Source organism: Allofournierella massiliensis (assembly GCF_964241245.1).
GTDB lineage: Bacteria > Bacillota > Clostridia > Oscillospirales > Ruminococcaceae > Allofournierella > Allofournierella massiliensis.
On record NZ_CAXSWZ010000027.1, the window covers coordinates 1 to 44,754 of the forward strand.

48 protein-coding genes, 1 tRNA gene and 3 pseudogenes are annotated in these 44,754 nt (G+C 58.3%); 16 read left to right on the plus strand and 36 right to left on the minus strand.

Translation table 11 applies throughout. The features are described from left to right. Positions 1–126 precede the first annotated feature (126 nt). A complete protein-coding gene (locus tag ACESYO_RS12815) occupies positions 127–1,011 on the minus strand; it encodes a helix-turn-helix transcriptional regulator (protein ID WP_058962636.1) in 885 nt (294 codons plus the stop codon). Positions 1,012–1,238: 227 nt separating this feature from the next. On the opposite strand from ACESYO_RS12815, the gene ACESYO_RS12820 reads away from it, so the two are divergent. Next, a complete protein-coding gene (locus tag ACESYO_RS12820; RefSeq protein ID WP_058962635.1) occupies positions 1,239–3,242 on the plus strand; it encodes an FAD-binding protein in 2,004 nt (667 codons plus the stop codon). A 72-nt stretch (positions 3,243–3,314) separates the two neighbouring features. Here ACESYO_RS12820 and ACESYO_RS12825 read toward each other — a convergent pair whose 3' ends face one another. Then, positions 3,315–3,881 carry a hypothetical protein gene (locus tag ACESYO_RS12825; protein WP_058962634.1) on the minus strand — a complete coding sequence of 189 codons (567 nt, stop codon included), beginning with the start codon at positions 3,879–3,881 and terminating at the stop codon, positions 3,315–3,317. A 25-nt stretch (positions 3,882–3,906) separates the two neighbouring features. After that, entirely contained in the window at positions 3,907–4,128 is a 222-nt protein-coding gene (locus ACESYO_RS12830; protein ID WP_058962633.1) for a hypothetical protein, read from the minus strand. A gap of 157 nt (positions 4,129–4,285) precedes the next feature. Here ACESYO_RS12830 and ACESYO_RS12835 point away from each other — a divergent pair, with 157 nt between their 5' ends. From ACESYO_RS12835 to ACESYO_RS12855, 5 genes are all read left to right on the plus strand, one after another. After that, the gene (locus tag ACESYO_RS12835) at positions 4,286–5,584 is read left to right on the plus strand and encodes a M18 family aminopeptidase (RefSeq protein WP_058962632.1); all 1,299 of its coding nucleotides are present in this window, start codon (positions 4,286–4,288) and stop codon (positions 5,582–5,584) included. After that, positions 5,581–6,285, plus strand: a complete 705-nt coding sequence (locus tag ACESYO_RS12840) for a DNA alkylation repair protein (RefSeq protein ID WP_058962631.1) — start codon at positions 5,581–5,583, stop codon at positions 6,283–6,285. Before ACESYO_RS12835 ends, ACESYO_RS12840 begins: the two co-directional genes overlap by 4 nt. Next, complete coding sequence (gluQRS, locus tag ACESYO_RS12845) at positions 6,278–7,219, plus strand: tRNA glutamyl-Q(34) synthetase GluQRS (protein WP_058962630.1); 942 nt, start codon at positions 6,278–6,280, stop codon at positions 7,217–7,219. The genes ACESYO_RS12840 and gluQRS overlap by 8 nt, the downstream gene beginning before the upstream one ends. 105 nt (positions 7,220–7,324) lie before the next feature. Then, positions 7,325–8,938, plus strand: coding sequence for a tetratricopeptide repeat protein (locus ACESYO_RS12850; protein WP_058962629.1), 1,614 nt, complete (start codon positions 7,325–7,327; stop codon positions 8,936–8,938). Positions 8,939–8,966: 28 nt separating this feature from the next. After that, positions 8,967–9,386, plus strand: a complete 420-nt coding sequence (locus ACESYO_RS12855) for a PaaI family thioesterase (protein ID WP_058962628.1) — start codon at positions 8,967–8,969, stop codon at positions 9,384–9,386. An 82-nt stretch (positions 9,387–9,468) separates the two neighbouring features. On the opposite strand, the gene fliB is transcribed toward ACESYO_RS12855, so the two are convergent. From fliB to ACESYO_RS12905, 10 genes are all read right to left on the minus strand, one after another. Then, positions 9,469–10,629: a flagellin lysine-N-methylase gene (gene fliB / locus ACESYO_RS12860; RefSeq protein ID WP_058962627.1), complete on the minus strand. Its 1,161-nt coding sequence runs from the start codon at positions 10,627–10,629 to the stop codon at positions 9,469–9,471. Positions 10,630–10,636: 7 nt separating this feature from the next. Further along, complete coding sequence (locus ACESYO_RS12865) at positions 10,637–12,178, minus strand: RecQ family ATP-dependent DNA helicase (protein WP_058962626.1); 1,542 nt, start codon at positions 12,176–12,178, stop codon at positions 10,637–10,639. A 141-nt stretch (positions 12,179–12,319) separates the two neighbouring features. Next, a complete protein-coding gene (locus ACESYO_RS12870) occupies positions 12,320–12,646 on the minus strand; it encodes a hypothetical protein (RefSeq protein ID WP_058962625.1) in 327 nt (108 codons plus the stop codon). Positions 12,647–12,881: 235 nt separating this feature from the next. Next, positions 12,882–13,952 (minus strand): type IV pilus twitching motility protein PilT, encoded by a 1,071-nt coding sequence (locus ACESYO_RS12875; protein WP_058962624.1) that lies wholly within the window; start codon positions 13,950–13,952, stop codon positions 12,882–12,884. A 58-nt stretch (positions 13,953–14,010) separates the two neighbouring features. Further along, on the minus strand, positions 14,011–14,430 hold the full coding sequence (locus tag ACESYO_RS12880; RefSeq protein ID WP_058962623.1) for a hypothetical protein: 420 nt from the start codon (positions 14,428–14,430) through the stop codon (positions 14,011–14,013). A 38-nt stretch (positions 14,431–14,468) separates the two neighbouring features. After that, complete coding sequence (locus tag ACESYO_RS12885) at positions 14,469–14,897, minus strand: hypothetical protein (protein WP_058962622.1); 429 nt, start codon at positions 14,895–14,897, stop codon at positions 14,469–14,471. A 3-nt stretch (positions 14,898–14,900) separates the two neighbouring features. Then, a complete protein-coding gene (locus ACESYO_RS12890; protein WP_058962621.1) occupies positions 14,901–15,362 on the minus strand; it encodes a DUF4860 domain-containing protein in 462 nt (153 codons plus the stop codon). Positions 15,363–15,388: 26 nt separating this feature from the next. Next, entirely contained in the window at positions 15,389–15,718 is a 330-nt protein-coding gene (locus ACESYO_RS12895) for a hypothetical protein (protein ID WP_058962620.1), read from the minus strand. 23 nt (positions 15,719–15,741) lie between these two features. After that, complete coding sequence (locus ACESYO_RS12900; RefSeq protein ID WP_058962619.1) at positions 15,742–16,785, minus strand: type II secretion system F family protein; 1,044 nt, start codon at positions 16,783–16,785, stop codon at positions 15,742–15,744. A 14-nt stretch (positions 16,786–16,799) separates the two neighbouring features. Continuing rightward, entirely contained in the window at positions 16,800–17,777 is a 978-nt protein-coding gene (locus ACESYO_RS12905; RefSeq protein WP_058962618.1) for a transglutaminase-like domain-containing protein, read from the minus strand. Between the two features lie 341 nt (positions 17,778–18,118). Here ACESYO_RS12905 and ACESYO_RS12910 point away from each other — a divergent pair, with 341 nt between their 5' ends. The 5 genes from ACESYO_RS12910 to ACESYO_RS12930 all read left to right on the plus strand — a co-directional run bounded on the left by ACESYO_RS12910 (position 18,119) and on the right by ACESYO_RS12930 (position 24,516). Beyond that, the gene (locus ACESYO_RS12910) at positions 18,119–19,861 is read left to right on the plus strand and encodes an ABC transporter ATP-binding protein (RefSeq protein ID WP_373210339.1); all 1,743 of its coding nucleotides are present in this window, start codon (positions 18,119–18,121) and stop codon (positions 19,859–19,861) included. After that, positions 19,854–21,752 carry an ABC transporter ATP-binding protein gene (locus ACESYO_RS12915; RefSeq protein WP_058962616.1) on the plus strand — a complete coding sequence of 633 codons (1,899 nt, stop codon included), beginning with the start codon at positions 19,854–19,856 and terminating at the stop codon, positions 21,750–21,752. Before ACESYO_RS12910 ends, ACESYO_RS12915 begins: the two co-directional genes overlap by 8 nt. Before the next feature lie 172 nt (positions 21,753–21,924). After that, positions 21,925–23,316 carry a Sapep family Mn(2+)-dependent dipeptidase gene (locus ACESYO_RS12920; protein ID WP_058962615.1) on the plus strand — a complete coding sequence of 464 codons (1,392 nt, stop codon included), beginning with the start codon at positions 21,925–21,927 and terminating at the stop codon, positions 23,314–23,316. Between the two features lie 115 nt (positions 23,317–23,431). Then, a complete protein-coding gene (locus ACESYO_RS12925; protein ID WP_058962614.1) occupies positions 23,432–23,992 on the plus strand; it encodes a TetR/AcrR family transcriptional regulator in 561 nt (186 codons plus the stop codon). A gap of 104 nt (positions 23,993–24,096) precedes the next feature. Continuing rightward, positions 24,097–24,516: a DUF2871 domain-containing protein gene (locus ACESYO_RS12930; protein ID WP_373210337.1), complete on the plus strand. Its 420-nt coding sequence runs from the start codon at positions 24,097–24,099 to the stop codon at positions 24,514–24,516. 73 nt (positions 24,517–24,589) lie between these two features. Here ACESYO_RS12930 and ACESYO_RS12935 read toward each other — a convergent pair whose 3' ends face one another. Further along, positions 24,590–25,789: a coenzyme F420-0:L-glutamate ligase gene (locus ACESYO_RS12935; RefSeq protein ID WP_058962612.1), complete on the minus strand. Its 1,200-nt coding sequence runs from the start codon at positions 25,787–25,789 to the stop codon at positions 24,590–24,592. A 247-nt stretch (positions 25,790–26,036) separates the two neighbouring features. After that, positions 26,037–27,518 (minus strand): DUF1846 domain-containing protein, encoded by a 1,482-nt coding sequence (locus ACESYO_RS12940; protein ID WP_373210335.1) that lies wholly within the window; start codon positions 27,516–27,518, stop codon positions 26,037–26,039. A gap of 216 nt (positions 27,519–27,734) precedes the next feature. Here ACESYO_RS12940 and ACESYO_RS12945 point away from each other — a divergent pair. Both ACESYO_RS12945 and ACESYO_RS12950 read left to right on the plus strand, forming a co-directional pair. Then, a tRNA-Val gene (locus ACESYO_RS12945) sits at positions 27,735–27,811 on the plus strand. A 207-nt stretch (positions 27,812–28,018) separates the two neighbouring features. Beyond that, the gene (locus ACESYO_RS12950) at positions 28,019–28,288 is read left to right on the plus strand and encodes a hypothetical protein (RefSeq protein ID WP_373210333.1); all 270 of its coding nucleotides are present in this window, start codon (positions 28,019–28,021) and stop codon (positions 28,286–28,288) included. 301 nt (positions 28,289–28,589) lie between these two features. Here the strand turns inward: ACESYO_RS12950 and ACESYO_RS12955 are convergent, their stop codons facing one another. The 3 genes from ACESYO_RS12955 to ACESYO_RS12965 form a co-directional block, all read right to left on the minus strand. Further along, a complete protein-coding gene (locus tag ACESYO_RS12955; RefSeq protein WP_443983746.1) occupies positions 28,590–28,859 on the minus strand; it encodes a type II toxin-antitoxin system RelE family toxin in 270 nt (89 codons plus the stop codon). After that, positions 28,856–29,074: a type II toxin-antitoxin system RelB family antitoxin gene (gene relB, locus ACESYO_RS12960; protein ID WP_058962610.1), complete on the minus strand. Its 219-nt coding sequence runs from the start codon at positions 29,072–29,074 to the stop codon at positions 28,856–28,858. Before relB ends, ACESYO_RS12955 begins: the two co-directional genes overlap by 4 nt. Before the next feature lie 211 nt (positions 29,075–29,285). Continuing rightward, positions 29,286–29,486, minus strand: a complete 201-nt coding sequence (locus tag ACESYO_RS12965; RefSeq protein WP_373210331.1) for a hypothetical protein — start codon at positions 29,484–29,486, stop codon at positions 29,286–29,288. 256 nt (positions 29,487–29,742) lie between these two features. On the opposite strand from ACESYO_RS12965, the gene ACESYO_RS12970 reads away from it, so the two are divergent. Next, complete coding sequence (locus ACESYO_RS12970) at positions 29,743–29,961, plus strand: helix-turn-helix domain-containing protein (RefSeq protein WP_058962608.1); 219 nt, start codon at positions 29,743–29,745, stop codon at positions 29,959–29,961. Between the two features lie 401 nt (positions 29,962–30,362). On the opposite strand, the gene ACESYO_RS12975 is transcribed toward ACESYO_RS12970, so the two are convergent. The 16 genes and pseudogenes from ACESYO_RS12975 to ACESYO_RS13050 all read right to left on the minus strand — a co-directional run bounded on the left by ACESYO_RS12975 (position 30,363) and on the right by ACESYO_RS13050 (position 41,155). Beyond that, on the minus strand, positions 30,363–30,767 hold the full coding sequence (locus tag ACESYO_RS12975) for a type II toxin-antitoxin system HicB family antitoxin (RefSeq protein WP_373210329.1): 405 nt from the start codon (positions 30,765–30,767) through the stop codon (positions 30,363–30,365). Positions 30,768–30,814: 47 nt separating this feature from the next. After that, entirely contained in the window at positions 30,815–31,012 is a 198-nt protein-coding gene (locus ACESYO_RS12980) for a type II toxin-antitoxin system HicA family toxin (RefSeq protein WP_337575914.1), read from the minus strand. Between the two features lie 322 nt (positions 31,013–31,334). Continuing rightward, positions 31,335–31,679 (minus strand): type II toxin-antitoxin system PemK/MazF family toxin, encoded by a 345-nt coding sequence (locus ACESYO_RS12985; protein ID WP_373210327.1) that lies wholly within the window; start codon positions 31,677–31,679, stop codon positions 31,335–31,337. Further along, on the minus strand, positions 31,673–31,912 hold the full coding sequence (locus tag ACESYO_RS12990) for an AbrB/MazE/SpoVT family DNA-binding domain-containing protein (RefSeq protein ID WP_373210325.1): 240 nt from the start codon (positions 31,910–31,912) through the stop codon (positions 31,673–31,675). The genes ACESYO_RS12985 and ACESYO_RS12990 overlap by 7 nt, the downstream gene beginning before the upstream one ends. After that, entirely contained in the window at positions 31,909–32,319 is a 411-nt protein-coding gene (locus ACESYO_RS12995) for a hypothetical protein (protein WP_373211293.1), read from the minus strand. Before ACESYO_RS12995 ends, ACESYO_RS12990 begins: the two co-directional genes overlap by 4 nt. Before the next feature lie 262 nt (positions 32,320–32,581). Further along, complete coding sequence (locus ACESYO_RS13000; RefSeq protein ID WP_373210348.1) at positions 32,582–33,664, minus strand: hypothetical protein; 1,083 nt, start codon at positions 33,662–33,664, stop codon at positions 32,582–32,584. A gap of 439 nt (positions 33,665–34,103) precedes the next feature. Then, positions 34,104–34,559: pseudogene (locus tag ACESYO_RS13005) on the minus strand (hypothetical protein); the annotation flags it as partial. A 54-nt stretch (positions 34,560–34,613) separates the two neighbouring features. Then, positions 34,614–36,395 (minus strand): type IV secretory system conjugative DNA transfer family protein, encoded by a 1,782-nt coding sequence (locus ACESYO_RS13010; RefSeq protein WP_373210323.1) that lies wholly within the window; start codon positions 36,393–36,395, stop codon positions 34,614–34,616. A 67-nt stretch (positions 36,396–36,462) separates the two neighbouring features. Next, positions 36,463–36,639: a hypothetical protein gene (locus ACESYO_RS13015; RefSeq protein WP_373210321.1), complete on the minus strand. Its 177-nt coding sequence runs from the start codon at positions 36,637–36,639 to the stop codon at positions 36,463–36,465. A 23-nt stretch (positions 36,640–36,662) separates the two neighbouring features. Beyond that, complete coding sequence (locus tag ACESYO_RS13020; RefSeq protein WP_373210319.1) at positions 36,663–37,004, minus strand: ParB/RepB/Spo0J family partition protein; 342 nt, start codon at positions 37,002–37,004, stop codon at positions 36,663–36,665. Between the two features lies 1 nt (position 37,005). Beyond that, entirely contained in the window at positions 37,006–37,782 is a 777-nt protein-coding gene (locus ACESYO_RS13025; protein WP_373210317.1) for a ParA family protein, read from the minus strand. A gap of 68 nt (positions 37,783–37,850) precedes the next feature. Next, a complete protein-coding gene (locus ACESYO_RS13030; RefSeq protein ID WP_337575308.1) occupies positions 37,851–38,258 on the minus strand; it encodes a DUF3846 domain-containing protein in 408 nt (135 codons plus the stop codon). 6 nt (positions 38,259–38,264) lie between these two features. Further along, positions 38,265–38,564 (minus strand): hypothetical protein, encoded by a 300-nt coding sequence (locus ACESYO_RS13035; protein ID WP_373210314.1) that lies wholly within the window; start codon positions 38,562–38,564, stop codon positions 38,265–38,267. A 56-nt stretch (positions 38,565–38,620) separates the two neighbouring features. Then, a complete protein-coding gene (locus tag ACESYO_RS13040; RefSeq protein ID WP_373210313.1) occupies positions 38,621–39,076 on the minus strand; it encodes a hypothetical protein in 456 nt (151 codons plus the stop codon). 49 nt (positions 39,077–39,125) lie between these two features. Further along, on the minus strand, positions 39,126–40,271 hold the full coding sequence (locus ACESYO_RS13045) for a hypothetical protein (protein WP_373210311.1): 1,146 nt from the start codon (positions 40,269–40,271) through the stop codon (positions 39,126–39,128). Further along, positions 40,268–41,155, minus strand: coding sequence for a tyrosine-type recombinase/integrase (locus ACESYO_RS13050; RefSeq protein ID WP_337575315.1), 888 nt, complete (start codon positions 41,153–41,155; stop codon positions 40,268–40,270). Before ACESYO_RS13050 ends, ACESYO_RS13045 begins: the two co-directional genes overlap by 4 nt. 500 nt (positions 41,156–41,655) lie before the next feature. Here ACESYO_RS13050 and tnpA point away from each other — a divergent pair, with 500 nt between their 5' ends. Further along, positions 41,656–42,132: an IS200/IS605 family transposase gene (tnpA, locus tag ACESYO_RS13055; RefSeq protein ID WP_058966564.1), complete on the plus strand. Its 477-nt coding sequence runs from the start codon at positions 41,656–41,658 to the stop codon at positions 42,130–42,132. Positions 42,133–42,274: 142 nt separating this feature from the next. Here tnpA and ACESYO_RS13060 read toward each other — a convergent pair. Together ACESYO_RS13060 and ACESYO_RS13065 are read right to left on the minus strand one after the other, a co-directional pair. Beyond that, positions 42,275–43,921: pseudogene (locus tag ACESYO_RS13060) on the minus strand (ABC transporter ATP-binding protein); the annotation flags it as partial. Further along, positions 43,908–44,468: pseudogene (locus ACESYO_RS13065) on the minus strand (ABC transporter permease); the annotation flags it as partial. The pseudogenes ACESYO_RS13060 and ACESYO_RS13065, both read right to left, overlap by 14 nt. Positions 44,469–44,479: 11 nt before the next feature. On the opposite strand from ACESYO_RS13065, the gene ACESYO_RS13070 reads away from it, so the two are divergent. Further along, the gene (locus ACESYO_RS13070; RefSeq protein WP_058962559.1) at positions 44,480–44,716 is read left to right on the plus strand and encodes a LysR substrate-binding domain-containing protein; all 237 of its coding nucleotides are present in this window, start codon (positions 44,480–44,482) and stop codon (positions 44,714–44,716) included. Positions 44,717–44,754: the final 38 nt, after the last annotated feature.

The following is a 44,754-nucleotide window of genomic DNA, read 5'->3' on the forward strand; positions in this document are numbered from 1 at the left end:
TTTACCAGCATTTTTATCCCCCCACACTATTATACCGCTTTCTTTTCCTCAATACGAGAAAAAGGCCACCTTTCGGTAACCTTTTTCGACAGGCTGTCACCCCGGCTTTTGCCGGGGTGTTTTTGTTCAGCTCTTTTTCTCGATGGCGCTGCGCTGCCCCTTCCGCCAGGCGGCGGGGGAGACGGCGAAGTACTGCCGGAATACATGGCTGAAGGCAGCGGCGCTGGTGTAGCCGTACTGCTCGGCCAGCTGCTGGATGGTGGCGCTGGAGCGGCAGAGCTCCCGCTCGGCCAGCTTGAGCCGGTAGAGGATAAGAAACCGGTTGGGCGAACAGTTCATGGCCTTCTGGAAGCATTTGTACAGATAGCTCTGAGAGACGTGCACCTCCTCGCAGAGCCGGTTCACCGTGAAATCGGCCGGCTCCATCCGGCGCAGCGCGTCGATACAGCGGTGCACCAGCTGGGCGCTGGGGTCTGCCAGCGCCCGCTCCAGCTCCGGGGCGGCGTTCAGCTGGCAGCGCAGCATGCCCAGCATCAGATGCTCCAGAATCAGGTGGGCGGTAAGGTGAGCGCCGGGTGCCTGCGGGTCCAGCTGGTCGATCAGATGATGGGCGGCCTGACGGTGGAATTCGTCCAGCACACCGGGCAGGCAGACCGGTGCGGAGCAGGCGAAGAGAGTGGCGAAATCCGTTTCCATGGCAGGATCCGCAAAATCGAAATAGGCGTAGCCGTATTCCATAGGCTGTTCGCCTTCGCCCGATGCGGTGTAGCGCACGAAGGGGGGCACGATGAGCACATCCCCGGGTGCCAGCAGAAACCGCAGCGCAGCGGATTCAAACCGCACCTGCCCATGGAACAGAAACACCAGCTTGTAGCTCACGCCCACGGTGGTTTTGGCCGGATGGGGCGGCGTGCTGCGAAACAGCCCCAGATGGCGGATGTCGAACCGGAAATTCTCCAGCGTTTCGCTCAGTGCGTCCCGCACGATGGGGTTGGGCCGGAAGGCCTGCATGAGCCATCACCTCCTTTTTCTTCTATCATAACAGGATATTGCCGCAGTTGGGAATGATTTTATTCGGTTTTGGGCCGAAAAGCGGATTGTGTTCAAAATTTAACAACTGATATAATCAAAGCACAGTCTGACGGCGGGAAGAACAGCGCCCGCCCAAAGACCGGCAAAACCGCGGGGCTCCAACAGCCGTCCCGCCCACAAACAGAAGGAACAACGGAGGAAACCAAATGAAACGCGTGATCGCAATGCTCATGGCGCTCTGCATGGCGGCCAGCCTGGCCGGCTGCGGCAGCACCCAGACCGCTTCGTCCGCCCCTGCTTCCAGCCAGGCTGCGTCCAGCCAGGCCCAGACCGAGGCGGAGTATGCTGCCACCGAGACCGCTGATGTGGTGATCATCGGCGCCGGCGGCGCGGGCCTGTCCGCCGCAAGTGAGGCCACCGCCAACGGCGCGGAGAAGGTCATCATTCTGGAGGTCACCGGCAAGACCGGCGGCTCGCTGAACTACACCAACGGCAGCATGGCCTGCGCCGAGAGCGTCATCCAGAAGGAGGACGGCGTGGAGGACAGCCAGGAGAGCTTCGTGCAGGACATCCTGAAGACCGGCAGCGACTTCGGCGGCAAGCCCAACGAGGCCATGGTGCGCGAGTTCGTGGCCGAGGACATCAATGCCTTCCAGTGGCTGTGGGACAACGGCCTGAGCGAGTATACCTTCAATACCGACGCTGAGGGCAAGCGCGCCGTGTTCGCTCCCGAGCACGCCCTGTACTCCATTCCCCGTACTTACAAGACCAAGGCCAAGGATACCGCCAACTACAAGTCCGCCGCCCACGAGGTGATGGACAAGGTGGTGAAGGCCAACGACAAGATCGAGATCGTTTACAACACCAAGGCCATCGAGCTGCTGGCCAACGATCAGGGCCAGGTGCTCAGCGTGGTGGGTGAGGATCAGAACACCGGTGATCTGACCCGTTTTGATGCCGCCAAGGGCATCATCGTGGCCACCGGCGGCTACTCCGCCAACTCCAAACTGATGGGCAAGTACGCCGAGAACGGCGCCGACTACCTGATCGGTGGCCCCGCCACCGCGGACGGCAACGGCCTGCTGCTGATGCAGAAGGTGGGCGCTGCCCTGAACGAGGAGAGCATGAGCTACATCCCCACCTTCCCCATGGGCCTGGAAAGCGCCGACAACCCCACCACCGGCACCATCGCCTCCACCTACACCTGGAAGGCCGGCGGCATCGTGGTGAACCAGAACGGCGAGCGCTTTGTGAACGAGTGCGAGTCCAATCCCTCCGTGCGTGAGGTGGCTCTGGAGGAGCAGCCCGGCGCCGTGCAGTACGACATCTACACCGACAAGATTCTGGAGGATCTGCGGGCCAACAAGGGCGCCGGTATGTATGACCTGATGTTCGGCAGCGAGGATTCCATGGGCCACCATGTGCTGCAGGAGGCCTCCAGCCTGGAGGAGCTGGCCGAGAAGATCGGCGTGCCTGCCGAGAACCTGATCGCCACCGTGGATGCCTACAACCAGAGCGTGGAAGAGGGCGGCACCGACGAGTTCGGCCGCAGCTACGACGACAGCCGCGACACCTACAAGCTGGCCGTGAACAAGATCGAGGGCGACCACTTCTACGCCGTGCCTCTGCACGCGCTGTGCGTCATGACCCTGGGCGGCATCACCACCAACGAGCAGATGCAGGTGCTGGACGAGAGCGGCAACGCCATCCCCGGCCTGTACGCCGCCGGTGAGGTTGTGGGCGGCATCTGGGGCAAGTTCGTGTCCGGCGGTACCGGCGTGATGGGCCCCATCACCTTCGGCCGCATCGCTGCCCAGAACGTGATGAAGGGCGAGCTGGCCACCGGCTACACCGTGAAGGCTGCCTCCAACATTCTGGACGAGGAGCTGTTCGTGAAGGAGAAGGCTGCCAGCGACAGCCTGTTCGATATGAGCAGCGCCACCCTGACCGACGGCGACTACACCGCCACCGTGGACGGCCAGGAAGGCCCCATGACCGTGGCCGTGACCATTGCGGACGGCAAGATTGCCTCTGTGGAAGTGACCGAGAACAAGGAGACCGAGGCCATCGCCGGCCCCGCGCTGGAGAAGGTGCCCGCCGCCATTGTGGAGAACAACTCTCTGGATGTGGACGGCGTTGCCGGTGCCACCCTGTCCTCCAACCGCATCAAGAAGGCGGTTGCCCAGTGCCTGGAGCAGGCCGCGGGCTGATCGCCATCTCATATTGATTGCACAAACAAAACAAGAGGAGCCGCCCGGCCGGGCGGCTCCTCTTGTTTTTGTTCAGCTTTCAGCGGTTTCGGTGAAGAGGACGGTGATTGCCACGCCGGTGTCACAGCCGCTGTCCTGAAAATTCTGCCAGTCGGTGGGCACCGGATCGGAGGATTCGTCCCAGCCCAGCCGGGCCAGCAGCGGAATCTCCACCCCGGGCTCGATCACCGATTCCCCGGTCAGGGAAGAATAGCTGCATGTGCCGGACTGGCTGGTCACATCCACCGGGCAATCGGTGCCGTAGCGGCAGGTACCATCCTCCGCAAGGGTGATGTACTCCACCTTGGTGCTGGTCACATGCACCCCGAAGCGGCCTTCGGAAGCTGCCGCGCCGGGGTAGAACTGGGCCTTTTCCCAGCTGCCGTCCCGGCAGACCCAGAAGTTCATAGTGATATCGTAGGCGCCGCCGTCGGTGCGGTATTCCCATAGGGTGAGCTCGTTGTCGGTGAGCTCCAGCACCTGCCGGGTCTCTTCGCTCACCGGGGCGGCGCGCAGCTGCATGGGGGCAAGGCCCTTTTCGCAGCCGCACAGCCCGGCGGCAAGGGTGAGGGACAGCATCAGCAGAAGAAGTTTTTTCATAACGGGAACCTTTCCGGCGTGCGGCTCAGTCTTTGTCCCTGGCCCAGAAACGGAAGAAGCTGGCCATCAGGGGAATGTAGGTGGCTGCAAACACCGCCCCGGCTGCGCCAATGGCAGGCCGCTGCCAGCGGCGGGGCAGCAGAATGCCGCAGATAAGCCCCACGGAGAACAGGCAGAATTTGACCAGCGCCAGCGTTTTCCAGCTGGAAGCACGGCAGTAATCGTCGGCAACACGGAACAGTTTCATATAAGGCACCTCCCAAAGGTTCGGATAAAACAGGCGGTCTTTCTACCCTGATTGTAACCAATTTGCCCGCCCTTGGCAAGGCTGCATTGACGGGCAGCGCCCCGCCGCCGTATAATCGAAAGCAGACAAAACGCTTTTTCAGAGAGGAATGACTGTTATGGCAATCCATCAGGATCTGTTTGCTTACATCGAAAAAAGCCCCACCCCCTTCCACGCGGTGGCCGAAAGTGCCCGGCGGCTGGAGGAGGCGGGTTTCGCACCCCTGACCGAGACCGAGAGCTGGAGCCTTGTGCCCGGCGGAAAATACTATGTGACCCGCAACCAGTCCAGCCTGATCGCCTTTGTGATGCCGCAGGCCGCAGGCGCGGGCTGGCGGATGAGCGCCGCCCACAGCGACAGCCCCTCCTTTAAGGTAAAGGGCGCGGGCCAGCAGGCGGGCTTCACCATGCTGAACACCGAGGGCTACGGCGGCATGATCCGCTCGGCTTGGCTGGACCGGCCGCTGGGCATCGCGGGCCGGGTGCTGGTAAAGACCGAAACCGGCGTGGAGAGCCGTCTGGTGGATCTGGCCGGCGTGAGCGCGGTGATTCCTCATCTGGCCATCCATTTCGACCGTACCGTGAACGACGGCCACAAGTATGACCTGAAAAAGGACATGCAGGCCATCTTTGCCGGGCCGGACAAAAATGCCTGCTACACCGATCTGCTGGCAAAGGCCGCGGGCTGTGCTGCCGGGGACATTCTGGGCACGGACGTACAGCTGTACTGCAAGGACAAGGGCCAGACCGTGGGCGGCGAGGAGGAGTTCCTGCTCTGCCCGCGGCTGGACGATCTGGGCTGTGCCTGGGCCACCCTGCGGGGCTTCCTGGGCGCACCGGCGGGCCGTCAGGGCCGGGTGTGGTGCCTGTTCGACAATGAGGAGGTGGGCAGCGGCACCCGGCAGGGTGCCTGCGGCAGCTTCTTGCCGGATGTGCTGGCCCGGGCCGGGCAGGCGCTGGGCGAGAGCGAGGCCGACCGCCGCCGTGCACTGGCAAACAGCCTGCTGCTCAGCGCGGACAACGGCCACGCCATCCACCCGAACTTTGCCGAGATGAGCGACCCGGCCAGCCCGGTGCGGGTGAACGGGGGCGTGGTGCTCAAGTTCAACGCCAGCCAGAAATACACCACCAACGGCGTGACCAGTGCGGTGTTCCACAGCCTGTGCGATGCGGCGCAGGTGCCGGTGCAGGAATACTACAACCGGCCCGATCTGCCCGGCGGCTCCACTCTGGGCAATCTGCTGGGCGCACAGGTGAGCGTGCCCATGGCGGACATCGGCCTGCCCCAGCTGGCCATGCACTCCTGCGTGGAGCTGACCGGCGCGAAGGACGCCCAGTGGCTGGCGGACGCCTGCGCCGCCTGGTTCCGTGCAGAGATTCGCTGCACCGGCGACGGCTGCTATCAGGTGGCCCTGTGACCGGCGAAACCCGGGCCCGGCTGGCTGCACAGGCAGACCCGGCCTACCGGGCGTTTCAACACAAGCTGATGCCCGGTGTGGAAAACTATCTGGGCGTGCGGCTGCCGCTGCTGCGCAAGGCTGCCGCCCGACTGGCAAAGGAGGACTGGCGCGCCGAGCTGGCCGCGCCGGACGAGACCTTTGAGGAAGTGCTGCTGCGGGGCATGCTCATCGGCAAGGCAAAAATGGACCTGGCCGAGCGGCTGGAGCTGGTGCGGCAGTTCGTGCCCTGCATCGACAACTGGGCGGTGTGCGACAGCTTCTGCGCCGGGCTGCGGGAAGCGAGAGTATACAAAGAGGAATATTTTAGCTTAATTCAACAATATACCGGTTCGGCGCGGGAGTTCGAGGCCCGGTTCGCGGCGGTGCTGCTGCTGACCCACTTCAACCGGCCTGAGGAACTGGAGCGCTGCTTTGCAGAGTATCAGCGCATCCGCCAGCCGGATTACTATGCCTGGATGGGTGTGGCCTGGGGCTACTCGGTGTTCGCGGTCACGGATTTTGACCGGACCATCGCCGCCATGGAGAGGGCAGAGCTCCCGGACGAGGTGTGGAACAAGGCCCTGCAGAAGATGCGGGAAAGCTACCGGATTACGCCGGAGCAGAAAGAGCGGGCGGCGCAGCTCAAGCGCGGCCAGAGGGGGAGAAAACAGCATGAGTGAAACCGGGCGGTTTGCCCCCAGCCCCTCCGGGCGGATGCATCTGGGGAATCTGATGTGCAGCCTGCTGGCCTGGCTGAGCGCCAGGCAGGCGGATGGCCGGGTGGTGCTGCGCATTGAGGATCTGGACAAAGCCCGCTGCCCCCGGGTGTATGCGGATCAGCTGGAAGCGGATCTTGCCTGGCTGGGCCTTGTGTGGGACGAGGGCGGCTCGAAAGGCGGGCCGGACGGCCCCTACTACCAGAGCCAGCGGGACGAAATCTATCTTTCTTATTTTGAAACACTGGAAAAGCAGGGCCTTGTGTATCCCTGCTTTTGCAGCCGTGCCCAGCTGCACGCCGCCAGCGCCCCCCACCGGGAGGACGGCACGCCGGTCTACCCGGGCACCTGCCGCCGGCTGACGGAGGCCCAGCGCCGGGAGAAGGCGGCACAGCGCAAGCCTGCCATGCGGCTGGTGGTGCCGGACGAGACGGTGGAATTTACCGACGGCCATCTGGGCCTTTATCGGGAGAACCTGAAAACCGACTGCGGCGATTTTGTGCTGCGCCGGTCGGACGGGGTGTTTGCCTACCAGCTGGCCGTGGTGGTGGATGACGCGCTGATGGGAGTCACCCAGGTGGTGCGGGGGGCGGATCTTTTGGAGAGCACCCCGCGCCAGCTGTATCTTTACCGGCTGCTGGGTCTGCCCGCGCCCCGGTTTTACCACCTGCCCCTGCTGCTGGCGTCGGACGGGCGACGGCTTTCCAAACGGGACGGGGATGTGAGCCTGGAGCAGCTGCAAAGCCGCTACACCGCACCCGAAATCATCGGGCGGCTGGCCTTTCTGGCCGGGCTTCTGGAAACGCCGGAGCCGGCCACGCCGCAGGAGCTGCTGGCGGTGTTCGACTGGGCAAAGGTGCCCCAGACCGACATCCGCCTGCCGGAAGGGCTGTTCTGACCCGGGACGGTGAAGGTGGCCTTTTGGGGCGAAAGGGTGTAAAATAAAACCATATCCCACAAGACACCGGGGCGGGCAGCGCCCCATACAAGCAAGGAGAACCAAATGATCTTGGATGCAAACGAACGGGAGCGGCTGGCCCGTCAGGCGCAGGAGCTGTTCCTGACCCAGCCCACCGATTATGCGGCGGCGGTGCCGGCGCTGCGTCAGGCGGCGGCGCTGGGCGACGTGTGGTGCCTGTGCACCCTGGGCTGGTGCTGCGAATTCGGTAAGGGCACCGAGCTGGATCTGCCCCAGGCGGCCTGGCTTTACCGGCAGGCGGCGGACAAGGGCTACCCGCCCGCCCAGTGCAATCTGGCGGTGCTGCACATCACCGGCAAGGGCATGGCGCCGGATCCGGCGCAGGGAGCCTACTGGCTGGAAAAGGCCGCGGCCCAGGGCTTTGCCCGGGCCCAGTACCTGCTGGGCACGCTGTATCAGGATGGCCGCGGTGTGGAGAAGGATCAGAAGCGTGCCGCCCGTCTGTTTGGCGACGCGGCCTTTCAGGGCTATGCCGCCGCCCAGTTCAGCCTGGGCGTATGCTACGAGCGGGGCCGGGGCGTGGAACGCAATTTTGAGACTGCGCTGCACCAGTACCAGCTGGCGGCGGCGCAGGGCCACATTGCCGCGGTGTACAACGCGGGCTATTTTTACGAGATGGGCCTTGGCACCGACCGGGACCCGGTGAAGGCGGCGCAGATGTATGCCCGGGCGGCCGAGGCCGGCGATTCCGACGGCCAGTGCAGCCTTGCCTGGTGCTACGACACCGGCACCGGCGTGGAGAAGGATCCCCGCAAGGCGGTGGAGCTGTATCAGAAGGCGGTGGATCAGGGCCATCTGCGGGCCATGCACAATCTTGCCTGGTGCTATCGGATGGGTCAGCCCGGCGCGGACGGGCCGGACCGGAAGGAAAAGGCGGTGGAGCTGTTCCGCCGTGCGGCCAGTCAGGGCTACATGAGCTCGGTGTGTGATTTGGGCATCTGTTATCAGGAGGGCTGGGGCGTGCCCCAGGATCTGGACAAGGCGCTGGAGCTTTACCGGCAGGCGGCCGGGCGGGGCCTTGCCAAGGCCATGAACTGCCTGGGCGAGTGCTACTGGCGGGGCGAAGGCGTGGAGCTGAACCTGCAGACTGCACTGGAATGGTTTGAAAAGGGCGCAGCCGGCGGCAATCCGGAAGCCCAGTTCAATGCGGCCTGGTTCCTGGATGAGGGGCTGGCCGGTGAGGCGGATCACGCCCGGGCGGTGAAGTGGTACGAGGCCCTGCTCAAGCAGACCCTGCCCGAGCGGGAGTGCTGGCGCAACGGCGTGAACAATCTGGGCGAGTGCTACCGCTATGGCCGGGGCGTGGAAAAGAATCTGGATATGGCGGAAAAGCTCTACCGGCTTGCGGGCGAGAGCGGCAACGACATGGCCTGGTTCAACCTGGGCGAGATGTACCATCAGGAAAAGGGCGACCCGGTGGCCGCGGCGGGTTATTACCGCATCGGCGTGGAAAAATGCGCCGAGGGCGGCGACTGTGCGCTGGCGCTGGCCCTGCTGTATGAGAGCGGTCAGGGCGTGGAGCGAAATGAGGACAGAGCGGTGGAGCTGGCCCGGCTGGCGCTGAAGCGGGCCGGGGGCGACGAGCAGGTAATCCGGGACGCCACCGCCCTGCTGGATCGGCAGGGCGCCCAGCACTGAGGCGCCAACAGCAAAGGAGCGAAAATCAATGAATAAGGAAGAAATGCTGGCGTTTGCCCGCGCCCGGCTGAAGCCGGTGACCTGCCTGGATCAGGTGGAGGTGCTGGCCTGTGAGCCGGGGTTGGCCCGGATTCAGGCCCCGGTGACCGACCACGCGAAAAACGCCTTCGGCAATGCCCACGGCGGCTGGCTGTATACCCTGTGCGACAGCTGCAGTGGTCTGGCTGCCTGCGCGGGCGGGTATGCCCATGTGACGCTGCAGGCCAGCATGAACTATCTGGCGGCGGGCCGCCCCGGCGATCTGCTCACCGTGGAGGCGGTGAGCGAGCATGCCGGCCGCAGCACCTGCGTGAACCGAGTGACCATCACCAATCAGGAGGGCAGGCTGCTGGCCACCGCCAGCTTCACCATGTTCCGGCTGGAGGAGAAGGTTCCGGGGCTGGGCTGAGCACCGTCTTGCGTTATTTGACGTAAGAAAAGAGCATCGGTTTGTGCCAGAAGTGGCCAACCGATGCTCTTTTTTGTTGGGTTTAAAAGTGCAGGCCCAGCAGCCCGCCGATCACAAGGCCGGGCGCGGCCCAGTCCGCCTGCCAGAAGGCCTCATCCACCGCACGCAGATTGTCCGGCGCATACTCGATTTCCCGGGAATAGTCCTTTGCGGCGAGGATCAGCGCGGCGCGTGACTCGGCGGCATCTTCGCCCGCCAGCAGCGGGATCAGCAGCGCCGCCGCGATGGCATGCAGCGGGCCGCACAGGGCATCCCCCTGCCGGGCGGCGGGCAGAAAATAGCGGTAGAGCATGTAGTGGGCTGCGTTCGCCGCCGCCTGCTCCTGCTCCGGGCTTTCCCACAAGGGGCGGGCCAGCCGGTGGGGCAGCGCCTTGCGCAAAGCGGCCAGCCGCTCCGGCCAGTGGGCATGGTTGGGGGATAGGCTCTCCAGCATCTCCAACAGCGGGACAAGAAATTCCGAAAGGTCTGCTTCGGGAATGGCTTCGGTGAGCTGATCGATCAACCCCGGCCAGCCGGTCTGGTCGCCGTAAAACGCCGCCAGTGCAAGGGCCGCATCCGCCACCAGCCGGGTTTCGGTGCAGCCTTCGGCGGCTGCCTGCTGTGGCGCGGCGTCCATCCAGTGCTGCAGATCCTGCCCCAGGGCAGCCAGCAGCGCCAGCCGGTGGGCAAGGGGCAGGGAGGGCTCCGCAAGAATGGAGAAGGCGGCCTCGCGCACCGCCCGCAGCCCGGCCAGCAGCTCCGGGTCCAGTTCGGTGTCGGGGTCCGGGGCTTCCGGCGTTTCGCGGCAGAGCAGCCGGGGCGGGGCGGAGAAGAGGATCAGCCGGGCGGCTTCCTCACAGCTCAGACCCAAGCCGCTTTCCTTTTCCGTTCCGAACCAGTTGTGGAACCGGGGGTGCTGGTCGCAGATGGCGCAGAGGTGGCTTTCGCCCAGCTGACGGTAGATGTCGCACAGGTTCTCTTCGTTCAGAAAGGGGCAGCGGCCGCTTTTGGTCAGGGCGAAAAAGGGCGGGTCGCCGGGCTGGATGGCCGCCCGCAGCCGGTCGCCAAAGGCGCCGGGCTGGGACTGGTAATCCGCCAGCGCGGCCGGGTCGATGCCGATCTCCCAGCCGATGCAGCAGTTGTCGGTGCAGCGGGAGGCGATGCACCGGAACCGGTCGTAATAGTCGGGTACGGTGAGCCGCATGGGGTCCTCACTCCTTTTCAAAGGTGTTCAGCAGGTCCAGGAATTCCTCGCCGTACTGTTCGCATTTGCGCACGCCCACGCCGGGCACCTCCAGCAGCTGCTCCCGGGTCTTTGGCAGATGGGCGCACATGGCCCGCAGGGTGGCGTCGGTGAATACCACGAAGGCGGGCACGCCCGCCTGCCGGGCCAGCTTGAGCCGCAGGTCCTTCAGCTGCTGCAGATGATCCGCATTCAGGTCCTTTTCCTCGATGGCCTTCAGTTTTGCCGCGTTCTTCGCCGCCAGCTTCACCACCGAGGCTCGCTGCAGGTCGGGCCGGCAGACCGAGCAGGCGCCGCAGCCCTCGCGGCCGGTGCGCTGGCCGAAGTATTTTAAAATCTCGCCCCGCAAACAGTAGCGGCTGTGGCAGTAAAAGGTCATCTGGCGCAGCCGGTCCTTCTGGCGCAGAATCTGGGTTTCCACCTCCTCCGGGCTGGCCCCGGTGGCGGGTTCGCTGTTGTCGATGAGAAAATTGCCGGTGCGCACGTCCCCGGCGGAGTAGAGCAGGATGCAGTCCGCGTCCTGACCGTCCCGCCCGGCGCGGCCCGCCTCCTGATAATAGCTTTCCAGATCCAGCGGCATGTTGTAGTGGATGACGAAGTTCACGTTGGATTTGTCGATGCCCATGCCGAAGGCGTTGGTGGCCACCATCACCCGCACCTGATCAAACAGAAAGGCCTCCTGACTGCGCTGGCGCTCCTCCGGGGGCATGCCCGCATGGTAGCGGGCCACCGGGATGTTCTGGCCGTCCAGCTTTTCATACACCTCGTCCACCTTTTTGCGGGTGGAGCAGTACACGATGCCGGTGGCCTGGGGCCGGTCGTTCAGGTAGGCCAGCAGGCAGGGGAACTTCTCCCGCTCCTCCATCCGCTGCACCTCGAAAAACAGGTTGGGCCGGTCGAAGCCGGTGGTCAGCTCCAGCGGCTGGCGAAGGGCCAGCAGCTGGCGGATGTCGTCCTTCACCCGCTGGGTGGCGGTGGCGGTGAAGGCCCCCACCGGCGGGCGCTGGTTCAGCTGGTCCACAAACTGGCGGATCTGCAGGTAGCTGGGCCGGAAGTCCTGCCCCCACTGGGAGACGCAGTGGGCCTCGTCCACACACAGCAGCGAGATCTGCACACTGTGGGAAAACCGCAGAAAGCCCGGGGTTAGCAGCCGCTCCGGGGCCACATACACGATCTTGTACATGCCGTCGCAGGCGTTGGCCAGCGCCTTGCGGCACTGGTTCTCGGTGAGGGAGGAGTTGATGTAGGCCGCCCGCACGCCCATCTGGATCAGCGCCTGCACCTGATCCTGCATCAGGCTGATCAGCGGGCTGACCACCACGGTGATGCCGGGCAAAAGCAGCGCCGGCAGCTGGTAGCAGATGGATTTGCCCGCGCCGGTGGGCATCACCGCCAGCACGTCCCGGCCGGCGAGCAGAGCCTCCACCACCTCCTGCTGGCCGGGGCGGAAGGCATCGTAGCCGAAAATATCCTTCAATGTCCGGTGCACCCGGACTTGCTCCTGATTCATGAAAACACCTCAGTTGGGGATGAGTTAAAACGTTCGGAATCTATTATAGCAGATTTTGCGATGGAGCGGGCACAGGCAAAAGGGCCGCTGATGGTTCAGCGGCCCTTTTGTCATGGTTCGTATGAAATGGGGAGAAAAAGGTCAGTTCAGGCTGGCCCAGTCCCGGCGCAGGAACAGCCAGGTGATCACGGGAACCAGCAGGCTGCCCACCAGCGACATGAGGATGGACACCAGCAGGCCGGGCTGGCCCAGGCTGCCCAGCACAGCCACAAAGAAGGAAACCACACAGCAGCAGCACATCAGGGTGAAGCCCGCCTTCTTTTTGGCAAACAGCACCATGCACAGGCCGGCCAGGGAAACAATGGCCACGATCACGGAGGGCCAGCGGCCGAAGCAGGCGTTCATCACGGTGGTGGCGGCGCAGAGCACCAGAGCAAACCAGAGCCAGATCTTGGTGGAAGTTTTCATGTTACATTCTCCTTTTCTTATGCAGGGCCCCGGGGCGGGGCCGGTAGTGGGCACGGCGTGGGGAAAGTCCGCCGTGCGATTGATTTATCTGACATAGTCAAGTATATTCATAATACCTGATAAAGTCAACTAATTTTTTCGGAAAAGAACTGATTTGAACACAGGGGAGGACGATTGTGCAAAAATGGCGCAAAAAAGCCCCCGTTCCCGAAGGAATGGGGGCAAAATGATGGATTTACAGCATGGACAGCGCTGCCAGACGCTTTTCCATGGCTTCGTAATAGATGGAATGGGTAAGAGCGGTGTCCCGGGTGATGCGGCCCTGCTGGTAAAGGCGCAAAAGGCTTGTGTCCATGGTGCACATGCCCTCGGCGGAGCCGGCCTGAATGGCGGCGTCCAGCTGGTGGGATTTTGCTTCCCGGATCATGTTCTTGATGGCCGGGTTGGTGTACATCACTTCAAAGGCCACGGTCTGGCCGCCGTCCACCGTGGGAACCAGCTGCTGGCTGATTACCGCCTGCAGCACCATGGAAAGCTGAATGCGCACCTGATGCTGCTGGCTGGCGGGGAAGGAGTCCACGATGCGGTCCACGGTGCTGGCTGCGCCGGTGGTGTGCAGGGTGGAGAAGAGCAGCTGGCCGGTCTCGGCGGCGGTCATGGCCACCTCGATGGTTTCATGGTCCCGCATCTCGCCCAGCAGAATCACATCCGGGCTTTCTCGCAGTGCACTGCGCAGCGCCCGCACATAGCTGGGGCTGTCGCTGCCGATCTCCCGCTGGGTCACGATGCACTTCTGGTGCCGGTGGATGTATTCGATGGGGTCCTCCATGGTGATGATGTGACCCTCCCGGTTGCGGTTGATGGAGTCGATCAGGCAGGCCAGTGTGGTGGATTTGCCGCTGCCCGCAGGCCCGGTGACCAGCACCAGCCCCTTCAGCTTTTTCGCCGCGGCCATCACCTGCTCCGGAATGCCCAGTGCATCCGGGTCGGGCAGGCCGAACTGGATCACCCGCAGCACCACCGCAAGGCTGCCGCGCTGGTGCAGCACGTTGGCCCGGAAGCGGCCCAGATGGGGAATGGCGAAGGAGAAGTCATCGTCCGCGTCCTCGGCGGCGCAGCGGTTCACGTCCCGCCCGCACAGCGCGTAGATGCCTTCCACCAGATGGGCGGTGTCGGCGGGGGTGAGCATCTCGTCCTCCCGCAGTTGGCGGCCGTTGACCTTATAGGTCAGCGGAAGGCCGGCCACCACAAAAATATCCGATGCCCGCACCTCAATGGCGCGGCGCAGAACAACTTCCATCTCCATAAAACAAACCTCCTGTTTGAACCGGGGGATTTTTCAAATGTTCCGAAAATCATGCGGGTCAGAAGCTGCCGTCCCACAGCTGGGGGCCGGTGTCAAAATCCCGCTGCTGGCCGTACTGCCAGCGGGTCAGGGTATAACGGCCGGGGCCCTGCGGCGTGGGAAGCGCGGCAATGGTCAGGGTGCGGCCCTCCTCGCCGGTGAGGGTCACGGTGATTGCGCCGCCCTCGCCGGTCTGGCCCAGAGCGGCGGCATCCTGCCCGGCGGCAAGGGCAGCATCCAGCCGGGCCAGCCACTGCTGGCCCTCGTTTTCCAGCACGGCGTCCTGGGAAAAGCGCTCCAGCGATTTTTCCGCCAGCGAAAGATCCGCCTGCGCCGTGGTGAAGGAAAGCACGGCCAGCACGGCCAGGCACACCGCGGTCAGCGCGATCAGCAGGGTGAGCGCGCCGGTGCGGATGGGGGGAACGGTATGACGCTCCACGCAAACTACCTCCTTACAAAACAGGCTTCGGCGGCCGTTCAGGCCCCGGGCAGATAATGGTCGAACGTGCCCTCATACAGCGGCTGACCGCCGCTGTCGGCAAGGCGCAGGGTGAGCCGGGCCATCTGCCCGGCGTCGGAGGATGTCTGCTCCAGTGTAAGCTCCAGAAAATAGGCCCCGATGGGGTCAGGCAGGCCCTGTGCATCCACGGTCAGGGAAACCGGCTGGCCGTCGGCGGGCGGCTCCGAAATGCCTGCCAGCTGCCAGAACTGCTCCGCAGAATCGCTGGCGTAAAAGCTTTCGCTCACGTTCTGGGCAATCTGCTGGGCCGCGGTGAGCGCTTCGGCCTGAGCCGAACGCATCCGGGCGGCGGCGAACAGCCGCACCAGCACGGCGCTGAGGGCCAGCACAAAGAGGGTGAGCAGCAGCGCCTCAACAAAGAACGCGGTGTTTTTGCGGTGTTTCATGGTTCATTCTCCCTTTTCACAGCGCAGAGCCACCCGTGCGGTGCCCTGATCCGTGGTCAGCACAAGCAGCCGTTGCTGCAGCTGCGCGTCGAACCGGGTGCAGGCGCACACAGGCTGGGCGTTTTCCGGCGAGGGCTCGCTGCCAGAAGGGGCGTATTCCTCCACCAGCTGCTCCTGCCACAGATAAATCCGGGTCTCGTATCCGCTGTCCGGCTCCGCCAGCACCAGCATCACGCCCTCCGGCCCGTCCTCCAGCCGCAGGCTGTTTTCCGCGTCGGCGGCGCGCACGCTGGTGGTGAGATAACGCAGGCTGGCCCGGGCGGCGTTGTTGGCAGTCATGGACCGGGTCACGCCGCCGTAAAGGCCGCTGCCCAGAGCCATCAGGCCCAGCACGCAGGCCAGCATCAGCCCGAACAGGGCCATGGCCAGCACCGGCGCCAGACGGCCGGGGTCCTTGTGTTCCATCCCTCAACTCTCCTTTCCCGGGCGCTTCAGGCCCGTTCCAGCACGTTTACCTGGGGCATCAGGTTGGAGGCAAAGGCCTCGTAGGTAACGATAAAACGGTCGTGGTTTACCAACAGGCCGTAGTTTTCTTCCAGATAATCCAGGCTGGCGGGGTAGCTGCCCTCCACCGCGTAGCACTGCACTGCGGCCTGCAGCACCGCCTGCCGCAGCGCCTGGGCGCTGGCAGTGTCCAGATCGCGGCCCACCTGCCGGGAACCCAGCATCAGGCCCAGCGCGGCCAGCACCAGCACCGCCAGCAGCACGGCGGCGGTAATCAGCCGGGCGCGCAGGGAAAGCACCCGCTTGATGTGATACATCCAAACCCCTCCCTATGTATGGTTCAGCCGATGGAGCCCAGAATGCCGATGAGCGGCAGCATCACGGCCAGCAGGGTCACGCCTACCGCCAGCGTGAGGAAGGCGGCCAGAATGGGCTCGATGGAATCGATCAGCGCATCCATGGCGGCCTGCGCATCCTGGGTGAACAGCTGGCTCAGCCGGGCCAGCACCGTGTCGGCCTGGCCGCTGCGGGCGCCGCTGATGAGCATGCGGCCATACAGCGGCTCGAATACCTTCTGCTCGAACAGCGCGGTGGAAAGACCCTTGCCCTTCTGCATTTCCTCATGGCAGGCCTGCAGCTGGGCGCGCAGCCCCTGATGCTCCACCATGTCGCTGGCGGCGGTGAGGGCGGTGTCCGCGTCCACGCCGCTGGCAAGGAACAGGGAAAGGGCGCTGGCCAGCCGGGCCACCGCCAGCTTGCGGGCGGCGGAGGCGGTGAAGGGCACCACCTCAAACATCCGGGCCAGCCGGTGGGCGCCGGATGTGCTGCGGCTGAGGATCAGCCCGGCTGCCAGCGCGGCGGCCAGCAGCAGGGTAACCGCCAGCGCGGCCCAGCCCACCACATAGGCAAAGCGGATGTAGCCGTAGGAGGAGCCGGCCAGGCTTCCGGCCAGGCTCTGGTATACGCCGGTGAACACCGGCAGCACCTTGGCCACCAGCACCGCCAGAATCACAGCGGTAAGCCCCAGCAGCACGCCGGGGTAGAACACCGCGCTTTTCAGTTTTTTCTGCAGCTGGTCCTGGCTGGCATAGTGCCGGGCCAGGCTGCGCAGTACGCCGTCGGTGCGGCCGCTCACCTCGCCCGCGGCAATCATGCGCACCGCGTAGTCCGGGAACATGCCGCAGGTCTTGGCTGCCTGGGAAAGGCTCTCGCCCAGCAGCAGGGATTTCTGCATGGAGCGGGCCGCCTGCTGCAGCTGGCCGGCGCCGCTGTCCTCCGCAAGCAGGGCCGCGGCCTCGTCCGGCTGGATGCCGGCCTCCAGCATCATGGCCATGGATTCACAAAACGCGCTCACAGCCAGGCTGTTCAGTTCATTCTTTGCCATTGTGTCTGCCTCCCTCAGTAGGTGCGGAAATCGGTGTAGTTGCTGCCGTCGCCAATGTACTGGCTGCCGGCGCCCCCGGCGGCGAAGGTGGTGTCCACCCGGTTCCAGACCCCGGGCTTCACCTCGAATTCCACGGTGATCCAGCCGGTTTCCTCCAGCCAGATCATGTTCCATGCGTGGTACAGATCGTTCGGGGCCACATAGCCGGTGATCAGCTTGGTGGGAATGCCCTGACTGCGCAGCATGGCGGCGGCCAGCGCCGCGTAGTCCACGCAGATGCCCTTGCCGGTGGCAAGGGTCTCGTCCGGGTCGGGGTAGTAATCGGTGCCGATGCTCTCGGCCTTGGGGGTGTCGTAGTCGATGTTCGTTACAATGTAATCGTAGATGCGGCCCACCGCGTCCACCGTGTCGGCTGCGCCGGCGGTGAGCTCGGAGGCCTTGGCCACACAGGCCGAGTCCGGCGTGTAGGGGATATAGATGCTGGGCCGCAAAAAGGGTGCGAAGTCGTCCTCCAGCGCGGCGGTCACGGTCTGGCGGCTCAGGTAGGCGTATTTGTCGCCGGAAATGTTCTGGCAGACCGCCAGTTCGTAATCCCCGCTGCCCAACTGCAGCGGGATGATGGCGGGCGAGCCGTCCGCAGGCATCAGATAGGAATACTGGCTGGGTACGCCGCCGGTGTCGCCCTGATAGGTGAGCAGGAATTTGATCTTGCCCGGCTGACTGGTACGCACTGCCACATAACCCTGGGCAAGATGGCTGGTGTCCCACAGAACGTCGTTGTCGGTCTGGGCGGCGGCTTCATCAAAGGTGGCGGTCAGCGGCTCGGGGGCCACAAATCCGCCGCCCTCGGACTGGACGGGGGCAGCGGCGCTGGGGGCCGCGTTCTGGGCAATGCTCTCGATCTGCTGGGATGGCGGCGCGGAGCCGCAGCCCGCGCACAGCGTCAGCGCCAGTGCCGCGGCAGCCAGCCGGCAGCGTTTGGGCAGCTTCAAGCGGCACCCCTCCTTTTGCAAAAAAAAACGTTTAGTCTTATTATAAAAATACAGTTTGGGATTGTAAAGAGCGGCAGGGCCTGCCGGGGTGGACAATAGTGCAAAAAAGAGAAAAAATCCAGTGCAAATTGGCGAAATTTCATAAAAGCCCGCGGATTTTCTGTTGACAGTCTCCTATTATAGTAGGTATAATAAGGGCAAGTAAGCCAAAAGCGTAAGCCCGGCAGCGGCCTGGACTTGCGCTCTTTTTATCGCCCGCACACTGTTTGCGCGCGCAAGCAATGGGCGGGGGGCGGCATAAGCCGCCTTTGGGAAAAGGAACAGGAGGAGTGAAAAAAGGTATGTACAAACAACTCGCGCGATCCATCCGGGAATACAAGGGCGTGTCCATCAAGGCGCCGATCTTTGTGTCCCTTGAGGTGCTGATGGAATGCATTATTCCCTTTGTGATCGCCCAGCTGGTAAACCAGATCAAGGCAGGCTGCAGCTTCGGTACCATTCTGCAGTACGGTGCGGTGCTGCTGGCCATGGCCGCCCTTTCGCTGTTTTTCGGCGTGCTGGCGGGCAAGTATGCGGCCACCGCTTCCTGCGGCTTTGCCCGCAACCTGCGCAAGGATATGTTCTACAGAATTCAGGACTATTCCTTCCAGAACATCGACAAATTTTCCACCTCGTCTCTGGTCACCCGTCTGACCACCGACATCACCAACGTGCAGATGGCCTACATGATGATCGTGCGTGCCGCCATCCGCTGCCCGCTGATGCTGATCTTCTCGTTCACCATGGCCTTTGTGATGGGCGGGCGCATGGCGCAGATCTTTTTGCTGGTGGCCCCCATTCTGGGCATCGGCCTGTTCTGCGTCATCCGCACCGTAATGCCCCTGTTCAAGCGGGTGTTTAAAAAGTACGACGCGCTGAACAATTCCATTCAGGAAAACGTGCAGGGCATGCGGGTGGTCAAGTCCTATGTGCGGGAGGACTACGAGAAGAAGTTCGCCGCCGCGGCCGAGGATGTGTGCCGGGACTTCACCCAGGCGGAAAAGATTCTGGCCTTCAACAACCCTCTGATGCAGTTCAGCCTGTATGTGGTAATGATCTTCGTGCTGTCCTTCGGGTCCTACACCATCATCACCACCCGGGGCCTTGCGCTGGACGTGGGCCAGTTCTCTGCTCTGCTGACCTACAGCTTCCAGATTCTGAGCAGCCTGATGATGTTCTCCATGGTGTTTGTGATGATTACCATGGCCAGCGAGTCGGCCCACCGTATTCTGGAGGTCATTCAGGAGGAGAGCACCCTGAAAAGCCCCGAGAACGGCCTCACCGAAGTGGCAGACGGCTCCATCGACTTTGACCATGTGAGCTTCCGCTACTCCGAGCATGCGGAGCGCATGGCCCTGACCGACATTGATCTGCACATCAAAAGCGGCGAGACCATCGGTATCATCGGCGGCACCGGTTCTTCCAAGTCCTCGCTAATCCAGCTGGTCAGCCGCCTGTACGACGCCACCGAGGGCTGCGTGAAGGTGGGCGGCCACGACGTGCGGGACTACGACCTGGAGGCGCTGCGCAACCAGGTGGCTGTGGTGCTGCAGAAGAACGTGCTGTTCAGCGGTACCATCAAGGAAAACCTGCGCTGGGGCAACAAGAATGCCACCGACGCCGAGCTGGAGGAGGCCTGCCGCCTGGCACAGGCGGATGAGTTCATCCAGCGCTTCCCCGAAAAATACGACACCTACATCGAGCAGGGCGGCTCCAACGTGTCCGGCGGCCAGAAGCAGCGGCTGTGCATTGCCCGGGCTCTTCTGAAAAAGCCGAAAATCCTGATTCTGGACGACTCCACCAGCGCGGTGGACACCAAGACCGATGCCCTGATCCGCAAGGCCTTCCGGGAATTCATCCCCGAGACCACCAAGATCATCATTGCCCAGCGCACCTCCTCGGTGGAGGATGCGGACCGCATTCTGGTGCTGGACGGCGGCGCCATCAGCGCCATCGGTACCCACAAGGAGCTGCTCGAGACCAGCGAAATCTATCGTGAGGTCTATACCTCGCAGAACAAGGCAGGAGGGCAGGAGAATGCATAACAACCCGACGATCAGCAAGCAGGGCACCCTGCTGCGCATTTTTAAAACGCTGTTTTCCTTCTATCCGGTCATGATGCCGGTGGTGGTGTGCTGCATTCTGTTCAGCGCCATCATCAGCTCCATCCCCTCGGTATTCATGCAGAAGGTCATTGCGGTGATCGAGGCCAACTGGCAGAGCGGCGACTGGGCCGCGGCCTCCGGCCAGATCATGGGTCTGGTGAGCGTTCTGGTGGTCATGTATCTGCTGGCGCTCATCTCCGCCTTTACATATACCCGGATGATGGCCATCATCACCCAGGGTTTTCTGAAAAAGCTGCGGGTCAAGATGTTCAGCGGTATGCAGGATCTGCCCATCCGCTACTTCGACACCAACAACCACGGCGATATCATGAGCTACTACACCAATGATATCGATACCCTGCGGCAGCTGGTTTCCCAGAGCTTCCCCCAGATCACCATTACCCTGGTTACCATGACCAGCGTGACCTGCATCATGCTGTACTACAGCCTGTGGATGACCCTTGTGGTGGTGGCCGGTGTGGCGGTCATGGCCTGGCTGACCAAAAAGGTGGGCGGCAACTCCGCCCGCTTCTTCCTGCGCCAGCAGGAGGCCATCGGCGCCATGGAAGGCTACGTGGAAGAGATGATGAACGGCCAGAAGGTGGTCAAGGTGTTCTGCCATGAGGAAGAGGCCAAGGCCGACTTCGACAAGCGCAACGACGCCCTGTTCGCCGCTTCGGAAAGCGCCAACAAGTTTGCCAACATTCTGGGCCCCATCCTGAACAACATGGGCAATGTGATCTATGTGATCGTGGCTGTGGCCGGCGGCTTCCTGCTCATGGCCGGCGTACCCAATGTGAGCATTTCCGGCCTGGCACTGAGCATCAGCATCGTGGTGCCCTTTTTGAACATGACCAAGCAGTTCGCTGGCAGCATCATGCAGGTGTCCCAGCAGATCAACGCGGTGGTCATGGGCCTGGCGGGCGCCCAGCGTATCTTCACCCTGCTGGATGAAAAGCCCGAGGAGGACAACGGTTATGTGACGCTGGTGAACGCGAAGGAAAACGCGGACGGCAGCCTCTCCGAGTGCGCCGAGCGCACCAACGTGTGGGCCTGGAAGCATCCCCACAGCGACGGCACCGTCACCTACACCCGTCTGCGGGGCGATGTGCGCCTGTTCGACGTGGACTTCGGCTACACCCCGAACAAGACCGTGCTGCACGACGTGACCCTGTATGCCGAGGCGGGCCAGAAGGTGGCCTTTGTGGGCGCTACCGGCGCGGGCAAGACCACCATCACCAACCTGATCAACCGGTTCTACGACATTGCGGACGGCAAGATCCGCTACGACGGCATCAACATCAACAAGATCAAAAAGGCCGACCTGCGCCGCAGCATGGGCATCGTGCTGCAGGACACCAACCTGTTTACCGGCACTGTGATGGACAATATCCGCTACGGCAATCTGGATGCCTCCGATGAGGAGTGCAAGGCTGCCGCCCTGCTGGCGGGCGCCCATGACTTTATCACCCGCCTGCCGGAGGGTTATAACACCATGCTCACCAGCAACGGCGCGAACCTGTCTCAGGGCCAGCGGCAGCTGCTGGCCATCGCCCGGGCCGCGGTGGCAGACCCGCCGGTTATGATCATGGACGAGGCCACCAGCAGCATCGACACCCGCACCGAGGCCATTGTGCAGCGGGGCATGGACGCCCTGATGACCGGCCGTACCGTATTCGTGATCGCCCACCGGCTTTCCACCGTAAAGAACGCCGATGTGATCATGGTGCTGGAGCAGGGCCGCATCATCGAGCGCGGCAACCACGAGCAGCTGATCGCCCAGAAGGGCAAGTACTACCAGCTGTACACCGGCGCGTTCGAGCTGGAATAACCCCGTAATCCCGAACAATCGAAGGGAGCTGCCCCGCAAGAGCCGGGGCGGCTCCCTTTTTGTGGCCCGGCGGCTTTTCAAATTCCAGAATCGTGGTATAATATCGAGTAAGAAATGACTCACTGCATGGCCGCCCTGCCGGCGGTGCTGCGGAGGGAAGGAGATAAAAGCTATGATCACAAAGGAACTGCGTGCCGCGGTGGATGCATTCGTGGCCGCCAATGAAGAAAACGTTGTGCGCGACATCAAGCGCCTGGTGGACATCAACAGTGTGGAGGGTACCCCGGAGCCGGGCAAGCCCTTTGGCGCCGGCCCCGCCGCTGCGCTGGACGAAGCACTGAAGATGGCCGCTGAGATGGGCCTGTCCACCAACAACTGCGAAGGCTACATGGGCTGGGCCGAGCTGCCCGGTGAGACCGACAAGCAGATTGCCACCATCACCCATCTGGATGTGGTGCCTCAGGGCAACGGCTGGACCGCCGATCCCTTCGACATGCAGGTGCGGGACGGCTGGATCATCGGCCGCGGTGTGGCCGACGACAAGGGCCCCAGCGTGCTGTGCCTGTATGCGCTGAAGTTCCTCAAGGAGCATAATGTGCCCCTGAAGTACGGCGTACGTGCGCTGCTGGGCGCCAACGAGGAGACCGGCATGGAGGACGTGGAGTACTATCTGAAGAACTACCCCGCCCCGGATTTCTGCTTCTCCCCGGACGCCGAGTTCCCGGTATGCAACGGTGAGAAGGGCGGCTTCAACGGCTATCTGGTTTCCAAGAAGCTGGAGAACGGCAACATTCTGGAGTTCACCGGCGGCGTGGCCCACAACGTGGTGCCGGATCGGGCTTCCTGCCTGGTAAAGGCGGACTTCGCTTCCCTGAGCGAGCGTGAGGGCATCACGCTGGAAGAGGAGAACGGCGCGGTGCGCATCCGCGGCTGGGGCAAGGGCGGCCATGCGGCCATGCCCCAGAACACCGTGAACGCCATCGGCCTGATTGTAAATTACCTGCTGGACAATCATCTGGTCACCGCCGATGAGGAGGAGTTCCTGACCTATCTGCGCAAGCTGCACAGCAACACCGACGGCAGCGGCGTGGGCATCGCCGCCAGCGACGACGCCTTCGACCCGCTGACCATCATCGGCGGCATGATCGAGCTGAAGGACGGCCGCCTGTGGCAGGATGTGGACAGCCGTTTCCCCACCAGCATCACCGGCGAGGAGATCAAGGCCCGGCTGGAGGCTGCCTCCGAGGGCTGCGCCACCGTGGAAGAGGCCACCTGGCGGGTGCCCTTCTACATCAGCGCCGACGCCGCGCCCATTCAGGCCCTGATTGAAACCTACAACGAGGTCACCGGCGAGGATGCCAAGCCCTTCACCATGGGCGGCGGCACCTACGCCCGCCACTTCCCCAAGGCGGTGAGCTTTGGCCCCGAGCGGCTGGATACCGTGCTGCCCGAGTTCGGCGGCCCCATGCACGGCGCCAACGAGGCGGCCAACATCGCCCAGCTGATGCAGGCGCTCAAGATTTACATTCTGGCGATCCTCAAGCTGGAGAGCATTGAGCTGTAACCCGGAAAACAGCCTTGCGGCCGGGGCGGTGAAAACGCCGCCCCGGCTTTTTGCTTGACAAGGCGGGGAAAAACCTGTATGATGAACAGTGTTCAAAATGAAAGGCAGGAGCGCCATGAATAAAGTGATCACATCCCGCGAGGAGCTGCTGGCCGCCAGCAAGAGCATTGCCGCCGGCCAGGGACTGGCCGCGCTGAACATGCGGGCGGTGGCTGCCGCCGCCAACGTGGCGGTGGGCTCGGTGTACAACTATTTCCCCAGCAAGGCGGAGCTGGTTACCGCCACGGTACAGGACATCTGGCGGGGCATCTTTCACGATGCGGGCAGCTGCACCCAGAGCGGGGATTTCTGCGCCTGTGTGGAATGGCTGTTTGCCAGCATCCGCACCGGAGCGGCGGAATATCCGGACTTTCTGCGGGCCCACATGAGCGGCTTTGCCGCCCAGGACCGGAAAAAGGCCCGGCAGGCCATGGAAGAAGCCTTCGGTCACATGCGTGCCAGCCTGGAGCAGGTGCTGGAGCGGGACGAAAAGGTTCGGCCGGATGCCTTCGGAGCGGACCTTGACCGGGAACAGTTCGTGGCCTTTGTGTTCTCCAGTCTGATGGCCGGCCTTGCCCGGGAGGAGACCGACTGCGCAACCCTGCTGGCGGTGATCCGGCGGGTGCTGTACGCATAAGCCAAAACGCGGCGCCGCCCCCGGCGGGAGCGGCGCTGCTTTGTAATAAAATCTGAACGATGTTCAAATAAAATGGGCCAATGGCCCGGAAAGAGGAAACCCCTATGAAAAAACTCATCAATACCGCGTTTGGCTACGCCATCGCCTCCATGGCCTTCGGCGTGTTCTATCGGGAATTCACCAAGTGGAACGGCTTTACCGGCAAGACCACACTGGCGGTGAACCATCTGCACCTGTTTGCACTGGGCACGGTGCTGTTTTTGGTCTTGGCGCTCTTCGCCAAGACCACCAGCCTGACCGCTCAGCCCATGTTCCGCCGTTTTTACGGCCTCTATAACGTGGCGCTGCCCTTCATGACCGTGATGTTCACGGTGCGGGGTGTTGTGCAGGTGCTGGGTACCGCGCTGAGCAGCGGGGCGGACGCTGCCATCAGCGGTATTGCGGGCATTGGCCATATTCTGATGGGCGTGTCCATCGTGATGCTGTTTCTGGCGCTGAAGGCCGTGGCCAAGACTGAAGAATAAGAAAAACAAAGAGAAAAAGCGGGCGGTTCCGAAAGGCTTCGGAACCGCCCGTTTTGCTGTGTGCGCGGAAAAATTACTTGGTGTAGTTGTCGAAGTAGCCCTGCACCAGAATGATGGGGGTGCCCTTGTCGCCGCTGCCGCTGGTCAGATCGCACAGGCTGCCGATCAGGTCGGTCAGGCGGCGGGGGGTGGTGCCCTGGCTGGCCATGTTGCCGGTCAGGCTTTCGGCCTTCTCGTCCTTCTCGCGGATGGCCTGAGAGATGGCATCCTTCAGCTCCTGGCCGGAGAGGTTGGCGAAGTCGTTGTCAGCCAGATACTTCAGCTTCAGCTCGTTGGGAGTGCCCTCCAGGCCGGCGGTGTAGCCGGGGGAGACCACGGGGTCGGCCAGCTCCCAGATCTTGCCCATGGGATCCTTGAAGGCGCCGTCGCCGTAGACCATTACCTCAACGTGCTTGCCGGTGGCGTCCAGAATCCGCTGCTGGATGTCGTCCACCAGCTCCTGGCAGTGGATGGGGAATAGCTTCACGGTCTCCTCGGTGGCCTTGTTGGAGCCCAGCAGGCCGTAGGAATCGTTGTAGCCGCTGCCATTCACGGGGGCAGTCATCAGTTCATCCAGGCTGAGTACCTTCTCGGCACCGGCGGCAAGCAGCAGCCGCTTGGTGCGCTTGCGGGTGTGAATGTCGCAGTTGAGTACATTTTTGGTGTAATCCAGAATGGCGCGGGGATTGTTGGCGAAGATGATCTCTGCCTCGGCGCCCGCCTCCTCGATCACGCTGCGGTAGTACTCCACATAATCCACACCGGTGAAGGTGTGCTTTTTGTAGCCGAACAGCTCCCGGTAGCGCTCTTCGCTGAGCACGTCGCTCCAGGGGTTCACGCCGGAGGCGTCCAGCTCATCCTCGCTGATCAGATGGTTGCCCACCTCGTCGGAGGGATAGCTGAGCATCAGTACCACTTTTTTGCAGCCGGCGGCGATGCCCTTCAGGCAGATGGCAAAGCGGTTGCGGCTCAGGATGGGGAAAATCACGCCCAGCGTGCCGCCGCCGAATTTCTCCTTCACATCCTGGGCGATGTTCTCCACCGAAGCATAGTTGCCCTGACTGCGGGCCACCACGGCCTCGGTTACGGCGATTACGTCCCGGTCGCGCAGGCAGAAGCCCTCGCTGTTTGCGGCGGACAGAACCGAGTCCACCACGATGTGGGCCAGGTCGTCGCCCTGACGGATGATCGGGGCGCGGATGCCCCGGGATACAGTGCCAACCAAACGTTCCATAAAAGCTGTCTCCTTCTTGCATTTCGTTTCGGCGCGCAGGGCGCGGGCGCCTGTGCGCGGGAATTCCTCTTTCATTATACGGGCCGGGCCGGGGCTTGTAAATGTTTTGGGGCAAAAAGGGTGCGCGGCGGCGCCGGAATAACGGGCATAGAGAGAAATTTTCCACACAGAAGGAGCCAATGTGTGGAAAACAAAACGCACCCCCGGAACGGATGCTTCGGGGGTGCGCTGTGCGTTGTTTATGAAATCAGAAGAACAGATCCTTGCCGGGGTACTTGGGCTCCATGGTGATGCGCAGGCCCAGCTTGCGCAGGGTGCCCTGGTCGCCGGAGTGGAGCATCTGGGTGGAGTGCATGTCGCAGTCCCGCAGCAGGGGCAGGGCGGCCATGGCCTTGGCGGCCACAGGCTCGGTGGCGGCGCTCACTGCCAGACCGGCCAGCACGTCGTCCACCTTCAGCACGCTGGAGCGGCTGCCCAGGTAGTCGATCTTCAGCCGCAGGATGGGCTCCAGCACCTCGGGACGGATCAGCAGCACGGAATCCTGAATGCCGGTGAGGGCCTTCAGACTGTTCAGCACGGTAGCGCTGCAGGCACTCATCAGGTCGCTGGCCTTGCCGGTTACGATGCGGCCGTCCGGCAGCTCGATGGCGGCGGCGGGCTGCTCGGTCTGGCGCATCTTGGCCAGAGCGGGAGCCACCACGGCGCGGCTTTCGGCGTTCACATCCAGCTGCTGCATGATGTTCTCGATCTTGTGCAGGCTGGCCTCGGTGGCCTTGCCCTGCTTCACATCGCAGGCAGCAGTGTAATAGCGGCGGAAGATTTCCTCGGTGGCGGCCTTGCGCACTACCTCGTCGTCAAAGATGGCGTAGCCGGCCATGTTCACGCCCATGTCGGTGGGGCTGCGGTAGAATTCCTTGTCGCCGGTGATGCGGCCCAGAATGTTCTGTACGATGGGGAAAGCTTCCACGTCCCGGTTGTAGTTGACGGTGGTCTTGCCGTAGGCTTCCAGATGGAAGGGGTCGATCATGTTCACGTCATCCAGGTCGGCGGTGGCAGCCTCGTAGGCCAGGTTGACCGGGTGCTTCAGGGGAATGTTCCAGATGGGGAAGGTCTCGAATTTGGCGTAGCCGGCCATCACGCCGCGCTTGTACTCATGATAAACCTGGCTCAGGCAGGTGGCCAGCTTGCCGCTGCCGGGGCCGGGGGCGGTGACCACCACCAGAGGCTTGGTGGTTTCCACATAGGGGTTGGAACCGTAGCCCTCGTCGCTGCAGATGTAGTCCACAGCCAGAGGATAGCCCTCGATGGGGCGATGGATGTAGTTCTTCACGCCGCGGCTGGTGAGCTTCTTGGAGAAGGCATCGGCAGCGCGCTGGCCGGTGTACTGGGTGATGACCACGCTGTTCACTTCGATGTCCATGGCGGTGATGTCGTCGATCAGACGCAGCACCTCCATGTCGTAGCTGATGCCCAGGTCGGCGCGCATCTTGGTCTTTTCAATGTCGCCCGCACTGATGCAGAAGATGATCTCGGCCTTGTCGCGCAGCTCGTGCAGCAGCCGGATCTTGCCGTTCACATCGAAGCCGGGCAGCACACGAGCGGCATGGTAGTCGTCGAACAGCTTGCCGCCGAACTCCAGATACAGCTTGCCCTGAAACTTTTCGATCCGGGCGAGAATGTTCTCGGTCTGCTTTTGGATATAAAGGTTGTTGTCGAATCCAATCTGCATAAATAGCCTCCTTCTCAGCGCGTGAACGCCTGATATGGCCGCCGGAAAGCCCGGCAGGCCCTTCCTTGTTTTTGTGATGTCCTCAACTAAAAAATGATACCATGCACCCGCGCTGAATGCAATAAAAAGGCGGGCAGCAGAGCAAAAATAATCGAAAAATTTTTCCCGAAACCCGTTGACTTTGTCAAGGCAGGATGGTATAATAACTTTCGTCGCGGAGGATTAGCTCAGCTGGTTAGAGTGCCTGCATCACACGCAGGAAGTCTGGGGTTCGAGTCCCTAATTCTCCACCATATAAAAGTGCAGGCCAATGCGTTGCAGGGATGCAGCGCATTGGCTAGCCTTTTATAAAGCTGAAATAACACTAATTGCCATCATGTGCTAAACGGTCTATCCGTTGCCTGCCTTACAGGCGTTGCACCATACCGGACGAGTTGGTATGCCCACAGCTTATAAAAAGCATTGGATTTGTAAACCCCACGCCAGCGGGGCGTCCTTCCGTGGGAAGTATCATTATGTGTTCCGTGCAACTGCCGCATTTGCTCATCATTGCCCGGCTTCGTTTCGGCATTCGTGTTTTGCAAAGCAATGTATGGCGTTTTCCAAGCTGGCCTTCTGCGCAGGGCAGAAACAACAATGCTTTAAGCGGTGTGTGTGACCGCATTAAAGACCTTGATGAAAAAGCTTCGCTTTCTTTTGGAAAGTATGCTTTGGTTTTTCAAGGTTCGGGTTTTTTACAAAACAAAAAAGAAGATACGCCCCAACTGTAAGCCGGGCAGGGCAAAACAGCAAGGGCGTAACTTCGCAAGGTTGACATTCTATCAAAATCCATGTTATGATACATGGGAAGAATGGCTCTCACAAGTCAGTCCGCTGTTTGCCGACAGCTACTGGCGCATGTCATTTACTCAGTGGGGACTGAGTAAATGACTGTGGGGGTTTTCTTTTTTATTTGGTAACACTCTAATTATAACACCCTATTTTTACCAATGCAATACTTTTTCTTGACCGAAAATAGGGTGAAATAATAGCAGATGGACAGGGTACGACCGATGGTCGTACCTTTTTTGATTATTGGTAAACCTCGCGTCGGTGGCCAACGGAGAGGGCTAAAATAATCAGTTCCTGATCTTGGATTTGACAGATCAGTCGGTAATCGCCAATGCGATACCGCCATTGGCCACTGCGGTTTGCTGCCAATGCTTTTCCGTGGCTCCTTGGATTTTCACAACCATCAAGATTTTTGCTGATCCACGAAAAAATCAGCTGACGAGTGTAACGATCCATTTTTTTGAGTTCTTTAAGCGCTCTTTCAGAATACACCACTTGATAATGCATCATAGATCCAGAAGCTCCCTTGCTTCACTATGAGTATATGTCTTTGGGTTTTTCAGATACTCATGGTATGCCTCGTCAGCAATGGCAATATCATATTCATCTTCGATCCGCTCAAAAAGCGCCTGCTTGAAAGCTTCGCCCAGCGACAAAGAATGAAGACGAGCATAGCTTTCGGCAAGAGCTTTTTCCTGTGCGTTCAGTCTAATTGAAAAGCTCATATTGTGCACCTCTCTTTCCGTAATACATTGTACTACGTTTTCCTTGGGATGTCAAGGGTATTGGGGGGGAAAGGGGAAGAGGTACGACCGATGGTAGTACCTGAGAAATCGGCCTGGAATGCAGTTCTATGGGTTTACAAAACAAAGAAAAAGGACTGGAATCAGTCGTTTAATCTCCCGGGCACCGGCCCGCCCGGGTGGGCTGTGTAAATCAGTTCCAGTCAAGAAACAGATTTGTGAGGTCTTCCCAATGCTCGGCAGTGAGAACCGACCGGACTGCTCGGCGATAATCCTTGTCAAAAAGGCCGCCGATTTCAGGATAATAACCGGTTTCCATGATGAAGTTTTTACAGCCCTTGCGTCCGAGTGCAGTGATTTTGGAGTCGATTGCGATTTTAATGGCAGTTGTCATAGTGGTTGCCTCCATTTTGTGTAAATGTTTGATATTCGTTCCTTCGCCTAGTGGGCGGCTCCTCTCTAGGTGGGCCCCGGCTGAATTCCACACTCCAACAGGTATGAACCTTATGTTTTTCTTGATTACATCTATATTATACACATTTTTTTATATCTTGTCAACGCTTTTTTATAAAATATTTTATATATAATAAACTTATAGTTTGACATTATATAAAGTTTGTTATATAATGACGAAAAGGAGGCTTATGTAAATGGATGTAAGAGAATACATAAAACTTTGCTGTGTAAAGCGTGGCGGGATCACCGAGGCCGAACTTGCCCGCCGGACGGGTCAAACCCCACAGAACATGAACAACAAGTACAAACGGAACACATTTAAGGTGTCCGAATTAGAAAGAGTGGCAGAAGCTCTTGATGCAGAATTGAAAATTGTATTCGTTGATAAAGCAAGTGGTGAACCGATTATATAAAAACGTGTATCTGATTCACATGAACGAAAAGCGGCTTGCCACCGCAAAAGAAGCAGAGGGTACGACCGATGATCGTACCCCCATTTTCAGAGTTCGCAATTATGCCCGCATAATTTGAATTGCCAAGATAATCGCATTTGCCAGCAGCAACAGTCGATCAATGAACATGACCTCGTACCTCCTTTGTAATACTGACCCTGATTATAATTACTTTTCGGGGCGAGTGTAACTAAAGGCAGAGTTACCACTCCAACTCATACCCCCAGGCAATTTCGGCAGATACCATACGGTGGGGAATAAAAAACAGGTACGACCGATGGTCGTACCTGAAGGAAGCAGTATCTGAGCAGCAGCCCAGGCAGCGGTCTGGTAGGGGTACGACCATCGGTCGTACCCCTTTTTTATCGGAGATGTAGTTGCTCTTTCAGGGCATCCTGGAGAACCTGGGAGAAATTGACTTGTCGCTCCAGAGCTGCGGCATTGAGCCATGCAGGAAGAGTCACTGTGCGGCTGACAGATCGGTTCACTTGTGCCATACGGATGGAGGGCATGTAAACATCAACCAATACGACTCGTTCATTTTCCTCCAATTTGACCAAAGGAAGGGGAGTGGGAGCAGGAATGTTCTCACCATCTTCTTCTAGGCCGTTCAATACGCATCCCAGCAGCTCCCTTGCGGACAGAAGTGCATCGTCCTCATTGGTTCCGCTGGTGGCACAGCCCAAATCGGGAAAGGAAACAGCGATTTCCTGCCCCTGTTCATAGGTGAAAACCGCAGGATAAAAATACCGCTCTACTTTTTTCATGGTAACACTCCTTTCTGGCGGTACTATATAGGGAGAGGGGGTCGGGATTACCGAAATAGTAACCCCGACTGTTTCTCAATGCTGTCGAGTGTTTTTCGGGGAATGTCTTTGTCAGGATGTTTTAAAGTGACACGCCCCGGTTTGATTGGATGCTTGAATTGATGGTGGCTACCAACAACATTCACTTCATACCAACCGTCTTCTTTCAGCAGTTTGAGAACTTCTCTGGAAGAATAACTTCGCATCAGATTCCCTCCTGACATTTCATATTATGACACATATAATTATATGTGTCAACTTGTTTCGCCTAATATTCTGGATAAAAGATTACCCCGAATTTTGTGTGTTTTACTAGTAGACGATACCTAAAATAGACGGAGGGGGGGGACGACCATTGGTCGTACCCCCCCTCCTATTTTTACATTATGCCCGCATGATCTGAATCAACAAGATGATCGCGTTGGCCAAGATCAATGCTCTATCGATCAGCATACCAAGACACCTCCTTTGTGGTGGGGATGCCTTAATTTTCTTTGATTTTCGGGGTAACACAAGCGAAAACTTTCTTTACCGCTCCAACCCATACCCCCAGGCAATTTCCGCAGATACCACACTGATGACCTGCCTTAAAATATCATCAGGTAGCTGCTCTACTACATGGTAGGTGCGCTTGCGCAAATCCAGTGATTTCACATGTTCGCACATAATCACGCCTGTTGTTTTTGTTCGGTCATCCAGAGGAATGTGTAGCGGGAAGTTGTTTACGGTGTTTGTAATGGGACAAACGATGGATAGGCGGCTTTTCTGATTGAAAATCTCGTTACTGATAACAACAGCCGGTCGATAACCGGCTGTTTCGCATCCCACCTGAGGGCAAAAATTGATTTTGATGATACTACCTTGTGTTACCATAATTCGTCTCCAGTGGGCTGGCCCCAGTCAATTTCGTTGGGCACATAATCGCCTTCATAATCTTTAAATAATTCTCCTATGGTTTTTCCGCATTTTGACGGCTCCAAGATAATCTTTCCGCCTTCAACATAGATGTTGAGTTCTGCGCCTTCGTGCCAATGGAGAGCGGCTAGTAGTTCTTTGGGGATTTTGATTGCAGGATCATTTTCCCATTTTCCAATGTGGGTTGTCATAATAAGACTCCTTTCGATGAGGGGAATAAAAACAGGTACGACCATCGGTCGTACCTGCGGAAAGCGGCATCTAAGCAGCGGCCCGGGCAGTGGTCTGCCGGGGTACGACCGATGGTCGTACCTGAAGAAAGCAGCATCTGAGCAGCGGCCCGGGCAGTGGTCTGCCGGGGTACGACCGATGGTCGTACCTGCGGAAAGCGGCATCTGAGCAGCGGCTCGGGCAGTGGTCTGCCGGGGGTACGACCGATGGTCGTACCTGAAGAAAGCAGCATCTGAGCAGCTGCCCGGGCAGTGGTCTGCCGGGGGTACGACCGATGGTCGTACCTGAAGAAAGCAGCATCTGAGCAGCTGCCCGGGCAGCGGTCTGCGGGGGTACGACCGATGGTCGTACCTGCGGAAAGCGGCATCTGAGCAGCGGCCCGGGCAGTGGTCTGCGGGGGTACGACCGATGGTCGTACCTGCGGAAAGCGGCATCTGAGCAGCGGCCCGGGCAGTGGTCTGCCGGGGTACGACCGATGGTCGTACCTGTGGAGAACAGCATCTGAGCAGCAGCCTGGGCAGCGGTTTGCTGGGGGTACGACCGATGGTCGTACCTGTAGAGAGCAGCATCTGAGCAGCAGCTTGGGCAGCGGTCTGCCGGTGGTACGACCGATGGTCGTACCTGCTTCGTTATGGTTCAATGAGCGGGTTCCAGAGCTGCCTTGCCCGATCAAGAGATTGCTGCATCCACTGGTAGCGATATTGCAGAAAGTCAATGGCAGTCTGCTTATCCACCTTGCAGGGAATCACTTCTGCCAGCGCGGCAATTTCGCCTGGAGCCAGTGGGGGGAGGGAGAGCGGAACCCGGTAAAACAGAATCAGGTTCTGCCAGTCACGAAGAAAGTCTGAACCTGATTCTCGATTCGGAATACCAAGAGCCAGAAGGGATAGGTTATTGTCATAATTCGGGGCCAAGGACAGAATCGATCCTGTGTTCACATCCCGTAAAATGCCGAAATTGTCGGCGTGTCGGTCTGCATTGTAAATCAGTGCATCCAGCGTCACCATCTGTGCATACTCCATTGCCAGTCCGGGAGAAATTTGAGCAAGCCGCTGGTAGTTGTCGATGTGCTGGTCGGAGCGCAGGCCCAGACCTCTCGCCGTTTCAAAATTTACAGTGGCTCCGGCAGTGAAATCTCTGGTACGGATCGTCTGTTCATCTACAAATTCGTAATGTGCCATACAAAAGCCAAGTCGTTTTCCCAGCGAATAGGCCATCAGCTCAGAGAAGATGTTTTCTGGTTTGCCATGCTTATACAGCCACCAGCCATCCGGCTCCTTTTTCCAGCATTTTTCGAAGCTGCCGGTGTTGGTCAGCTCCGGGGTTCGGCTCACCGGGCCGCTGAAATCATTGACACTGGGGCCATTTAGTGCGAATTCCCAATAAGCGTTTTCCTGGAAACAGATGTCCCGATAGGTAAGAGAGCTGCCTTCTGCTTTGAGCCAGTAGGTGTCCGTGATCGTGGCTCCTTCCACGCGAAAGGAGAGCCATTCCGCGCCGTTATCCTCTATGCGCAGTGCCCGGCGCAGCAGCCGTGCGTTTGTTCGGCTGTGACAGTCCATCGCCCGGCGCTGAAGCCATTCTTCCAGCGTACCGTGGTTTGCGAAATGAAAGGGCAGCAGCTCTTCGCGCAGTGGATTGCATTTGCCCTGGGAAAATTGCGCAACCGGGAGATCGCGGCTCATTAAGTACCCGTCGAATTGCAGACTCATGGCAGTCACTCCTTTTCTGATTAGTATACCACACCCGACAGAACGCTGCTGCATTTTTTGACGGAACAAAAAAGAAAAAGGGCGCGGGTGAGCGGGCCCGCCGAAGTGCCCGCAGTGAGTCACATTCTATCGGTTTACTCTCAGCTATTGGTTTGGATAACTCTTTCTTTTGTTTCGTAAGCTGGGTGGGTATAGGCTTATTGTACAGATTTTGACACACCCATATCAAACAAAAACTCAGTCCAGTTTGCCACTTGACTTTCATCAACATAGGGGATACAATGAAAGTGTCGAATGTGGCGTTCGACAAGGGTATGATTTGGGCGTTTCGGGTAGTACAGGCCGGAGCGCCCTTTCTTTTTGCTTTTTTTGCAAAGAGGGCGACAAGATAAAGGTTGTGCTTTCCTGCCCACCGGCGGGCCTTGCGCAGCAGACCGGCCAGAATAAGTGTTTTCAGTGTTGTACAGATCGTCCCGCAGGCCAAGCCGACCATGATACTAAGGCGGCGGATCGAAGGGAAGGCCCTGCCGTTCTTTCCCCGGAAGGAGAGCATGGCGGCGTAAACCACAAAGGCAGATGCGGGAAGCTGCATGGTGAAGCTGTTGCAGGGGACAGCGATCCATCGGCCATCCAGGCGAGACAGCTGATACAGGCAGGCTCGATAAGTGCCATCGGTTTTATACTGGTTTTTCTTCTCAATCAGTTCCAAAGCAATCAGCTCGCGGATGCAGCGATCCACAGTGGTGCGGGACAGATTGCAAATCTGGGCCAGACGGCCCATGCGCACAGAGGCCCGACCATCCGCAGCGGTACAGCAGGACATCGCGCAGTATACTTTGTAGGCGCTGGGGGAAAGATCGTACCCAAACAGTGCAACGGGAATTTTGGCAAACATAGTATTCTCCTTCAGAAAGCGGGAGGTGCCTTATGCACCTCCCGCTTTGGGCTTTTAATCAAACATTCCAGGGGATAGATCATAGGACATCGCCCCTGTTCTTGCTCGGATGCTGGCTGAGTCAGTCACAAGGATGTTTTCGTATTCCAGTTCCGACCGCGCCGGTTCTGGTAGCGAGGGAAGATAAGCCCAACAACCAGGGGGCTTAATTTTTAAGGGGTGCTGACCGCCCTTGATGATGATGAACTCCCCAGCGGGCATTGTAATCAAATCGCTTACAGACATAAGCGCCCGGCCAACCAGGCTGCGTGTGGAGCTGCTTTTGCCCTGCTGGCGGCTGTTTGAGCCGGTCAGAATTGTTTCCTGTCCCAGTATTTTAGACAGCTGCTCGGCTGTCTGGAGTGCGGCAGGCGAAACAAAGGATGTAATCAGTGTCTGATTGGTTCCTTCGATGATTCGGCTGATTGTTTTATTGTAGTGCTTTTCGAGTTGTCCGAAGTCCTGCAGGGCGATCAGGAGCCGACCTCCACGACTTCGGATGGCTGCGGACAAGGCATCATAGTTTTGGATGGGGGGTTGCTGGCCGAACTCGTCCAGGAGCAGTAGGACGGGACGGGGCAACTTGCCGGAATACTCTTTCTCGGCAAGTTCGATCACATCATCCATCAGACTGCGGGTCAACAGGCTGGACATGAAGTGACGGGTGGGATTCTCGTCCGGGCTGATAAGAAAAATAGCCGTCGGCTGTTCTGCAAAGCGGCGGCTGTCAAAAGCATCGTCGTGACCGCACAAGACTTGCTCCAGTTCAGCATCGATGAATTTGACCAGCTTGCCCAGGGCAGAGCTGAAGATATTCATGGATGTTCTCATATCTGCGCCGGTAGCAGGCCCGGAGTAATAGCGGATTCGCTTGTTCTCAATGAACTCCAGTAATTCATCCAGCTTGTTTTTCTGAGGCCCCATGAGCATACCGCCATTTTCGGATTGTCCATTCAATTCTAGGATCAGATTAAATACACTGATGATATGCCTGGCACGGGCTGGAGCGTATTCAGATACCATAAGGATAATGCCAATCAGAAGACCTCGCGCCGTTTCGTTGAAATAGTCTCCGCTGTCAGATTTGACCTCTGTGCTGCTGTCGATCAGCTGGTTTGCAAGCTGCTTTGCATATCGTTCAGCTTTGCCGTATTGCATAGCCCGCTCCATTCGGTCATTGCTGGCTTTGTACCGGTCAATGGCTATATTGACATTGTTCAAAAGATTGTATCGACTGGACAGTAGGATGTTACGCAGATCAAGTGTAGGAGTGCGGTAGCCGGATTGCTGAAGGTCGGCAGCGGTTTCTCGATACAGCTCGCCTTTGCAGTCCATAATAAGCAGGCTCGGCCCATGACCGCTGGTATTGCGATTAACGGCTGCATTATATCGAATTGTTGGAATTATAATACGCCGGGTCTTGCCTGCGCCAGGAGGGGCCAGGAGACAGGTGTTGTGGTCTGAAGCATCTACCTGCCACTGGTTCCCTTCAAAGCCGTATACAAAGCCTGGAGTCTGTTCCCGGCCTTTCCCGACGAATAAATAGGTCTCTTTTTTCTCTGTTTCGTTGGCCCACCGAGCCTTTCCGTGCTGGCCATTTCCGGCTGTACTGTCCTTTACATTGATTGGTGGCGTCCGTAGCGCAAGCCAGGCCAGGAGCAGAATTCCGATACCGATGAAAAGTAGTAGAAGGAACATAGGACGGTGAGTGCTGGGAATGACGCGGAGAACAAAAACAAGAAGTACAAACAGAAAAATCGCAACCAGTGAACGCAGTAATAATCTTCGGATTTTCATGTGGGTTTCCTTTTCTGATGTTTAAATGTTCGTGGGGAAGCATCTGAGCTGAATATACCGACCCCCTTTACAGGTTCATTAGAAAATTTTCGGAAATCTCTGCGGTACGGGGAAGATTTTTTGACTGGCGCTGAGTTTGCTGCGCCGGTTCAGGTTGCTGCGGAGCGATCTCATTGAGCTGGGCGGTGATGCGATCTTTGGCATAGATGAATTGCTTGGCAAGTCGATTCAGGGATTCATCCATCTTGAAAGCGGGATTTTGGCAGGCTAGACCAGGGCGGGGATCGTGGTCAATCCGGCTTGTCGTGCGGCAGTGCTGCGCCTGTGACCGGCCAAAATCTCATATCGCCCATCCGGCTTGTTCCGCACCACAATGGGCTGTAGAACACCCATTACCTTGATGCTTTCAGCCAGCCAGTCGATGTCTTCCTGCGACATGTGATAACGATGCTGCTCAGGATGGTCATCCAGCATGGACAATGCCAATGGCTGCACCGGTTGGGTGGAACCACCAATCAATGTGAGCAGTGTGTTTTGAGCTGCGGCAGAGGTACGACCATCGGTCGTACCACGCGCGGCTTTGGTGAAATTGAAATTTTTTCCTGCCATTTTACTTTCCCTCCCGGTTCAGAAATTCATCCACCATAGCAGTGTACTGGCTGCCGATCACGCTGCGGCGCAGTGCCAGGCAGCTGTGCCCGGTAGCGGTGGAGTCAGCGGCCTCGATCAACCGGGAAATTTCCGTGTTATAGGTGAGGCCGGGATAGTCGCTGCGCAATGCTTCACATACTGCGGTAGACTGATTTGTGCGGTCTACCATAGTGGGCAGGATGCCATTGATCCGGAGCTGACCACCGGTTACATTCGCAACGTTTTCGATGGCCTGCTGGAGCATTTCAAGCCCCATCAGAGCGGCCATCTGGGCTTGTACGGGGATAATGACCTCGCTGCTTACCACAAGTGCGTTGGTCAGCAGCAGGCCCAGACTGGGCGGGCAGTCGATCAAGACGTAATCGTAATGCTCAGTGGGAAGCTGCTGTAAAATCCGCTGCAAGACCTGTTCGCGGTACATGGTAGTGACCAGGTAAATATCAGCGGCAGCCAGAGTCACATTGGCTGCGATATAGTCCATTCCTTCTTCGTGATGACAGATTGCCATGGAAAGCTGATCTTCACTGAGTCTTCCGCTGTTTGCCATAGACTGCATCAGATCGCCCGTAGTAGGAGTATCGCCCTCCCAGCCCATAAAGGTGGACAAGTGCCCCTGTGGGTCAAAGTCGATGCACAGAACCGATTTGCCGCGTTTGACCAGAGCTGCGGCCATGTTGATGACGGTAGTGCTTTTGCCAACTCCACCTTTTTGATTTGCAATAGATACGATTTTCATTTTGATTTCCTGCCTTTCTTTTATCTGTTTGGTAATATAGAAACAGGTACGACCATCGGTCGTACCTGTTACGGTGTGGGTGCTTGTTCCATCCCATTATGGGTGATCCATTGATACTGCTGCGGGGTGACAGGCATTCCGGCAAGTTGTAACGGTTCCCTGGAGTTACGCACCAAAATCTGAGGATCATGCAGAGCTTTTTCGTATTTTTCCATCAGTTCAGGGCTGAGGGAGACAAAATTGTCTTCCCCAATGCCTGCCAAAAAGAAATTCCCAACAATCGGATGATAAGGATCGACCATTCGATTGAACGGAAGTTTTAACAGCAGCCCTTCATCGTTTGCGACGAGCGCTACTGGATCGTTGAAAGGGTAAGTGGCGGTAATCCATCCGCCAACAAGCTGTTGCATTTCCTCTAAGGTGTCAACTGAAACGGAACGAGGATATTTTCCAGGTTCAAAGAGCAATACATCCATTTTTAGTCAGCCTCCTAAAAAGATATTGAGCTGTGCCATGCTCTCCACAATTTTGTCCATCAGTAGAGCTCGGGTGTCAGGGTAAACCAGTGCAGCCAGGCCGATCAAAGCAAGTGCGGCAATTGTGGCACTGGCGGCGAAACGTATTACCTGCCCAAACGCCTTCAAAACAATACGAAGAGAATTTGTGAAAATGTTTTTTCGCTCTACAATGACGGTGTTTGGATCATTGATCCCATAAGTTTGGCGCAGAGATGCTTGTTGCTGGTGCAGATTCCAGGCAGCCCGCAGACGATTGTTTTTCATGATTTCATGATTCCCCCAAAAAGAAACAGGTACGACCGATGGTCGTACCTGCAAGGTTACCGAGAAAGAAACGCTTCGCGCATTTTTTCTGTTTCGAGATAGAACTGCATGGTCTGACGCAATGGTGCATCACTGAACACAAATTCTCCTCTTTCGATCTCAAACGAGAGCTTGCCGCCGACTACGCCTATTGCCTGCAATGCGCAGATATAATGCGGAGCGGGCAGCTGAGACAGAAGCCAGTAGGGATTTTCCGGGCAGGAGCTATGTCCCGAAAAAAGATTGTGAGCAACAGATAACAGGTGCTGATCGGGGGCGGAAAGGTGGCGTTTGCTTTGCCGCATTTTAGGAAAGTTGATCCCATCGTCTGTGATCATGCCAGGTTTGGACGCAAGGGAGTAAAGCTCTTCATCGAAAGACAGAACAAAAAATGCTGCGGCGTACTGGTGATCCTTTGGCGCGGTTTGTTCGTTCAGTGCTAAAAGCTGTTGATACCGTTCAACGTGTGTCATGGTTCATTCCTCCTTGTTAAGGTACGACCGACGGTCGTACCTGCGTTGTTCATTGCTTTTTCTTCTTCCGATTGAAAAGGAAGCGCAGTCCTTTTTCTTTTGTTTGAGCAGGAGATGGGCCAGGGCAATCAACCAATGCGGAATAGATTTCATCGGCACCGGAATAGCTGAAATAATCAGGGGCGTATGGAGCAAAATAGGTTTTATCTGCGCTCTCTGCCATTTGCTCTCGCACCGATGTTTCATCAGCTGACGGAACAAAAGAAAAAATGTAGCGCAAGCTTCCATCGTCATCCTCGAACACAGCGGGAAGCTGGGCGCTTTCCCAGGGCTTCGTACCGGCAACCATAATCTTTACGTCTTTTTCCCAAAAGGAGACCGGCTCAAGAATATCTTGATAGGGGCCGTAATCGCAAATTACATAATCATATTCACTGCGGGCCTGCATGAGCAGCTTGCCATTGGTGATGATGTGCTGGCCCTGGATCGTGAACTCATGTCCGTTGATCCGGTCACAGGATTCGTAGATATCTAATAGCTGCTCCATTTTTCCGCTGCTGCACATATCCAGATAAGCGCAGCTGTAATCTTTTGCGCGAAGATAGAGCAGAAGCTGGAGGGCCTGGGTTGTAGTACCGATCCGGGGACTTGCACCAGCAACGGCAACCGTAACGGCTTTCGTCGCAGGGCGGGGAGGCTTTTTTATTGCCATGGCCTTGCCTGCTACAATATCTACCTGAGATGGGGGGAGAATGGGAGGAGACGATACAACTTGTTCTTCCATCATTTCAGACGGGGGAGAGAAGCTGCCTTCGTCGGTTCCAAGCAGCAGCAGTTGGCTTATCCTGGCCTTCATGGCAGTGCCACCTTGCAGAAAGATATTTTCCCGATCTATTCCCAATGCGAGAAGGTCACGCATGAGGCGGCTATCCGGCATATACCCATTTGCAAGGATCAGCCAGCAATAGCTGGTTGTGTTCATCAGCCGAGACAACAGTTCTAACGGCACATCGGCATTCTGATGGATGTAGTCTATATCCATCAGAATGTGAGTGAAGGCGGTATCACCTTCCAGTGCTTTACGAATTTCGCTTGGGCTACGAGCGGCGATGTGCCGAATATCATAGTTTCCACGAAAATTAAGCATGGAAACCTGCCGGTATACGGATGGATCGGATATGATACCTAATATCATGAGCTTACCTCCCTCGTGTTGTTATCGAAATACTGTGTGATCTTTTTTGCTTCAATGCGGAAGTCAGAAACATCACTTCGGATATATCGGTCAGATGTGAATTTGAAATCTACATGGCCGATCATTTTTGTCAAAAGCTCCTCTTTGACTCCTGCACGGTAGGCAAGGGTTGCAAATGTACACCGCGTTGAATAGGGCTTCAGCCGCCTGGGGTTATCTGGCGGGTTGATGCCTAATACCTGCAAACAGATGTAGAATTTTCGAGTTCTCCAATTTTGAAGATTCATACGTTTTCCGTTTGGGCTTGGAATTAAATATCCACTATCGGGGATATGGAGGTAGAAGTCTAAAATGAAGGGCCAGATGGTATCTGAAATAGGGACAATCCGGTTCTTTCCAGCCTGTGTTTTTGACCCGGAAATGAAGTAGCGATCATTGATGTTGACGCTTTCTCGTTTTATTTTAAATAATTCTTCAGGACGCCACCCAGTAAAACAGAGAATTAAGATGATTCGGGCGGTCTCGCTATGCTCGTCGCCGGAATACGCACAGTCCATAAGCAGCTGAAGCTCCCGCATAGTGAATGCCTGATAGGGTGTGCTGCTTTTTCCATCAAGCTCCAAATATTCAGCGTAATTGATGTGGATCAGCCCGGAAAGCATTGCTCTCTTGCATAATTGGCTGATGAGCTGCTGGATTTTCTCTTGATGCGAGCGTGATAGGTGGCGTTGGCTATCAATAATTTCTTGATAATCTTCCAGTGTTATGGAAGACATTTCTCTATTGCTCAGAGGAAAAAGAAATCGCCAGGCATTTTCATACCCGGCGATTCCTTTTGTACTTAATCTTCGGTAGTGCTGGCGGCTCCATTGTTTGTAGATCATGCCTAGTGTGATTTGAATTGTTTTCTTTTGGTTCCAGCCGCAACAAGTGCAGAACTGACCGGTAGGCACCGTGTTTCTGCAATTAATACAAATCATTAGCAAACCTCCTAAATTATGGTAATTACTAGCATATAGGGGTTTGGGTAAAAACCAGCCATTTAATGGAAAATGTTAACAAAAAATTAACCTATTGAAGAGGTGGAGTTATGACTATCTGCATCACACGCAGGAAGTCTGGGGTTCGAGTCCCTAATTCTCCACCAAAAGCCCACAGGTTATGCCTGTGGGCTTTCTTTATGTTTCGATAAAGAAAACGCCCGCGTCCGCCAAGCGTTGTGCTCGGCGAATGCGGGCGTTTTGGTTTGTTTGCTTAAGTGTAAAGACAACCCCCGGCTAGGCCGGGGAGTGTAAAAGAAATTATATAATGAAAAAAGACCTACTGGTAGAAAAGAGTTGCGGTCGGCCAACTGCAACAATAAAGAACCAGGAGGTCTTTTAACATGAGAGAAAAAGATATCGAAAGCTTGCAGCATACGACTTGGAGATGCCAGTATCATGTAGTATTTGCGCCTAAATACCGTCGGATGGCGATATACGGACAAATCAAAAAAGATATTGGCCAAATATTGAGAAAGCTGTGTGAGCAAAAAGGGATAGAGATTATCGAAGCACAAGCCTGCCCGGATCACATTCATATGCTGCTGAGTATTCCGCCAAAGTATAGTGTATCACAAATTATGGGATATCTCAAAGGGAAGAGTAGTCTGATGATTTTCGATCGCCATGCCAGTTTAAAATACAAATATGGAGATCGGCATTTTTGGGCACGAGGATATTTTGTAGATACGGTAGGGCGGAATAAAAAGCAGATACAAGAATACATCAAACGGCAACTGGAAACAGACCAGATAGCGGATCAGATGAGTTTGAAGGAGTTCATAGACCCGTTTACGGGTAGCAAGAATACCAAGGCATAAAAAAGCCCCTTAAGGGGCCCGCCATGAGTCAGCAATGCAGTTGGCCGACCCATTCGTGGCCCCTTGAGGGGCGTTGTCTGTATTATGCCCTTCTAGGGCTTACTCAAGCCCCCGGCTTTGCCGGGGGTCCTGACTATGGGGGTTATGCCCCTATGGCGTTGCCGGTGTACAGTTGATAGTAGCGGCCCTTCTGGGCGATCAGCTGGTCGTGATTGCCCCGCTCGATGATGCGGCCCTGCTCCAGTACCATGATGCAGTCGGCGTTCTTTACGGTGGAAAGCCGGTGGGCGATCACGAAGGTGGTGCGGCCGGTCATCAGCGCATCCATGCCCTGCTGCACCAGCGCTTCGGTGCGGGTGTCGATGCTGCTGGTGGCTTCGTCCAGAATCAGCACCGGCGGGGCCGCTACCGCGGCCCGGGCGATGGCCAGCAGCTGCCGCTGGCCCTGAGAAAGATTCGAGCCGTCGCCGGTGAGCAGGGTGTTATACCCCTCGGGCAGATGGCGAATGAACCGGTCGGTCCCGGCCAGCTTTGCGGCGGCGATGCACTCCTCGTCGGAGGCATCCAGCCGGCCGTAGCGGATGTTTTCCAGCACGGTGCCGGTGAACAGATGGGTGTCCTGCAGCACCATGCCCAGGCTGCGGCGCAGGTCGGCCTTTTTGATCTTGTTGATGTTGATGCCGTCGTAGCGGATCTTGCCGTCCGCAATGTCGTAAAAGCGATTGATCAGGTTGGTGATGGTGGTTTTGCCCGCGCCGGTGGAGCCCACGAAGGCGATCTTCTGGCCGGGGGTGGCGAACAGGTCGATCTCGTGCAGCACCAGCTTGCGCTCGTCGTAGCCGAAGTCCACATGGTTGAACACCACATCGCCCTGCAGCCGGGTGTAGGTGAGGGTGCCGTCGTGGTGGGGGTGCTTCCAGGCCCACAGGCCGGTGCGCTCGGCGCACTCGGTGAGGGTGCCGTCCGCGTTTTCCTTCGCGTTTACCAGCGTCACATAGCCCTTGTCCTCCTCGGGCTGCTGATCCATCAGGTCGAACACACGCTGGGCACCTGCCATGGCCATGACCACGCTGTTCAGCTGCTGGCTGATCTGGGTGACCGGCTGGGTGAAGTTCTTGTTCAGGGTCAGAAAGGAGACCAGCGCGCCCAGGGTCAGCGCCGCGCCTGCCACTGCGCACAGCACATAGCTGATGTTGCCCAGGTTTGCGTTTACGGGCATCAGGATGTTGGCGAACTTGTTGGCGTTGTCGGCGCTCTGGCGCAGCTGTTCGTTCAGCTGGCGGAAACCCTCCAGGCTTTTTTCCTCATGGCAGAATACCTTGACCACCTTCTGGCCGTCCATCATCTCTTCAATGTAGCCGTTCACCCGGCCAAGGTCCTTCTGCTGGCGGGCGAAGTAGGTGACGGAACGGCCGCCCAGTTTGGAGGCGGCAAAGAGCATCACGCCCACCATCACCAGCGTGATCAGGGTCAGGGGGATGTTCAGTGCCACCATGCTCACGAAGGTGGCGGCAATGGTCACGCCGGAGTTGATCATCTGGGGCAGGCTCTGGCTCATCAGCTGGCGCAGGGTGTCCACGTCGTTGGTGTAAACGGACATGATGTTGCCGTGGGCATTGGTATCAAAGTAGCGGATGGGCAGAGACTCCATGCGGGTGAACAGCTCCACGCGCAGCCGCCGCATGGTACCCTGACTGATGGTGACCATGATGCGGTTGTAGCCGTAGGCGCACAGGATACCCACCGCGTAAACGCAGGCCAGCGAGACAAGCGCCCGGGCCAGCGGGGCTGGTGATGTCCGGGGTTTCGGTGAGCACCTCAGCGATGCGGTGGGCGCTGGCGGCGCTCATGGTCACCATGACGAACACCATCGAAAGCATCATCAGCGACATCAGTACACCCATCACATAGCTGAACAGAGAGGTGAGCTCGCCGGTGGTCAGGCTGCCGGCCACCACAAAATGGGCGCCGAACCAGGACAGGGCAATGATGCAGCCGTAAACCACCAGCATCATCACCGGGTTGTTGAAGGCCAGCAGACCCTCGGCCTTCACAAACAGGTTATACAGGTTCTGGGCGGCCTTGGTGAACTTTTCGGTCTCGTGCTCCTCCCGCACGTATGCCTTCACCACCCGGATGGCGCTCACATTTTCCTGCACGCTGGCGTTCAGGTCGTCGTACCGGCGGAATACCTGATCGAAGATGGGAATGGTGCGCCGCATGATGAAGATCAGCGCCGCGCCCAGAACCACGATGGCTGCCAGAAATACCAGACTCAGCCGCAGGTTGATGAAAAAGCACATGGCCATGCAGCAGATCAGCATCAGCGGAGCGCGCGCCGGGCGAGTTGTTCTTCGGCGAGTCGCCGGAGGCGGTGATCACGCTGGTGAAGGCCGGGTTCGGTCTTGCGGTGATGCCCCGGCTGTTAACCCCTCCGGACCCGGAACTGGTGCTGCGGCCTCTGGCGGGGGTGGAGCCGCTGTCCTTCGGAATATATTACAAGAGCCTGAAGGGCAACCCGGTGCTGCGGCAGTTTGTGGCGCTGATGCGCCGGTACCACAGCGGGCAGGAAGAGGGAAAATAAAAAGAACCGGCGGGCGGTATCCTATGGATACCGCCCGC

What these genes read in the sequence shown, in the direction of transcription:
- ACESYO_RS12815 (WP_058962636.1), bottom strand. Translation starts at nt 1,011, where the DNA reads ATGCAGGCCTTCCGGCCCAACCCCATCGTGCGGGACGCACTGAGCGAA.
- ACESYO_RS12820 (WP_058962635.1), top strand. Translation starts at nt 1,239, where the DNA reads ATGAAACGCGTGATCGCAATGCTCATGGCGCTCTGCATGGCGGCCAGC.
- ACESYO_RS12825 (WP_058962634.1), bottom strand. Translation starts at nt 3,881, where the DNA reads ATGAAAAAACTTCTTCTGCTGATGCTGTCCCTCACCCTTGCCGCCGGG.
- ACESYO_RS12830 (WP_058962633.1), bottom strand. Translation starts at nt 4,128, where the DNA reads ATGAAACTGTTCCGTGTTGCCGACGATTACTGCCGTGCTTCCAGCTGG.
- ACESYO_RS12835 (WP_058962632.1), top strand. Translation starts at nt 4,286, where the DNA reads ATGGCAATCCATCAGGATCTGTTTGCTTACATCGAAAAAAGCCCCACC.
- gluQRS (WP_058962630.1), top strand. Translation starts at nt 6,278, where the DNA reads ATGAGTGAAACCGGGCGGTTTGCCCCCAGCCCCTCCGGGCGGATGCAT.
- ACESYO_RS12850 (WP_058962629.1), top strand. Translation starts at nt 7,325, where the DNA reads ATGATCTTGGATGCAAACGAACGGGAGCGGCTGGCCCGTCAGGCGCAG.
- ACESYO_RS12855 (WP_058962628.1), top strand. Translation starts at nt 8,967, where the DNA reads ATGAATAAGGAAGAAATGCTGGCGTTTGCCCGCGCCCGGCTGAAGCCG.
- fliB (WP_058962627.1), bottom strand. Translation starts at nt 10,629, where the DNA reads ATGCGGCTCACCGTACCCGACTATTACGACCGGTTCCGGTGCATCGCC.
- ACESYO_RS12865 (WP_058962626.1), bottom strand. Translation starts at nt 12,178, where the DNA reads ATGAATCAGGAGCAAGTCCGGGTGCACCGGACATTGAAGGATATTTTC.
- ACESYO_RS12870 (WP_058962625.1), bottom strand. Translation starts at nt 12,646, where the DNA reads ATGAAAACTTCCACCAAGATCTGGCTCTGGTTTGCTCTGGTGCTCTGC.
- ACESYO_RS12875 (WP_058962624.1), bottom strand. Translation starts at nt 13,952, where the DNA reads ATGGAGATGGAAGTTGTTCTGCGCCGCGCCATTGAGGTGCGGGCATCG.
- ACESYO_RS12885 (WP_058962622.1), bottom strand. Translation starts at nt 14,897, where the DNA reads ATGAAACACCGCAAAAACACCGCGTTCTTTGTTGAGGCGCTGCTGCTC.
- ACESYO_RS12890 (WP_058962621.1), bottom strand. Translation starts at nt 15,362, where the DNA reads ATGGAACACAAGGACCCCGGCCGTCTGGCGCCGGTGCTGGCCATGGCC.
- ACESYO_RS12895 (WP_058962620.1), bottom strand. Translation starts at nt 15,718, where the DNA reads ATGTATCACATCAAGCGGGTGCTTTCCCTGCGCGCCCGGCTGATTACC.
- ACESYO_RS12900 (WP_058962619.1), bottom strand. Translation starts at nt 16,785, where the DNA reads ATGGCAAAGAATGAACTGAACAGCCTGGCTGTGAGCGCGTTTTGTGAA.
- ACESYO_RS12910 (WP_373210339.1), top strand. Translation starts at nt 18,119, where the DNA reads ATGTACAAACAACTCGCGCGATCCATCCGGGAATACAAGGGCGTGTCC.
- ACESYO_RS12915 (WP_058962616.1), top strand. Translation starts at nt 19,854, where the DNA reads ATGCATAACAACCCGACGATCAGCAAGCAGGGCACCCTGCTGCGCATT.
- ACESYO_RS12920 (WP_058962615.1), top strand. Translation starts at nt 21,925, where the DNA reads ATGATCACAAAGGAACTGCGTGCCGCGGTGGATGCATTCGTGGCCGCC.
- ACESYO_RS12925 (WP_058962614.1), top strand. Translation starts at nt 23,432, where the DNA reads ATGAATAAAGTGATCACATCCCGCGAGGAGCTGCTGGCCGCCAGCAAG.
- ACESYO_RS12930 (WP_373210337.1), top strand. Translation starts at nt 24,097, where the DNA reads ATGAAAAAACTCATCAATACCGCGTTTGGCTACGCCATCGCCTCCATG.
- ACESYO_RS12935 (WP_058962612.1), bottom strand. Translation starts at nt 25,789, where the DNA reads ATGGAACGTTTGGTTGGCACTGTATCCCGGGGCATCCGCGCCCCGATC.
- ACESYO_RS12940 (WP_373210335.1), bottom strand. Translation starts at nt 27,518, where the DNA reads ATGCAGATTGGATTCGACAACAACCTTTATATCCAAAAGCAGACCGAG.
- ACESYO_RS12955 (WP_443983746.1), bottom strand. Translation starts at nt 28,859, where the DNA reads ATGATGCATTATCAAGTGGTGTATTCTGAAAGAGCGCTTAAAGAACTC.
- relB (WP_058962610.1), bottom strand. Translation starts at nt 29,074, where the DNA reads ATGAGCTTTTCAATTAGACTGAACGCACAGGAAAAAGCTCTTGCCGAA.
- ACESYO_RS12965 (WP_373210331.1), bottom strand. Translation starts at nt 29,486, where the DNA reads ATGACAACTGCCATTAAAATCGCAATCGACTCCAAAATCACTGCACTC.
- ACESYO_RS12970 (WP_058962608.1), top strand. Translation starts at nt 29,743, where the DNA reads ATGGATGTAAGAGAATACATAAAACTTTGCTGTGTAAAGCGTGGCGGG.
- ACESYO_RS12975 (WP_373210329.1), bottom strand. Translation starts at nt 30,767, where the DNA reads ATGAAAAAAGTAGAGCGGTATTTTTATCCTGCGGTTTTCACCTATGAA.
- ACESYO_RS12980 (WP_337575914.1), bottom strand. Translation starts at nt 31,012, where the DNA reads ATGCGAAGTTATTCTTCCAGAGAAGTTCTCAAACTGCTGAAAGAAGAC.
- ACESYO_RS12985 (WP_373210327.1), bottom strand. Translation starts at nt 31,679, where the DNA reads ATGGTAACACAAGGTAGTATCATCAAAATCAATTTTTGCCCTCAGGTG.
- ACESYO_RS12990 (WP_373210325.1), bottom strand. Translation starts at nt 31,912, where the DNA reads ATGACAACCCACATTGGAAAATGGGAAAATGATCCTGCAATCAAAATC.
- ACESYO_RS12995 (WP_373211293.1), bottom strand. Translation starts at nt 32,319, where the DNA reads ATGCCGCTTTCCGCAGGTACGACCATCGGTCGTACCCCCGCAGACCGC.
- ACESYO_RS13000 (WP_373210348.1), bottom strand. Translation starts at nt 33,664, where the DNA reads ATGAGTCTGCAATTCGACGGGTACTTAATGAGCCGCGATCTCCCGGTT.
- ACESYO_RS13010 (WP_373210323.1), bottom strand. Translation starts at nt 36,395, where the DNA reads ATGAAAATCCGAAGATTATTACTGCGTTCACTGGTTGCGATTTTTCTG.
- ACESYO_RS13015 (WP_373210321.1), bottom strand. Translation starts at nt 36,639, where the DNA reads ATGGATGAATCCCTGAATCGACTTGCCAAGCAATTCATCTATGCCAAA.
- ACESYO_RS13020 (WP_373210319.1), bottom strand. Translation starts at nt 37,004, where the DNA reads ATGGCAGGAAAAAATTTCAATTTCACCAAAGCCGCGCGTGGTACGACC.
- ACESYO_RS13025 (WP_373210317.1), bottom strand. Translation starts at nt 37,782, where the DNA reads ATGAAAATCGTATCTATTGCAAATCAAAAAGGTGGAGTTGGCAAAAGC.
- ACESYO_RS13030 (WP_337575308.1), bottom strand. Translation starts at nt 38,258, where the DNA reads ATGGATGTATTGCTCTTTGAACCTGGAAAATATCCTCGTTCCGTTTCA.
- ACESYO_RS13035 (WP_373210314.1), bottom strand. Translation starts at nt 38,564, where the DNA reads ATGAAAAACAATCGTCTGCGGGCTGCCTGGAATCTGCACCAGCAACAA.
- ACESYO_RS13040 (WP_373210313.1), bottom strand. Translation starts at nt 39,076, where the DNA reads ATGACACACGTTGAACGGTATCAACAGCTTTTAGCACTGAACGAACAA.
- ACESYO_RS13045 (WP_373210311.1), bottom strand. Translation starts at nt 40,271, where the DNA reads ATGATATTAGGTATCATATCCGATCCATCCGTATACCGGCAGGTTTCC.
- ACESYO_RS13050 (WP_337575315.1), bottom strand. Translation starts at nt 41,155, where the DNA reads ATGATCTACAAACAATGGAGCCGCCAGCACTACCGAAGATTAAGTACA.
- tnpA (WP_058966564.1), top strand. Translation starts at nt 41,656, where the DNA reads ATGAGAGAAAAAGATATCGAAAGCTTGCAGCATACGACTTGGAGATGC.